This window comes from Aeromonas salmonicida subsp. salmonicida, from assembly GCF_001643305.1.
Lineage (GTDB): Bacteria > Pseudomonadota > Gammaproteobacteria > Enterobacterales > Aeromonadaceae > Aeromonas > Aeromonas salmonicida.
Genome location: NZ_LSGW01000101.1, coordinates 1 through 45793 on the forward strand (window position 1 = coordinate 1; position 45793 = coordinate 45793).

At 60.3% G+C, this 45793-nt stretch carries 46 protein-coding genes, 1 rRNA gene and 2 pseudogenes; 21 read left to right on the forward strand and 28 right to left on the reverse strand.

The genetic code is table 11. The annotated features are described in order from the left end of the window. The first annotated feature begins 75 nt into the window (after nt 1–75). Nucleotides 76–615, forward strand: coding sequence for a gamma carbonic anhydrase family protein (locus tag AXW79_RS19010; protein ID WP_005321199.1), 540 nt, complete (start codon nt 76–78; stop codon nt 613–615). 84 nt (nt 616–699) lie between these two features. On the opposite strand, the gene polA is transcribed toward AXW79_RS19010, so the two are convergent. After that, nucleotides 700–3456 (reverse strand): DNA polymerase I, encoded by a 2757-nt coding sequence (gene polA / locus AXW79_RS19015; RefSeq protein WP_005321200.1) that lies wholly within the window; start codon nt 3454–3456, stop codon nt 700–702. A gap of 400 nt (nt 3457–3856) precedes the next feature. Here polA and elbB point away from each other — a divergent pair, with 400 nt between their 5' ends. Continuing rightward, a complete protein-coding gene (elbB, locus tag AXW79_RS19025) occupies nt 3857–4507 on the forward strand; it encodes an isoprenoid biosynthesis glyoxalase ElbB (protein WP_005321205.1) in 651 nt (216 codons plus the stop codon). A gap of 71 nt (nt 4508–4578) precedes the next feature. Here the strand turns inward: elbB and AXW79_RS23245 are convergent, their stop codons facing one another. From AXW79_RS23245 to fieF, 4 genes are all read right to left on the reverse strand, one after another. Continuing rightward, complete coding sequence (locus AXW79_RS23245) at nt 4579–4788, reverse strand: cell division protein ZapB (protein ID WP_011899225.1); 210 nt, start codon at nt 4786–4788, stop codon at nt 4579–4581. Nucleotides 4789–5047: 259 nt separating this feature from the next. Continuing rightward, nucleotides 5048–6310 (reverse strand): hypothetical protein, encoded by a 1263-nt coding sequence (locus tag AXW79_RS19035; RefSeq protein WP_005321209.1) that lies wholly within the window; start codon nt 6308–6310, stop codon nt 5048–5050. Between the two features lie 21 nt (nt 6311–6331). After that, nucleotides 6332–7111 carry a serine O-acetyltransferase gene (gene cysE, locus AXW79_RS19040; RefSeq protein ID WP_011899226.1) on the reverse strand — a complete coding sequence of 260 codons (780 nt, stop codon included), beginning with the start codon at nt 7109–7111 and terminating at the stop codon, nt 6332–6334. An 8-nt stretch (nt 7112–7119) separates the two neighbouring features. Continuing rightward, nucleotides 7120–8031, reverse strand: a complete 912-nt coding sequence (gene fieF, locus AXW79_RS19045; protein WP_005321213.1) for a cation efflux pump FieF — start codon at nt 8029–8031, stop codon at nt 7120–7122. A gap of 86 nt (nt 8032–8117) precedes the next feature. On the opposite strand from fieF, the gene AXW79_RS19050 reads away from it, so the two are divergent. The 3 genes from AXW79_RS19050 to trmL all read left to right on the forward strand — a co-directional run bounded on the left by AXW79_RS19050 (nt 8118) and on the right by trmL (nt 10711). Further along, nucleotides 8118–8813 (forward strand): response regulator, encoded by a 696-nt coding sequence (locus AXW79_RS19050; protein ID WP_005321216.1) that lies wholly within the window; start codon nt 8118–8120, stop codon nt 8811–8813. Beyond that, nucleotides 8810–10165, forward strand: coding sequence for an ATP-binding protein (locus AXW79_RS19055; RefSeq protein ID WP_005321218.1), 1356 nt, complete (start codon nt 8810–8812; stop codon nt 10163–10165). Before AXW79_RS19050 ends, AXW79_RS19055 begins: the two co-directional genes overlap by 4 nt. Before the next feature lie 81 nt (nt 10166–10246). Beyond that, complete coding sequence (gene trmL / locus AXW79_RS19060) at nt 10247–10711, forward strand: tRNA (uridine(34)/cytosine(34)/5-carboxymethylaminomethyluridine(34)-2'-O)-methyltransferase TrmL (RefSeq protein WP_005321220.1); 465 nt, start codon at nt 10247–10249, stop codon at nt 10709–10711. Here the strand turns inward: trmL and AXW79_RS19065 are convergent. The 4 genes and pseudogenes from AXW79_RS19065 to lexA form a co-directional block, all read right to left on the reverse strand. After that, a pseudogene (locus tag AXW79_RS19065) lies at nt 10693–11633 on the reverse strand (MATE family efflux transporter). The gene trmL and the pseudogene AXW79_RS19065 sit on opposite strands and share 19 nt — an antisense overlap. Before the next feature lie 22 nt (nt 11634–11655). Further along, on the reverse strand, nt 11656–12282 hold the full coding sequence (locus tag AXW79_RS19070; protein WP_005321230.1) for an SCO family protein: 627 nt from the start codon (nt 12280–12282) through the stop codon (nt 11656–11658). Nucleotides 12283–12491: 209 nt separating this feature from the next. Further along, nucleotides 12492–12779, reverse strand: coding sequence for a hypothetical protein (locus AXW79_RS19075; RefSeq protein WP_005321232.1), 288 nt, complete (start codon nt 12777–12779; stop codon nt 12492–12494). A gap of 452 nt (nt 12780–13231) precedes the next feature. Beyond that, a complete protein-coding gene (lexA, locus tag AXW79_RS19080) occupies nt 13232–13855 on the reverse strand; it encodes a transcriptional repressor LexA (protein WP_005321237.1) in 624 nt (207 codons plus the stop codon). A 204-nt stretch (nt 13856–14059) separates the two neighbouring features. Here lexA and plsB point away from each other — a divergent pair, with 204 nt between their 5' ends. Then, nucleotides 14060–16483, forward strand: coding sequence for a glycerol-3-phosphate 1-O-acyltransferase PlsB (gene plsB / locus AXW79_RS19085; RefSeq protein WP_005321239.1), 2424 nt, complete (start codon nt 14060–14062; stop codon nt 16481–16483). A 58-nt stretch (nt 16484–16541) separates the two neighbouring features. Here the strand turns inward: plsB and ubiA are convergent, their stop codons facing one another. Beyond that, entirely contained in the window at nt 16542–17411 is an 870-nt protein-coding gene (gene ubiA / locus AXW79_RS19090; protein ID WP_005321240.1) for a 4-hydroxybenzoate octaprenyltransferase, read from the reverse strand. Next, complete coding sequence (locus tag AXW79_RS19095) at nt 17408–17944, reverse strand: chorismate--pyruvate lyase family protein (RefSeq protein ID WP_011899230.1); 537 nt, start codon at nt 17942–17944, stop codon at nt 17408–17410. The genes ubiA and AXW79_RS19095 overlap by 4 nt, the downstream gene beginning before the upstream one ends. Before the next feature lie 145 nt (nt 17945–18089). Between AXW79_RS19095 and AXW79_RS19100 the strand changes: the two genes are divergently transcribed. Both AXW79_RS19100 and AXW79_RS23365 read left to right on the forward strand, forming a co-directional pair. Beyond that, entirely contained in the window at nt 18090–18524 is a 435-nt protein-coding gene (locus tag AXW79_RS19100; protein ID WP_005321244.1) for a flagellar basal body-associated FliL family protein, read from the forward strand. Between the two features lie 105 nt (nt 18525–18629). Then, complete coding sequence (locus AXW79_RS23365; protein WP_005321246.1) at nt 18630–18794, forward strand: hypothetical protein; 165 nt, start codon at nt 18630–18632, stop codon at nt 18792–18794. Between the two features lie 27 nt (nt 18795–18821). Here the strand turns inward: AXW79_RS23365 and AXW79_RS19105 are convergent, their stop codons facing one another. From AXW79_RS19105 to AXW79_RS19115, 4 genes and pseudogenes are all read right to left on the reverse strand, one after another. Continuing rightward, nucleotides 18822–19145, reverse strand: coding sequence for a DUF2799 domain-containing protein (locus tag AXW79_RS19105; RefSeq protein ID WP_005321247.1), 324 nt, complete (start codon nt 19143–19145; stop codon nt 18822–18824). A 137-nt stretch (nt 19146–19282) separates the two neighbouring features. Then, nucleotides 19283–19405: a hypothetical protein gene (locus tag AXW79_RS24010; RefSeq protein ID WP_005321250.1), complete on the reverse strand. Its 123-nt coding sequence runs from the start codon at nt 19403–19405 to the stop codon at nt 19283–19285. A gap of 74 nt (nt 19406–19479) precedes the next feature. Beyond that, nucleotides 19480–20451: pseudogene (acuI, locus tag AXW79_RS19110) on the reverse strand (acrylyl-CoA reductase (NADPH)). Between the two features lie 32 nt (nt 20452–20483). Continuing rightward, a complete protein-coding gene (locus AXW79_RS19115) occupies nt 20484–21506 on the reverse strand; it encodes a LacI family DNA-binding transcriptional regulator (protein ID WP_005321252.1) in 1023 nt (340 codons plus the stop codon). 252 nt (nt 21507–21758) lie between these two features. Between AXW79_RS19115 and AXW79_RS19120 the strand changes: the two genes are divergently transcribed. Genes AXW79_RS19120 through AXW79_RS19130 form a run of 3 tightly spaced genes read left to right on the forward strand, consistent with a single transcriptional unit; the run spans nt 21759 to nt 23832 of the window. Beyond that, a complete protein-coding gene (locus tag AXW79_RS19120) occupies nt 21759–22202 on the forward strand; it encodes a PTS sugar transporter subunit IIA (protein WP_005321254.1) in 444 nt (147 codons plus the stop codon). Between the two features lie 32 nt (nt 22203–22234). Then, complete coding sequence (locus AXW79_RS19125; protein WP_005321257.1) at nt 22235–22522, forward strand: PTS sugar transporter subunit IIB; 288 nt, start codon at nt 22235–22237, stop codon at nt 22520–22522. A 53-nt stretch (nt 22523–22575) separates the two neighbouring features. Next, nucleotides 22576–23832 carry a PTS ascorbate transporter subunit IIC gene (locus AXW79_RS19130; RefSeq protein WP_005321259.1) on the forward strand — a complete coding sequence of 419 codons (1257 nt, stop codon included), beginning with the start codon at nt 22576–22578 and terminating at the stop codon, nt 23830–23832. Nucleotides 23833–23897: 65 nt separating this feature from the next. Here AXW79_RS19130 and waaA read toward each other — a convergent pair whose 3' ends face one another. Both waaA and waaF read right to left on the reverse strand, forming a co-directional pair. Then, nucleotides 23898–25163, reverse strand: coding sequence for a lipid IV(A) 3-deoxy-D-manno-octulosonic acid transferase (waaA, locus tag AXW79_RS19135; RefSeq protein WP_005321260.1), 1266 nt, complete (start codon nt 25161–25163; stop codon nt 23898–23900). Between the two features lies 1 nt (nt 25164). Further along, nucleotides 25165–26280 (reverse strand): lipopolysaccharide heptosyltransferase II, encoded by a 1116-nt coding sequence (gene waaF, locus AXW79_RS19140; RefSeq protein WP_005321261.1) that lies wholly within the window; start codon nt 26278–26280, stop codon nt 25165–25167. Nucleotides 26281–26521: 241 nt separating this feature from the next. On the opposite strand from waaF, the gene AXW79_RS19145 reads away from it, so the two are divergent. Beyond that, nucleotides 26522–27310: a glycosyltransferase family 2 protein gene (locus AXW79_RS19145; RefSeq protein ID WP_011899233.1), complete on the forward strand. Its 789-nt coding sequence runs from the start codon at nt 26522–26524 to the stop codon at nt 27308–27310. Between the two features lie 61 nt (nt 27311–27371). On the opposite strand, the gene AXW79_RS19150 is transcribed toward AXW79_RS19145, so the two are convergent. Continuing rightward, nucleotides 27372–28415: a glycosyltransferase family 9 protein gene (locus AXW79_RS19150; protein ID WP_005321263.1), complete on the reverse strand. Its 1044-nt coding sequence runs from the start codon at nt 28413–28415 to the stop codon at nt 27372–27374. A gap of 233 nt (nt 28416–28648) precedes the next feature. Between AXW79_RS19150 and coaD the strand changes: the two genes are divergently transcribed. After that, the gene (gene coaD, locus AXW79_RS19155) at nt 28649–29131 is read left to right on the forward strand and encodes a pantetheine-phosphate adenylyltransferase (RefSeq protein WP_005321264.1); all 483 of its coding nucleotides are present in this window, start codon (nt 28649–28651) and stop codon (nt 29129–29131) included. Between the two features lie 78 nt (nt 29132–29209). On the opposite strand, the gene AXW79_RS19160 is transcribed toward coaD, so the two are convergent. The 6 genes from AXW79_RS19160 to radC form a co-directional block, all read right to left on the reverse strand. Next, entirely contained in the window at nt 29210–30088 is an 879-nt protein-coding gene (locus AXW79_RS19160) for a VirK/YbjX family protein (RefSeq protein WP_005321266.1), read from the reverse strand. A gap of 178 nt (nt 30089–30266) precedes the next feature. Beyond that, complete coding sequence (gene mutM, locus AXW79_RS19165; protein WP_005321268.1) at nt 30267–31079, reverse strand: bifunctional DNA-formamidopyrimidine glycosylase/DNA-(apurinic or apyrimidinic site) lyase; 813 nt, start codon at nt 31077–31079, stop codon at nt 30267–30269. A 24-nt stretch (nt 31080–31103) separates the two neighbouring features. Beyond that, nucleotides 31104–31559 (reverse strand): hypothetical protein, encoded by a 456-nt coding sequence (locus AXW79_RS19170; RefSeq protein WP_005321270.1) that lies wholly within the window; start codon nt 31557–31559, stop codon nt 31104–31106. A gap of 93 nt (nt 31560–31652) precedes the next feature. Then, the gene (rpmG, locus tag AXW79_RS19175) at nt 31653–31820 is read right to left on the reverse strand and encodes a 50S ribosomal protein L33 (RefSeq protein WP_005307500.1); all 168 of its coding nucleotides are present in this window, start codon (nt 31818–31820) and stop codon (nt 31653–31655) included. An 11-nt stretch (nt 31821–31831) separates the two neighbouring features. Further along, nucleotides 31832–32068: a 50S ribosomal protein L28 gene (rpmB, locus tag AXW79_RS22525; RefSeq protein WP_005321271.1), complete on the reverse strand. Its 237-nt coding sequence runs from the start codon at nt 32066–32068 to the stop codon at nt 31832–31834. Between the two features lie 136 nt (nt 32069–32204). Beyond that, nucleotides 32205–32867: a RadC family protein gene (radC, locus tag AXW79_RS19180; RefSeq protein WP_005321280.1), complete on the reverse strand. Its 663-nt coding sequence runs from the start codon at nt 32865–32867 to the stop codon at nt 32205–32207. 147 nt (nt 32868–33014) lie between these two features. Here radC and coaBC point away from each other — a divergent pair, with 147 nt between their 5' ends. The 4 genes from coaBC (at nt 33015) to AXW79_RS19200 (ending at nt 36473) form a co-directional block, all read left to right on the forward strand. Then, a complete protein-coding gene (coaBC, locus tag AXW79_RS19185) occupies nt 33015–34217 on the forward strand; it encodes a bifunctional phosphopantothenoylcysteine decarboxylase/phosphopantothenate--cysteine ligase CoaBC (protein ID WP_005321282.1) in 1203 nt (400 codons plus the stop codon). Between the two features lie 145 nt (nt 34218–34362). Continuing rightward, entirely contained in the window at nt 34363–34821 is a 459-nt protein-coding gene (dut, locus tag AXW79_RS19190; RefSeq protein ID WP_005321291.1) for a dUTP diphosphatase, read from the forward strand. 68 nt (nt 34822–34889) lie between these two features. Next, nucleotides 34890–35486, forward strand: a complete 597-nt coding sequence (gene slmA / locus AXW79_RS19195; RefSeq protein ID WP_005321293.1) for a nucleoid occlusion factor SlmA — start codon at nt 34890–34892, stop codon at nt 35484–35486. Between the two features lie 150 nt (nt 35487–35636). Next, a complete protein-coding gene (locus AXW79_RS19200) occupies nt 35637–36473 on the forward strand; it encodes a mechanosensitive ion channel domain-containing protein (protein WP_005321295.1) in 837 nt (278 codons plus the stop codon). Nucleotides 36474–36634: 161 nt separating this feature from the next. On the opposite strand, the gene AXW79_RS19205 is transcribed toward AXW79_RS19200, so the two are convergent. Beyond that, complete coding sequence (locus AXW79_RS19205; protein ID WP_005321297.1) at nt 36635–36823, reverse strand: hypothetical protein; 189 nt, start codon at nt 36821–36823, stop codon at nt 36635–36637. 422 nt (nt 36824–37245) lie between these two features. Here AXW79_RS19205 and pgi point away from each other — a divergent pair, with 422 nt between their 5' ends. Continuing rightward, the gene (gene pgi, locus AXW79_RS19210; RefSeq protein WP_005321299.1) at nt 37246–38895 is read left to right on the forward strand and encodes a glucose-6-phosphate isomerase; all 1650 of its coding nucleotides are present in this window, start codon (nt 37246–37248) and stop codon (nt 38893–38895) included. Nucleotides 38896–39051: 156 nt separating this feature from the next. Here pgi and ilvC read toward each other — a convergent pair whose 3' ends face one another. After that, nucleotides 39052–40533 (reverse strand): ketol-acid reductoisomerase, encoded by a 1482-nt coding sequence (gene ilvC / locus AXW79_RS19215; RefSeq protein WP_005321300.1) that lies wholly within the window; start codon nt 40531–40533, stop codon nt 39052–39054. Between the two features lie 188 nt (nt 40534–40721). On the opposite strand from ilvC, the gene ilvY reads away from it, so the two are divergent. Next, nucleotides 40722–41615, forward strand: coding sequence for an HTH-type transcriptional activator IlvY (gene ilvY / locus AXW79_RS19220; RefSeq protein WP_005321302.1), 894 nt, complete (start codon nt 40722–40724; stop codon nt 41613–41615). Here the strand turns inward: ilvY and AXW79_RS19225 are convergent. Then, nucleotides 41604–42476 (reverse strand): substrate-binding periplasmic protein, encoded by an 873-nt coding sequence (locus tag AXW79_RS19225; protein WP_005321305.1) that lies wholly within the window; start codon nt 42474–42476, stop codon nt 41604–41606. The two genes, ilvY and AXW79_RS19225, sit on opposite strands and share 12 nt — an antisense overlap. Nucleotides 42477–42648: 172 nt before the next feature. On the opposite strand from AXW79_RS19225, the gene AXW79_RS19230 reads away from it, so the two are divergent. Beyond that, on the forward strand, nt 42649–42840 hold the full coding sequence (locus AXW79_RS19230) for a hypothetical protein (protein ID WP_005321308.1): 192 nt from the start codon (nt 42649–42651) through the stop codon (nt 42838–42840). 91 nt (nt 42841–42931) lie between these two features. Next, nucleotides 42932–45502: a bifunctional acetate--CoA ligase family protein/GNAT family N-acetyltransferase gene (locus AXW79_RS19235; RefSeq protein ID WP_005321312.1), complete on the forward strand. Its 2571-nt coding sequence runs from the start codon at nt 42932–42934 to the stop codon at nt 45500–45502. A gap of 87 nt (nt 45503–45589) precedes the next feature. Here AXW79_RS19235 and rrf read toward each other — a convergent pair. Further along, nucleotides 45590–45704, reverse strand: a 5S ribosomal RNA gene (gene rrf / locus AXW79_RS19240). Nucleotides 45705–45793: the final 89 nt, after the last annotated feature.

Sequence of the window (45793 nt, forward strand, 5' to 3'; positions counted from 1 at the left end):
CCACAGCTTTTGTACAAACTTATCCACAGAAACGGGTTCCGGATTGCTAGAATGGCCAAAAACAAGGAGGCCAAGATGGACTTGCGACTGAGACCTTACAAAGGAAAACGCCCACAACTGGGTAAACGAGTATATGTGGATCCCTGCGCGACTCTGGTGGGGGATATAGATCTGGCGGAGGATGCCAGCATCTGGCCCATGGTGGCGGCGCGGGGGGATGTGAATCATATCCGCATCGGTGCCCGCAGCAATATTCAGGACGGCACCGTGTTGCACCTTACCCGCAAGAGCGCCAGCAACCCTGACGGCTATCCGCTGTTGATCGGAGAGGATGTGACGATCGGCCACAAGGCCATGCTGCACGGCTGCACCATAGGCGACCGGGTGCTGGTCGGCATGGGAGCCATCATCCTGGATGGGGTTGTGGTGGAAGATGACGTGATGATCGGGGCCGGCAGTCTGGTGCCACCAGGCAAGCGACTCGAATCCGGATTCCTCTATATGGGCAACCCCGTCAAGCAGGTCCGCCCGCTCAAACCTGCCGAGGTCGTATTTCTCAAGACCTCGGCCGACAACTATGTCCTGCTCAAGGACGAGTATCTGCAAGAGGTTTGAGCAGACCCCACAAACAGGAAGCCCGGCATGATGCCGGGCTTCTCTTCTTATATAGCTATCTATATAGCAAAAGAGTGCCGAAAGTTAATGGGCCTGATCCCAGTTGTCGCCCGTACCCGCTTCGACCAGCAGGGGTACATGCAGTTCGGCAGCGGCCGACATCTTCTCCTTGATGATGGCAGTGTACTCTTCCAGCTTCTCTTCGCGGATCTCGAACACCAGTTCATCGTGTACCTGCATCAGCATGCGGATCGACTCATCCTCGATGCCGCGGATCCAGCCATCTACGTTGATCATGGCGCGCTTGATGATGTCGGCGGCCGTCCCCTGCATGGGGGCGTTGATCGCCGCCCGCTCGGCACCCTTGCGCAGACCGGCGTTGCGGGACTTGATATCCGGCAGATAGAGACGACGGCCGAACAGGGTCTCGACATAGCCCTGCGCTTCCGCCTGCTGGCGGGTACGCTCCATATACTCCAGCACACCCGGGTAGCGTTCGAAGTAGAGGTCCATGTACTTCTGCGCCTCGGCGCGACCGATCCCCAGCTGTTTGGCCAGGCCAAAGGCGCTCATGCCATAAATGAGGCCGAAGTTGATCGCCTTGGCACTGCGACGCATATCGGTGGTCACCGCATCGAGCGCGACCCCGAACACCTCGGCGGCCGTCGCCTTGTGGATGTCCTTGCCCTCGGCAAACGCGGTCAGCAGCCCCTTGTCACCGGAGAGGTGCGCCATGATGCGCAGCTCGATCTGGGAGTAGTCTGCCGCCACCAGCTTGTAACCGGCGCTCGGGATGAAGGCCTGCCGGATCCGGCGACCCTGCTCGTTGCGCACCGGAATGTTTTGCAGGTTGGGATCAGAGGAGGACAAACGGCCGGTGGCCGCCACCGCCTGATGATAGGAGGTGTGTACCCGCCCTGTCTGGGGCTTGATCATCAGCGGCAGCTTGTCGGTATAGGTGGACTTGAGCTTGGCCAGGGTGCGGTGCTCCATCAGCAGGCGCGGGAGCTCGTAGGTCTCGGCCAGTTCGGCCAGCACCTCTTCCGCGGTGGATGGTGCACCTTTTGGGGTCTTCTTGATGATCGGCAGACCCAGCTTGGTGAAGAGGATCTCCCCCAGCTGCTTGGGCGAGGAGAGGTTGAACTCCTGCCCGGCCAGCTCATGGGCCTGACGCTCCAGTTCGGCCAGACGCAGCTCTATCTCCTGGCTCTGCTGATGCAGCAGCTTGGGATCTATGGTGGTCCCGAGCAATTCCATCCGCGCCAGTACCGGCAGCAGCGGCAGCTCGATTTCGCTGAATACCTGGCACAGGCCAGGCACGGCTTCCAGTTGGCCCCACAGGGTCTGGTGCAGACGCAGGGTGATATCCGCATCTTCCGCCGCATAGGGGGCTGCCTGCTCCAGCTCAATCTGGTTGAAGGTGAGCTGCTTGACCCCTTTGCCCGCTATATCTTCAAAAGAGGTGGTTTCGACCCCGAGATAGCGTTTGGCCAGCGAATCCATGTCGTGACGACTGGCGGTGGAGTTGAGCACGTAGGACTCGAGCATGGTGTCGTAGGCGATACCCTGCAGGTCGATGTCGTGGTTGAGCAACACGTTGCGATCGTACTTGAGGTTCTGACCCACCTTGAGACGGGTCGGATCTTCCAGCAACGGCTTGAGCTTGCCCAGCACTACGGCCTCGGTCAGCTGCACCGGCGCCCCGAGATAGTCGTGACCGAACGGCACATAGGCCGCCTTGCCCGCTTCGACGGCGAAAGAAACGCCGACGATGCGCGCCTCCATGTAGTCGAGACTGGTGGTTTCGGTATCGAAGGCAAACAGCGGTGCCACTTTCAGCTGTTCCAGCCAGCCGTCAAACTCGGCTTCGTCCAGAATGCAGCGGTAGTCGGTTTCGATGGCGGCAACCGGTGCAGCGCTGTCATCGCCAGCCTCTTCCTGTCCGGCACTTTCTTCGCCACCTGACTCCAGTTCCTTGATCAGGTTGCGCAGCTCGTATTCACGGTAGACTGCCAGCAGTGACTCCTTGTCGATGGGGCCAAGCTGCAGCTCTTCCAGACTCTGTTCCAGCTCGACATCGGTCTTGATGGTCGCCAGTACATAGGAAAGGCGAACCTGCTCCTCCTGCTCACGGAACTTGTCGGCGAACGCCTTGGAACCGCGAAAACCGAGGGCCGCCACCTTGTCGAGGTTGGCTGCAATCTCGTCTATGCTGCCGATCCCCTGCAGCAGGGCCAGCGCTGTCTTCTCGCCGACACCCGTCATGCCGGGGATGTTGTCTACCTTGTCCCCCATCAGGGCCAGATAGTCGATGATGAGCTCGGGCGGCACGCCAAACTTCTCAATCACCCCTTCCCTGTCTGTCTTCACATCTTTCATGGTGTCGATCAGGGTGACATGGTCGGAGACCAGCTGCGCCATGTCCTTGTCGCCGGTACTGATCAGCACAGGCAGCTGCTTCTCGGTGGCCTGGCGGGCAAGCGTGCCGATCACATCGTCCGCCTCGACTCCTTCGACCATCAAAAAGGGGAAGCCCATCGCCTTGATCATCTGATGGATTGGGGCAACCTGGCTGCGCAGATCGTCCGGCATGCTGGCACGGGTCGCCTTGTACTCGGGATAGATGTCGTCACGGAAAGTCTTGCCCTTGGCGTCGAACACCACGGCCACATGGCAGTCAGGGTATTGCTTGCGCAGGCTGCGCATCATGTTGGCCATGACACGGACGGCACCGCTCGGCAAACCGGTCGATGTGCGCAGATCGGCCTGCTGGGAGGCGAAGAAGGCGCGGTAAAGATAAGAAGAGCCGTCGACCAGAATAAGGGGATTGCTAGGGGCCATGAAATCGTCCTGCCAGAGATAAACAGCCGCTAGGATGCCACAGGGCCCCCTTCACACCAAGGGGGCTAGCACCACCATCAACAGGCCATTGAAAAGGGGCACGCTGTGGATAACTCTGTGTTCAAAAATGGGGCTCACTACGGACCACAGTGACAAAGCTGTGCATAACAATATAAAAGTACATATAAAACAATACGATGAGATCGTAAAAACTGATCTTGAGACGGTTGAGATGATCTCGATCAATGTGGAAAAAGATTTAAGGGAGTAGATACGGCAGGATCGAAAACGAAACAATCCTAGCACAGCGGGATGACTTGACCAGCGGATGGCGAACGATAACCATACAAAAGTACAACAATCTATCCTGGCTCACATTTTCAACAACGAGGGGTTTGCCATGAAAAAAGTGGCCGTGATTTTGAGTGGTTGTGGCGTCTTTGATGGTGCCGAAATCCATGAGGCCGTCATCAGTTTGCTGGCGCTGGCCCGCCAGGGTGCGACTACCCAATGCTTCGCTCCGAACGTGGCGCAGCTCCATGTTATCAACCACCTGACCGGTGACGTGAGCGAGGGGGAAAGCCGCAACGTGCTGGTTGAAGCCGCTCGCATCTGTCGCGGCCAGATCAGGGATGTGGCAGAGCTGGATGCGGCCGATTACGACGCGTTGCTGGTGCCCGGCGGCTTTGGTGCCGCCAAGAACCTGTGCGACTTCGCCATCAAGGGAGCCGAGTGCCAAATTCAGCCGGATGTCCTCAAAGCCTGCCAGAGCTTTGCCAATGCCAATAAGCCGGCAGCCTATATCTGCATCGCGCCCGCCATGATACCGCTCATCTATGGCGCCGGCACTCTGGCGACCATTGGCCATGACGAAGGCACCGCCAATGCCATGGAGGCTATGGGGGGCAGCCATCTCAACTGCCCGGTCAACGAGTTCGTGGTGGATCAGGAGCGCAAGGTGATCTCCACCCCCGCCTACATGCTGGCCAACAACATTGTGGAAGCGGCAGATGGCATAGAGAAGACGGTCAAGCAGCTGCTGGCGCTGTAATCCCCACTCCGCCAAAAACAAACGGGCCGCTCATGGAGCGGCCCGTTTTCAATCTTGCAGCTGGCTGCCGGTTAGATGGATTCGCCCATCTGCTCCATCTTGCCCAGCAGGGCACGCAGACGCTCCTGCCATGCCACGTGCTCGTTGCGCAACAGATGGTTCTCGTCTTGCAGCTTGCTGTTTTGCTCTTTCAGTTCGTCCAGCTCCATCTTCAGCAGGGAGATGTTGTCGACGGCGGATTGTACTTTGGATTCGAGTTGCTCAAGGACTTCTAGTGACATATGCATACCTGTATGTTCAATTGCGATGCCCCACAGAGGGCGATTCAAGCGCGTAAAGCCAGCATACCCCGAGCACATCGGCACAAACAAGCCAGCGCGCTGTAAAATGCGCCTTCCATAGATGTATTGTCTAAATATGCGTCTATTTTTCTCGCATCCTGCGCCCTGGCAGATACAAGAGCCTCATAACCAGCAGGCAACACCCTGCCAATCCAGTCACCACGGGCATGTTGCCGGGCACTTCCCCCCAGTTATGCCTTCATCCGTGCCGCGCCACATAAGCCCCCAACAGCAAGCAGGCGACCCCGTACATCAGCAGGCCATAGAGCAGGTTCCAGCGCAGGATCATCCCCGCACTCAGGTTGTAGCGCGATGCCAATGCCAGGTTGGAGCCGGAGAGCGGGCTGGTCCCGGTCGCAAGCCCCCACCCCAGCAAAAAGCACATGCCGAGCAGGCTGGGATCCGGTGACAAGGGCCACAACAGCGGCGCCAGCCCGGAGATGCTGATGAGCGGATGCACACCGACGATGGCCACCAGCAGGATCAACAGCAGCGTCAGGGATGACTCGAGCCAGCCGAAGTGGTTGAAGAGTGGCAGCCCGTGCTCACCGCCAAGCTCGAGCACAGACAGAGCGCTGTTGATCCCGGCTGCCAGCAAACCGGCCCCCAGAAACAGCACCAGCTGGCCACCGATGGCAGGGAAACGCTCCACCACCTGCCGCTTGAGGGCGGCGCCTCGCCCGGCTCTGGGCATGAACAGCAGCGCCAGCAGCGGTGCCACCAGGGCGATCACAGCCAGAATGCCAAGCGCTGGCCAAATCTGTTTGATCAGCAGCACCAGCAGCCCCAGGGTCTGCAGTCGCAGCGGATAGCCGGCAAAATCCTGTACGCCGAGTCGCTCCACCTGCCAGGCGGTCAGTCCCATCGCCAGCAGCGCGGCGACCACGCCAAATGGCAGTATGCTCGACAGTTGCAGACCGGGGGCATAGGTGAGCGCCACCGCCATGGCGACGAAGAAGGGGGACCAGAAGGCGGCGGCACAGAAGATCCGGCTCAGCACCATCACCTGACGCCGCTCCAGGGTGCCGTTACGTTCCAGCCGATCGCCGATAATGAACAACACAGAGAGGTTGATGACGGATCCCAGCAGATTGAGGCTGGCCATGGTGCTCCACAGCCCCTTGCGACCAGACCAGGAGGCAGTACCGGTCAGCAGGCCGGACGTTGCAAGATTGAGGGTGCTCACGGCGGCAAACATGGTGAGCATATTGATGTTGGGCAACAGCCAGTCGCCCGGATTGAGACTGGCCCCCCGCCACCATGAGAAGATCAGCAGCAAAAGGGCTGCGCCATACAGGGCAAGGGCCTGTCGTCTGGCAGCCCCCACCAGCCAGGGCCAGGTGAGGAGCGATGCCCCCCAGGCGGCGATGGCCGCCGGCCAGGGGGAGAATCCCAGATAGAGGTGCAGCAGGTTGAGCAGCCACATCCCCAGGATCAGGTAACCTGACCAGCGCTTGGCCATCGAATCGTCTCGGTCAGGGGATCAGAGACACTGATCCATATCCAGCGAAGGCTTGTCGCACTCCGGGCGGCCCACTATCTTGGCCGGTACGCCGGCGACAGTGGTGTGCGGCGGCACAGGGTTGATCACCACGCTGCCGGCACCTATCTTGGCGCCCATCCCCACCTCTATATTGCCGAGCACCTTGGCGCCCGCCCCTATCATGACCCCTTCGCGGATCTTGGGATGGCGATCGCCGCTCTCCTTGCCGGTCCCTCCCAGGGTCACGCTCTGCAGGATGGAGACATCGTCTTCAATCACAGCGGTTTCACCGACCACTATACCGGTGGCATGGTCAAACATGATGCCCTTGCCGATCCGTGCAGCCGGGTGCACGTCGACCCCGAATACCACCGAAATCTGGTTTTGCAGGTAGAGCGCCAGCGAGCGACGACCCTGGCGCCACAGCCAGTTGGCAACCCTATACCCCTGCAGGGCATGGAAACCCTTGAGGTAGAGCAGCGGGGTGGAGAAGAGATCGACCGCCGGGTCGCGCTCCTGCACGGCGCAGATATCTGCCGCCACCATTGCCAGCAACTCGGGCTCGCTGCGCAGGGCCAGCTCGATCACCTCACGCAGGGCGATGGCTGGCATGGTGGCGCTGTCGAGCTTGTTGGCCAGCTGGAAGCTGAGAGCCGAACGCAGGTTCTTGTGATTGAGAATCGTGGAGTGAAAGAAGCTGGCCAGCATGGGCTCTTCGGTCGCCATGCATGCCGCTTCTCGCTCAATTTTTTGCCAGGTTCTGGCAACCAGATCATCCATGTTGCAGCCTACTGTTGTTCTGATGGAGTGCCTTGCTGTTCCTTGTGCACCACAGAGATGGGGTCCATATGAATGATGACATCCATGCGTTCAAATTCCTGACGCACCGCCAGTTCGGCTTCATCGGCAATCTGATGGGCCTTGACCAGAGGGAGCTGATCGTCCAGTTCCAGATGCAACTGAACGAAACGGGTCGGACCGGATTGGCGGGTACGCAGATCATGCACCCCGTGGACACCTTCGACTTCACAGCAGAGGGCCATTATTCTCGCTTGTTCTTCGGCTGGCAACTGACGATCGAGCAGCGCCTGCACAGACTCATAGCCGATATGGATGGCGCCCCACAGCAGGAACAGACCGATCAGGATGGCAAACAGGCCATCGGCCCAGAACCAGCCCCGCCCCGCCAGTACCAGCGCCAGCAAGACGCCGGCATTGAGCAACAGATCGGAGCGGTAGTGCATCATGTCGGCCTTGATGGCCACGCTGTTGGTCTTGCGGATGACAAAACCCTGGAAGCTGACCAGCAGCAAGGTCAGCACTATGGAGCCGCCGCTGACCCAGATACCCGCTTCGAGTCGCAGAATGGGGGCCTGATTGAGCAGGGAGGAGATGCCATGCATCACCAGCAGCAGGGCCGACCCAGAGATAAAAGCGGACTGAATGAGACCCGCCAGCGATTCCGCCTTGCCGTGGCCAAAACGGTGCTCATCATCGGCCGGTGCCAGCGCATAGCGAATGGCCAGCAGGTTGATGATGGAGGCACTGACATCCATGAAGGAGTCGGTGAGCGACGCCAGCAGACTTGAGGAGTCGGTCATGAGCCAGGCGATCAGCTTGCCGGTGATCAGCAGGGTGGCAGTGGTAACGGCGGCCATGCTGGCCAGCGTCACCCAGCGGGAATATTGTTGATGGCTCAAAACCGGCTTTCCTCTTGCGGTTAAAAATCTATTATACCCTGACCCCTGCGTCACTTTGGCGCGAAAAATCAGCGGAATGACCCTAGATGCACAAAATACTCCTGGTCGACGACGATCTCGAGCTGACTCAGCTGCTCACCGAAATTCTGACCCTGGAAGGCTTCCAGGTGACTGTCGCCGAGGATGGCGAAGAGGGGTTGCTGCGGCTGGCCGAGCAGGACTTCAACCTGGTGCTGCTTGACGTGATGATGCCCAGGCTCAACGGCTTCGCCATGCTGGCAAAGCTGCGTGAGACCCACGACACCCCGGTGCTGATGCTGACTGCGCGGGGCGACAGCCAGGACAGGGTCAACGGGCTGGAGGCGGGCGCCGATGATTACCTTGCCAAACCCTTTGATGACAGAGAGTTGCTGGCCCGGATCCGCGCCATACTGCGCCGGACCCAGAGTGCGCAACCCCAGCGTGGCGGTACTTCCGAAGAGATCCGCTTCATGGATCTGGTTCTGCAGCCGGGCTTGCAGCAAGCCAGCAGCGGCGAACAACTGCTGGAGCTCACCGCCACCGAGTTCGGGCTGCTGGAGTGTCTGCTGCGCAATCCCGGCCAGATCGTCAGCAAGAGCCAGCTCTCGGAGCTGGTGCTCGGCAAGAAACTGGAACCCTTCGATCGCGCCATCGACATGCACCTGAGCAACCTGCGCAAGAAGCTGCCGGAGCGCACCGATGGCCAGCCCCGCTTCAAGACGGTGCGCGGACGCGGCTATCTGTGGCTGGAACAAGCATGAACACGGCCCGCACCTTCAATGGCCTCTCCACCCAGATCTTCCTCTGGTTCTGGTTCATGCTGCTGGTCGTGGTCGCCGCTGTCGTGATACTGCCGACCCTGGATCCCCGCAACATAATTCCGTTACCCGCCCACGAGATGGTGCGGATGAACAACAACCTGAAAGCCCTGCAGCGGGGTGCCGACCCCAATCAGGATTTCGATCTGGCCAAGGCCATAGAGGCGGCGGGTCTGTTGCCGGTGGACAATATCTACCTGCGCGACGAGAAGGGCCAGATGCAATCCAGCACGCGGCTCAGCAAGTTCGTCGTCCGCTTCATGGTCGACTCGGACAACCCTGCCAAGCCCATGCTGGGCAGCGAGCACCAGAGGGCCATCGCCGGTCCCTTCGAGATGGAGCACCACGGTCAGACCTATCACGTCTACTTCGGCCTCAATGTCGAAAACTCCTATCTGTTCCTGTTTATCCAGATCCTGGATCACCCGATCCAGATCCTGGGGATCGCCATGCTGGTCAGTACACCACTCTGCCTGTTGCTGGCCTGGCGACTGACCCGTCCCATACTGCAGTTGCAGCGATCAGTCTCCCAGTTGGCGGAGGGCAACCTGGAAGTACAGATCCCCAATCTGGGGCGACGTGACGAGATCGGCCAGCTGGCGGATCACGTCAGCCACATGGTCGACACGCTCAAGAGCATGATCCAGAAGCAGAAACAGCTGCTGTCCGACATATCCCACGAGCTGCGCAGCCCCCTCACCCGTATCCAGCTGGCGCAGGCGCTGATCCGCCGCAAGCAGGGCGACAGCAACGAGCTGGCACGGATAGAGTCGGAGATTGGGCGGCTGGACAAGCTGATAGGCGACCTGCTCGACCTGTCACGGGTACAGCAGCATGTGGAGGCACCAGTGGTGATGCCGTTGGCCGAACTGCTGGAGCCCATGCTGGACGACGCCATGTTCGAAGCCAACCAGAGCGGCAAGCAACTCCGGCTGCCGCCACTGCCGACCGAGTCGATCAGGATGTGGCCCGAGCTGCTGGCACGGGCGCTGGAAAATCCCCTGCGCAACGCACTCAAGTACGCTCACAAGTTCATCAAACTGGATTGGTATCGGGAAGGAAGAGAGTGGGTCATCACCATCCGTGATGACGGCCCGGGTGTGCCGGTGGCGCAACAGGAGCAGCTGTTCCTGCCCTTCTTTCGGGTGGATGATGCCCGCAACGCCAAGACCGGCGGCACCGGGCTGGGGCTGGCCATCGCCTCGGAGGCAATCCAGCGCCATGGCGGCACCATTCGCGCCAGTTGCAATCAACCAACCGGGCTGACTATCACCATACGTCTGCCTATTGGCTGAGCCATCTCTTTTCATCCAGGCGGGCGCTGGGTATGCTGGCGCCCTTTTCCGCCCCATCTCGGCCCGCATCAGGATCCCGCCATGCTCGATATCGTGCTCTACCAACCGGAAATCCCGCCCAACACCGGCAACATCATCCGCCTCTGCGCCAACACAGGCTACCGGCTGCATCTGATAGAACCGCTGGGGTTCGAGTGGGATGACAAGCGGGTGAAGCGGGCCGGGCTCGATTATCACGAGTTTGCCGAGGTGAAACGCTGGCCGAGCTATGAGGCATTTCTGGCTGCCGTTGCTCCCGAGCGGGTGTTTGCCTGCACCACCAAGGGCAGTACCGCCCATTCTGCAGCGCAGTTCGCGCCCGGTGATGCCCTGCTGTTCGGCCCGGAGAGCCGAGGTCTGCCACTGGAGATCATAGAGAGCCTGCCGTTCGAACAGCGGCTGCGCATCCCCATGTTGCCCCAGAGCCGCAGCATGAATCTCTCCAATGCGGTCGCGGTATTCGTGTACGAGAGCTGGCGCCAGCTGGGTTATGAGGGCTCGCTCTGAGCCTGACTCACCCCATGGGGTGAATGCAACAGGCGGCCATCACGTTCCAATTGCCAGCACAGATACCCCAGCGTCAGACCTCGGCCCGCCATCAGGGCGCCCATAGCGGCCCACAAGGCGGCAACGCCCCAGCCCTGACAGAGCCACCAGACCGGGAAGAAGCCGCAAAACGCCGCTACCAGCATGCTGTTACGCATCTCCCGGGCACGGGTAGCGCCTATGAAGACCCCATCCAGCAGGAAGCACCAGACCGCCAGTAACGGCATCAGGATCAGCCAGGGCAACTGGCGGTTTGCCTCGTCGATCACCGCCGGTATGTCGGTAATATGGGCGATGAGCTGACTGCCGACCGCCGCAAACAGCAGGCTGAAACCAATCGCTATGATCAGCGCCCAGCCAAGGTTCAAGACAATGGCTTCGCGCAGCCCCTGCCGATCCCGCCGGCCGATGGCGCGGCCCACCATGGCCTCCACCGCATAGGCAAAGCCATCCATCCCGTAGGAGATGAGCATCAGAAAGTTGAGCAGCACCGCATTGGCGGCCACTGCCACATCCCCCAAACGCGCCCCCTGCAAGGTCATGAAGGCAAAGCAGAGCTGCAGGCAGAGGGAGCGGATGAAGATATCCCGATTCAGGCTGAGCAATCTCAACAGCGCGGGCCACTGACGCCAACGTTGCCCGGCCCCCTGCCACACCTCGGGCTGGACATGCGCAGGAAGCCGAGCAGCCAGAAGATGAGATTGATGAGGGTCGCCCCGACCGAGACGCCTCCCAAAAACCAGGCCTGACCGAGCTGGCCTATCACCCAGGTATCCACCAGCCCCAGCAATGGGGTAGTGATATTGGAGAGCACCATGGGCAATGCCAGGGCAAACACGGCCCCATGGCGCAGCCTGTCTGTCAACCAGGGAGGGATCAGCATGAGAGCAGCCACTCATCCGGCATCATTCGCCCTCCAGTCGCACGATTTTGGCGAAATCGGAGACCAGGGTTTCCATGACCACGTGGGGTACTCGCCCCTCGCTCATCTGGGGACGGAACACGGCTTCCAGCTTGCCTTCCGGATTGATCAGCACTATGGAGGCGGAGTGGTCGATCAGGTAATCCTTCTCTCCCTGTTCGGCAATGGAGTAGATGAGGCCCAGGTTTCGCACAAACGGGAACAACTTCTCGTGGGGGCCGGTTGCCGCCTTGAACTCTGGATGGAAGAAAGCGGTATAGGTCTTGAGGCGAGTGATGTCATCGCGCTGCGGATCCGCCGAAATGAACACCACCTGGCTGTCCGGTGCAATCTTCTTCAGCGCCGGATAGACGGAGCGCAGATCCGCCAGCGTGGTCGGGCAGATATCCGGGCAGAAGGTATAGCCGACAAACAGAAAGGTCCAGTGCCCCACCAGACTGGCTGGAACGAAGGGCTGCCCCTCCTCGTCGGTGAAGGCAAACGGATTGATGTCCCGCCCCGCCGGATAATAGTCGGCCTGCTCGGGCAGGGAGGGCCGGCTCCAGTGGAATGCAGCCATCATGCCCCCGACCAGCAGCAGGAACAGCAAGGGATAACGCGGTTTAACCATAACAACAGACCTTTTCACTGCGACATGCCCGCAGAGTGGGCACGAATGGATGGCCCATTGTAACCCAGCCCATCGCGCTCCGGGTTATCCCTTGCACCGGATGCAGCTTGGGTCAAAAGAGGCTCCCATCACCACTGGTCAGCCGGCCGGGGTCATAAAACAACAGCCCCACCATCAAGGTGGGGCTGTGAGACAAGGGGCAGGAAAGATCAGGGTTGTTGTCTGCGCCGCTCATGGGCGCGCTTTGTCAGGGCACGCAGCGGTATGACGGGAGCCGTCCAGGGAAGATCCGTTTGTCCCGTGTCGCTATGACGGTGAAACAGCCGCACCAGGCGGACTATCTTGTCTTTGGGGCAGCCAAGCCAGACAGTCCAGCAGGCACCCTTGTGATGTACCCAGAGAGCATAGAAGCGGGTCATCCGGTTACCCTTGATGAAACGGGTGATGGAAGAAGCGGGCGATGCCAGACCCGGATCCCATGGCGAGCTTGAAGCCATACCTGTCCTCCTTGACCAACAGGTCACGCCGGTCGGCATCGACAGCCCCCTTGGGTGGCCAGATCGATGACTGCCGCGTGTCGACTGCGCAGGTGTGCCTTTATCCTCCAGACGGCAGATGCCGCCGGTGCAATGCTGGCCACCCTCCCTTCTATCCCGCGAACGCCTCCATCAACTGGGCTGGTAGCGCCCTTGCTGTCCGACGCGCCGCCTGAGGCTGTTGTTATGCATCCCTGCTGACCTTGATTCCTGCCACCTGCCAAGTGGGAGAGGATCGTCTTGTCGAGCATTCGGGGCAGATCAAGCAAGTGACTGCCTTAGCCAAGGATATATCTGAAATGAGCCGGATGCGGACGGGCGCGACAGACAAAAATCACGGGTATCAGGATCTGGTTGAAATCATGGGGAAAGGGGTACAGAAGCGAGACGGCCTCCCGAGGGAGGCCGTGCTGTTACATCCAGTCGGCGTTGCGGATCACGCCGACGGCCAGTCCCTCTATGGTGAGCTGCTGGCAGGAGAGATCAACGGCGATGGGTTCAAGTTCTTCATTTTCAGGCAGCAGCCACACCTGGCTGCCCTTGCGCTGGAAGCGCTTGACGGTGACGTCTTCGTCGAGACGTGCTACCACCACCTGGCCATTGCGCACTTCCTGGGTTTTGTGGACAGCCAGCAGGTCGCCATCCAGGATGCCGATGTTCTTCATGCTCATGCCTTGCACCCGCAGCAGGAAATCTGCCCGCGGATGGAACAGGGCGGGATCCACCTGATAGTGGCTCTCGATATGCTCCTGAGCCAGTATGGGTTCACCGGCCGCGACCTTGCCGATCAGAGGCAGGCCGGTCTCTTCCAGCACAGCTTCCTCTTCAATCAGCAGGCGGATGCCACGAGAGGTCCCCGGCATGATCTCGATGACCCCTTTTTTGGCCAGGGCCTTCAGATGTTCTTCGGCCGCATTGGCCGACTTGAAACCAAGCTTCTGGGCAATCTCGGCACGAGTCGGCGGCATGCCGGTCTCGCTCATATTCACCTTGATCAATTCCAGCACTTCGGCCTGGCGTGGGGTAAGGGGTTTCATAACATTGGCACCTGTTTTTTTATACAGCACACTGGCAGTATATACAGTGCAGTGGCCAAGGCAAGGCGCGGCTGACATTTGTCGCGGCCAACCCCTTATTTGCCATGGTTTTACGGCTGCGCAGCCGACTCATCGTACCTCTCGGCGACAAGCCGCCGGTGATTTGTTATGCTCACGCCGCATTTTTTTGGAGAGCAGACGCACATGTCCCTTGGACAGAAGATTTCCAGAGCCATCTTGCAATGGCCGGTCAGTGGCTTGGTCAATCACAAGAGCCTGCCGGAAAATCCCATCACAGAGCTCAAGCTGGATCCAGCCAGACCCATAGTCTATGCCCTGAAAACCAGCTCGATCACCGACCTGATGACACTGCAACAGTGCTGCGAGGATCTCGGCCTGCCCGGTCCCTTCACCCCGCTGGAGCTGAACGGTCAGTTGCTGCCGCGCTATGTCTGTCTGGACCGCCCGCCTCCCCTGTTCGGCAAGCGCAGCAAACCGCTGCCTTTCTTGCAGGAGTTCCACCAGCTGCTGGATCTGCACAAGCAGGATCCGGCACTGGATATCCAGGTGGTGCCCGTCACCCTGTTCTGGGGTCGCGCCCCCGGCCGGGAAGGGGAAGAGGCCTCCGGCTGGAACATCATCAGCAGTCTGGCACCGAACCGCCTCAAGAAGGCGCTGATCGTGATCCTCAAGGGCCGCGAGAACCTGGTGCGCTTCTCTCCGCCGCTCTCCCTGCGTCAAATGGCGGACAAGCACGGCACCGACGAGGCTATCGCCCACAAGCTGGCGCGGGTGGCCCGCACCCACTTCAGCCGCCAGCAGCTGGCAGCCACCGGCCCCAAGCTGCCGAACCGCAACCTGCTGTTCAGGCAGTTGCTGGACTCCAGCGTGATCCAGCAGGCCATAGAAGAGGAGGCGCAGCGCGAGGGCATCAGCCTGGAGAAAGCGCAAAAGCGCGCCCACGGTTACATGGACGAGATCGCCTCCGATTTCTCCTACCGGCTGATCCGCCTCAGTGAAAGCTTCCTCGGCTGGCTGTGGAACAAGCTCTATCGCGGCCTCTCGGTCAACGGTGCCGAGAAGGTACGCCAGCTGGCGCAAGAAGGGCACGAGATCGTCTATATGCCCTGCCATCGCAGCCACATGGACTACCTGCTGCTCTCCTACGTCATCTACCACCAGGGGATGGTGCCGCCCCACATAGCGGCGGGCATCAACCTCAACTTCTGGCCGGCGGGCCCCATCTTCCGTCATGGCGGCGCCTTCTTCATCCGCCGCACCTTCAAGGGCAACCCGCTCTACAGCACTGTATTTCGCGAATACCTCAACCTGCTGTTTGCCAAGGGCTATTCGGTGGAGTTCTTTACCGAGGGTGGGCGCTCCCGCACCGGTCGTCTGCTGCCACCCAAAACCGGCATGCTGGCAATGACACTGCAGGCCATGATGCGAGGGCTGGACAGACCCGTGACCCTGGTGCCCGTCTATCTGGGCTACGAGCATGTGATGGAGGTGAACACCTATCACAACGAGCTCAAGGGCAGCCGCAAGGAGAAAGAGAGCTTCCTGCAGGTGCTCGGCATACTGCGCAAGCTGCGCAACTATGGCCGCGGCTTCGTCAACTTCGGCGAACCCCTGACCCTCAACAGCTACCTCAATGAACATGTGCCCGAGTGGAAGGACCACATAGGTCAGGAGGAGCGCCCAGAGTGGATGGCACCCACAGTCACCCGGCTGGCCGAGCTGCTGATGACCCGCATCAACGCTGCCGCCGCCGTCAATGGCCTGACCCTGAGCGCGCTGGCACTGCTGGCCGCCGAACGCCACGCCCTGACTCGCGATGAACTGCAGGCACAGCTCAACACCTATCTGGACCTGCTCAAGCAGGTGCCCTACAGCCCCCAGAGCACAATCCCGGCTGAGGATGCCAAGACACTGCTGGATCAGGCGATGGAGCTCAACAAGTTCGAGGTGAGCGAGGACAAGCTGGGCCAGATCATCAGCCTGGACCGCTATCAGGCGATCCTGCTGACCTACTACCGCAACAACATACTGCACCTGTTTGCATTGCCATCCCTGGTGGCCGCGCTGATCGAACGTTGCGAAGGGATATCCCGCGGCGAGATCGTCGCCCGCTGCATCGACATCTATCCGCTGCTCAAGACGGAGCTGTTCCTCCACTACGAAGAGGATGAGCTGCCGGAGCTGGTCGATGCCCTGCTGGCCGAACTGCAACGCCAGCAACTGGTCGAGGCACGGGATGGCGGCTTCTGGGTCAATCCTGGCAACCAGATGCGCCTGCTGCTACTGGCCGAGAGCATCCAGGAGACGCTGCAACGCTACGCCATAGTGTTGACCCGGGTGCTGGCCCAGCCCTATGTCGAGGCGGAGCAGCTGGAGGCGGACGGCCTGATGATGGCGGAGCGCCTCGGCACCCTGCACGGCATCAATGCTCCCGAGTTCTTCGACCAGAAGCTGTTCAGCACCCTGATCCACACCCTGCGCAAGGAGGGCTACCTCTCTCCCGAGGGCAAACCGGATCTGGGCCGCTTCCAGGCGCTGGCCGACAACATAGTGCCGCTGCTGAGCAACAAGATCCGCCGCACCATACAGGCGGGCAACCGGCTCTGACAGAGACCGGAAACAAAGCAGGCCGCATCATGCGGCCTTCTTTTTATCCTGACATGCGTCACGGCAACAGGTAGTTGAGCACCAGACCGATGAATACCAGCGCCCCCGCATAGTTGTTGTTGAGAAACGCCTGGAAGCAGGCCTCCCGCTGCCGCTCCCGGATCAGCCGCTGCTGGTAGACAAACAGGGCCGCAGCCCCCAACAGCCCCCAGTAATACCAAGCCCCCAGCCCCATCAACTGGCCTACCGCCAGCAGGATCAGCAGGGTGGCCAGCTGCAACACGCCGATGATCCGCTTGTCGTGGCGACCAAACAGAATCGCGCTCGATTTCAAGCCGAGCTTGAGGTCATCATCCCTGTCCACCATGGCGTACTGGGTGTCGTAGGCGATGGTCCACAGCAGATTGGCGAGGAATACCAGCCAGGCCACCAGCGGCAAGGCGTTGGCCTGAGCCGCATAGGCCATGGGGATAGACCAGGAGAAGGCCATGCCGAGCACCAGTTGCGGGATCGGAATATAGCGCTTCATGAAGGGGTAGCAGACTGCCAGCAGCAAGGCCGCGAACGACAACGCTATGGTGAGGGAGTTCATGGTCAGCACCAGCGCGAACGAGATGAGCGCCAGTACGGCAAACAGCGCCAGCACCTCCCGCGGCTTGACCTTGCCCATGGGCAGTGGCCGACCGGCGGTACGTTTCACATGGCCATCGAAGTTGCGATCCGCATAGTCGTTGATGACACAACCGGCCGAGCGCATCAGAAACACGCCCACCACAAACACCAGCAGGGTCCAGAGATCCGGCAGGCCGCCGGCCGCCAGCCAGAGCGCCCACAGGGTCGGCCACAGCAGCAGCAGGGTCCCGATAGGCTTGTCGATGCGGGCCAGCTGCACATAGGCCAGTCCCCGCTCCTTGGTTAACAGATTCACTCCAGCTCCTTGTTGCATGACAGAGAGGGCAAGAAGAGTTCATGGACCAACAGTGGCCATTGCCCCAGAAACAGACGGGAACGACGTCCCCAGACGGTGGCGGCCGGGCACCAGGGATTGCTCGCAATCTCGAAACAGGCCAGTTGCAGGTGATCGCGGCGGGCAGGCTCGTCACCGAAAATACGCTCGCCCAAGGGCTGCTCACCCAGCTCGCGCAGCCCGCTCTCTTGCAGGGCGGCTTCGGCAAACAGGGTCCACCCCAGCACAGCCGGCCCCCGATCACCGTGCAGTATCACCTCGCGGCACAGACCCATGGGTTGCTCGGCGGCCACCAGCTGCTGTTCATCGGCGCAGAGGGTGACACTGCGATTGCCCAGCAGCTGCACCGAGAAGTGGCGATTGTGGTGACGCAGACGCCGGGTCATGGAATCGGCCTCCAGCAACCAGGGCCGCAATGCCTCGGGCAGCTCGCAATCTGCGGGAACCCGCCACGGCGCTAGCTGGATAAGGGGAACAGTCAACTCGGACTTCACGGCTTCACCATCCGGAGATTTACGTTATCAGGTTAAAATCCGGTTTATTATCCGTAAATCATTCGAGAATTGTAAGAACATCCGTGCTTGACGGCCCCGATGGCAACATCAAAAATGGGGTACCTGCCGCTGATGAGCCATCTATATGAAGATCTTCAAAATTCTGCTGCTGTTATTACTGAGCTGTGGCTCCCTGCATGTGCAGGCCTCGTCCGAAGAGGAGCCCCCGGCAGAGGGCGCCGAAGCGGCTGCCAAGCCGGGCTTTTCCTACCATGCTCTCGATCCCGACATCATCACCAACTACCTGAGCGATGGCAAAACCCTCGGCTATATCCGGGTCACGGTCGAGCTGATGGCTGAAAACGAGGGCGACCTCAAGCTGCTGGAGCAGCACGACCCCCTGATCCGCGACGCCATCATACGTCTGATGGGCAGCAAGACCGCCGATCAGATCAAGTCCCTGGTGAACCGCGAGGAGCTGCGCAAGGAGTGCCTGACCCAGGTCAACGAGCTGCTGGTGAAAGAAACCGGCAAGAAGGCGGTACGCGAGCTCATCTTCACCAAGTTCCTCTACCAGTAACAGATACAAGCCTTAAGCGAGGGCCACGCCAAGGTGGCCCTGTCGCTGTTTTCGAAATGAAAAGTGATTACACTAGGCCCCCACCGAGTTGTCGAGGTAGTCGTTATGGGCAACAAAACCCTGTGTGAATGGCGCCGCAGCGAGATCCCCACCGATCTCAAGACACTGCGCAAAATCGTGCGCAAACCCAAGTTTGTCTGTGGCAAGTGTGCTCGAAGCGCCAATGACAAAAGCTATCTGTGTCAGCCGCTGCGGTTGAAAGAGGAGTAAGACTGCGCATCCCCACCACGTGACCGGCTATTGATCAGTCCAGCCCTGGCGCCCCTGCTCGAACAATCTGCGCGCCTGCCCGTCATTGGGGCAAACACCACGGTATTCACTGCCGGAACGCCCGGCCAGATAGAGGTGTTCAGGCCGGCAATACCAGGCCAGTCCCTTCTGGCGTCCCTGCTTCCATAGCTCGACATCCACCTTCTTGCCACACAGGTCCTGGTGAAACGCGACCCGTTCCGTGGTGAAGCCCAGCTTGCCATCGGCCTCCCCCACATCGCTCCATACCTTCTCGCACGGATCATCGTTGGAGGCACAGCCTCCCAGCAGGGCAATGATGGTGAGTCTCATAGTCATCCTTGAGTGTCGTTTGGGCAGTTCATTCTAGTCAGCCTGATGTCGGCGACCAAGGGATCATCCCCATTCCTGTGAGCCGCACAAAAAAATCAGGCGGGCCCCAAGGCCCGCCTGCTCTCTCAATGCGTGGATTACTGATCGTCGAGAGGGTCATCATCCAGCCAGCTCTCGTCTTCCCATTCATCCAGCTCTTCTTCCCAGGATTCCGGTTCCCATTCATCATCGAGATCGTAATCCGGCTTGTGTCCACCCATGCTCATTCTCCTTGGATAGTGCACCCGCCCTCAAAGTCTATCCAGAAAAATGGGGCTCGCCAGTCAAGGCAGGATCAAAGTTTGACCAGGGTGCGACCCGCGATCCGGCCTTGCGTAATGGCTTCGGCAGCCGCCAGCACCTGCTCCAGTGCTATCTCGGTCACCGCCTGTTCGAAGAAGCGGGCGGGCAGATCCCGCGCCAGTCGCTGCCACGCCAACTGGCGGCGCGCCAGCGGGCACATCACAGATGTCGACACCTTGCAACCGCACGTTGCGCAGGATGAAAGGCATGACAGTGGCCGGCAGATCGAAACCGCCAGCCAGCCCGCAGGCGGCCACGGCACCACCATAGTTCATCTGGGCCAGCAGCTTGGCCAGCACCTGACTGCCGACAGTATCGACCGCCCCGGCCCACAGCTGCTTCTCCAGCGGCTTGGCAGGCTCCAGCAGCTCACCGCGCGGCACTATGCGGCTGGCACCAAGCGCTATCAGCATCTCCCCCTGCTCCTCGGGGCGACCGGTCAGGGCCGCGACTTGATAACCCAGTGCGGCCAGCAGGGCCACTGCGGTGGAACCCACGCCACCCGCGGCGCCCGTCACCAGAATTTCGCCGCTGTCGGGGGTGATGCCCGCCTCCTCCAGCCCCACATGGCGGTGAGACCGGCGGTACCGATGCACATGGCCTGGCGCTCATCCAGCCCGGCGGGCAGCGGCACCAGCCAGTCGGCCTTGACCCTTGCCTGCTCGGCCATGCCGCCCCAGTGTCCTTCCCCCACACCCCAACCGGTCAGCACGACTTTGTCGCCGACCTGATAGCGGCTATCGGCCGATTCCAGCACTGTGCCGGCAAAATCGATGCCGGGCACCAGCGGCCACTGACGCACTATCTTGCCCTTGCCGGTGATGGCCAGCCCATCCTTGTAGTTGAGGGAGCTGTAGCTCACCGCCACCCGCACCTCGCCTGCCGGCAACTGGCTCTCGGCCAGCCGGGTCAGAGTCGCAGCAGTCTTGCCGTCTTGATTTTCCAGTAACAGAGCCTTGAACATGGTTGCCTCTTTGATGATGTGTGAAACGGGGATCAACTGCTTTTACGCTTCTGCAGTTGAAAATCCAGGGTCAGGGCCGTGCCCATGACAGGTTCGCCAGCCAGCTGGCGCAAGATAAGCTCGGCCGCCTCCTGCCCCATTTTGCGATAGGGGATCCGGACCGAAGTGAGCGCCGGATAGCAGGCGCGCGCCACATCCAGATCGTCGAATCCGGCGATGGCGAGCTTGCCAGGCACGCTCAGGTGACGACGCTGGCACTCGAACAGCACCCCCGCCGCCAGCTCGTCGTTGACGCACACCAGTGCATCCAGCTCGGGCCAGCGCAACAAAAATTCCCCCAGCATGGCGGCCCCTGTGCTGAAACTCGGCAGCTCAGAGGTGTTGATGATGGCATCGGGGGAGAGGTAGTTGTCCAGCAGTGCCTTCTGCCAGCCCTGCATGCGCTGTTGCAGCATCCACTGTTCCTGGCGGGCACAAAGAAAGCCGATGTTGCGATAGCCGCGCTCGATGAGATGACGGGTCAGCTGATAACCGGCATCGAAGTTGGAGACCCCTACATTCATGTCGACAGGGTTGCGCGCCATGGCTCCCACCTCCACCACCGGCAGGCGGGATGCCTTCAGGCGAGCACGTATGGTCTCGCCGGGATCGCCACCAAACAGCACAACAGCAGCCGGGTTATGCTGCAAAAAGCTGGTCAGCAGGCTCTCTTCCTGCTGCTTCAGGTGCTGGGCATCCCCCAACATTATCTGGTAGCCCTCATCGAGCAGGGTCTGCTGCAGCCCGGCGATCACGTCGCCGCAACCGCGCTCGGTCAGGCTGGGCACTATCACCACTATGGTCTGGGACGTCGCGGAGGCGAGCGCGCCCGCCGCCCGGTTGGGAATGTAGCCGAGTTCATCCACGGCGGCATCGATGCGCTCGCGCATCTTGTCTGACACCAGCTCGGGGGTGCGCAGGGCACGGGACACCGTCATGGCACCCACTCCGGCCAGCTGGGCCACATCGTTGAGGGTCACCCGACCCGTGCTACGGCGCTTCTTCGCTTCTGACATCCCTTCCCTTCCTCGACATACGGGTGCTCACTTTAAGGCAAAAGTGCGGCACTGACTATTTGCTCAAACCGGATTTTACCCCCTTTGAGCGAGTAACGGGGCAAGATGAATCCCACTCATGGCATAAATGATAGCGCTATCACAATTCCATGTTAGCGCTATCTGGTAGGGCTAACTTTCGAGATCAGGCTCACAGTTATCGTGGGGCAAGATCGCTAGATTGGCGCCATCTCATCCAGCCGGATCATTGCCATGCTGACTCAACTGCTGACCGAAGAGGTCATTTCCATCGAAACGGGAGCCCGCGACTGGCGTCATGCCATCGAGCTCGCCACCGCTCCCCTGCTGGCCAACGGCACCATAGAGCCTTCCTATGTGGCGGCGCTGTTTCGCTCCCACGAGGAGCTCGGTCCCTACTATGTGCTGGGCCCGGGCCTGGCCATGCCCCACGCCCGCCCGGAAGATGGCGTCAATCGTCTCGGCCTTGGGCTGACAGTGCTGAAAACCGGAGTCAATTTCGGCTCCGAGGGCAATGACCCGATCCGGCTGCTCGTCACCCTGGCCGCCAGCGACAGCAACTCCCACGTGGAGACCATCGCCCAGCTGGCCGAACTGTTCATGAACGAAGAGGACGTGGCGGCCATCATGGCAGCCGACACCAAAGACGACATTTTGCGCATTCTGGCGCGCTACTGAGCGGCGCCCTGCGCCCGACAAAGGAAGAGACGATGAAAATTCTGGTTGTATGCGGACACGGCCTGGGCACCAGCCTGATGATGGAGATGAGCATCAAGAGCATCCTCAAGGAGCTGGCAGTCACTGCCGAGGTGGATCACAGGGATCTCGCCTCCGCCGGCAGCGAAACCGCCGAGATGTTCGTGGCTACCCGCGACATCGCCGAGCAGCTCATCAGCATGGGGGTCAACGGCCGACTGGTATCCCTGGACAACATGGTCGACAAGGCCGCCATGAAAGAGAAACTCTCCATCGCCCTGCGCGAACTGGGCGCTCTCTGACCACCTGACTTCGCGGCCTGCGGGCCGCCTTTTCCATCTGATTGGAGCTGACCATGGAATTTTTCAATTTTCTGATGTTTGACGTGCTGTCCGAGCCGGCCGTGCTGGTCGGCCTGATCGCGCTCATCGGCCTGATTGCCCAGAAGAAACCCGTGACCGAGTGCATCAAGGGCACGGTCAAGACCATAATGGGCTTCGTCATCCTGGGGGCCGGTGCCACTCTGGTGGTGAACTCGCTGGGCGATTTTGCCACCATCTTCCAGCACGCCTTCGGCATCAAGGGCGTGGTTCCCAACAATGAAGCCATCGTCTCCATCGCCCAGCAGTCGTTCGGCAAGGAGATGGCGATGATCATGTTCTTCGCCATGCTGGTGAACATACTGATCGCCCGCCTCACCCCGTGGAAATTCATCTTCCTGACCGGTCACCACACCCTCTTCATGTCCATGATGGTGGCGGCGATCCTCTCCGCCGGCGGCATGAGCGGCATTCCGCTGATCGCGGTCGGCAGCCTGGTGGTCGGCGTGACCATGGTGCTGTTCCCGGCCCTCGCTCACCCCTACATGAAGCAGATCACCGGCTCCGACGAGGTGGCACTCGGCCACTTCTCCACCATCTCCTACGTGCTGGCCGGCTGGATCGGCGCCAAGTTCGGCAACAAGGCCCACAGCAGTGAAGAGGTGCAGGTGCCCAAGAGCCTGCTGTTCCTGCGCGATACCCCTGTGGCCATCTCCTTCACCATGGGCATCATTTTCCTCATCACCTCCGCCTTTGCCGGGCCCGAATTCGTCACCAGCGTAGCAAAGGGCAAGCACTGGTTCATGTTCTCCCTGATGCAGTCCATCACCTTCGCCGCCGGTGTCTACGTCATCCTGCAGGGTGTGCGCATGGTCATCGCCGAAATCGTGCCAGCCTTCAAGGGGATCTCCGACAAGCTGGTGCCCAACGCCAAGCCGGCGCTGGACTGCCCCATCGTCTTCCCCTACGCCCCCAATGCGGTGCTGATCGGCTTCCTGTCGAGCTTTGCCGCCGGTCTGGTGGGCATGGTGCTGCTCTACCTGCTGGGGCTCACCGTCATCATACCGGGCGTGGTACCGCACTTCTTCGTCGGCGCAGCGGCCGGGGTATTCGGCAACGCCACCGGTGGTCGCCGCGGGGCCCTGCTCGGCGCCTTCGCCAACGGCCTGCTGATCACCTTCCTGCCGGTATTTCTGCTGCCAGTGCTGGGGGATCTCGGCTTCGCCAACACCACCTTCAGCGATGCCGACTTCGGCGTGGTGGGCATACTGCTCGGCCTGATAATGCGTTGACCGATGCCTGTACGGAAAACAAAAACGGAGCGCCTGGCGCTCCGTTCTTTATGGCCACTCTGGGCTCAATCGCTTTCCAGACTGGCAAGACAGTGAGAGAGGGTGCGCGCCAGCGCGCCCTGATTGCGCAACACAACGGCGCGGGCCTGTTCGCCCATCTGGCGGCGATCGCCCTCGTCGGCCAGCAGCTCGCTCACCTTCTCCCCCAGCGCGGCGGCATCGGCCACCAGGGCCGCGCCACCCTGAGCCACCAGCTGGCGGGTGATGTCGCTGAAGTTGAAGTAGGCAGGACCGGTCAGGCAGGGCTTGCCCAGCGCCGCCGGTTCCAGCAGGTTGTGACCGCCGACCTTCACCAGACTGCCGCCGACGAAGGCCACATCGGCCGCCGCCAGCATCAGCGGCAACTCGCCCATGGTATCGCCGAGATAGACCTTGTCCGTTTCGCGGATCGGGGCGCCGCCGGTGCGCCGCACACAGCCGTAAGGGGCGCATAGCTCGGCCACCCGATCGAAGCGCTCCGGATGGCGCGGCACCAGGATCAACAAGGCCTGGGGGTGGCGTTGCAGCACTAAGTCAAACGCCGCCAATACCTGTTCATCCTCACCCTGATGGGTACTGGCAGCGATCCAGACCGGCCTGCTCTGCCCCAGCTGCTGACGCAGGGCGTGCCCCCTGGCATACACCTCGTCACCCAGCTGGATATCGAACTTGATGGAACCGGTCACCGCCAGCCGCTCACGACCGACGCCGAGCCGTGCAAAGCGCTCGGCATCGTCCTGATGCTGGCAAAGCAGATGGGTCAGTGGCCGGCTGAGGGTATCGAACGCCCCTTGAAAACGGGCATAGCGCTGGCAGGAGCGTTCGGATAGACGGGCATTGATGATGGTCACCGGCAGATGGCGCGCCTCGCAGGCCGCCAGCCAGTTCGGCCACAGCTCTGTCTCCATCACCCAGAGGGCGCGAGGCTTGATGCACTTGAGAAAAGCGACCACCGCCCAGGGGTAATCGAGGGGGGCGTAGCGATGCACCACCAGATCGCCGAGCTTGGCCGCCTGCTCGGCGCCGGTGCGGGTGGTGGTGGTGAGCAGGATCGGCAAATCCGGCCGCTCGGCTTTGAGTGCACGGATGAAGGGGCTGATGGCCAGGGTTTCACCCACGCTGACCGCATGGATCCAGAGCGGCGCCTCCTGCCCGCTGGCCGGCGTCCGTCCCAGATGCTCGGCCCAGCGCGCACCAAAGCCAGGCTTGCCCTTCTTCGGCTTGTAGAGTGCCAGCAACGCCAGCGGCAAGCCCAGATGGATCAGCAGGTTGTAGAGCAGCCGATAGCCCATGTTATGTCGGCTCCGATCGCTTGCTCGCATCGGAGACAAACCGTGGCGGCTCACCCACTTGCAGCACGATCGGTTGATCTGGCGACTCGGCGCACTCCAGCCGTCGACCTGCCTCTATCACCTGTTCCGGCATCAGCTCGATCAGGCACTTGAGGTGACCGAACTTGCAAGTGCGCTTGAAACAGGGGCGGCACTCTATGTCGGTGTGCACTATCTCGACCCTGTCCGCCAGCGGCGGCGTGTAGAGCGGCGAGGTAGAGCCATAGACGCCGATCAACGGCCGGTTGAGGGCGGCGGCTATGTGCATCAGGCCGGAGTCATTGGAGATGACCCGCCCGGCCAGCGCCATCAGATCGATCGCCTCATACAGGTTGGTCTTGCCCGCCAGCACGTGGCAGTTGGGGCGCGACAGCGGATTGATCCGCTCGCGAATGGTGTTGGCCACAGGCACATCCTTGCCGGAGCCGAAGATCCACACCTGCCAGCCCTCATCCAGATACTTCTGCGCCACCACGGCGTAGTGCCCTTCCGGCCAGCGCTTGGACGGGCCGAACTCGGCTCCCGGACAGAGCACCAGCACGGGACGAACGCGATCCAGACCGAGTCGCTCCAGCGCCTTGCCCTGATTGATGAGATCCACATTGAGCGAGGGGTGGGGAATGGCGGGAATATCGGCCCGGCTCTTCATCTGTGCCTTGGGATAGGCCAGCGCCAGATAGGCTTCCACCATCAGCGGGAAGGCAGACTTGTTGCTGCGCATGTCATTGAGCAGGCCGAAGCGGTGCTCCCCCTTCCAGCCGGTGCGCACCGGGATCCTGGCGAACCAGGGGATCAGCGCCGACTTCATGGAGTTGGGCTGGATGATCGCCTGATCGTACTTCTCGGCCGCCAGTTGCTTGCCGAGCCGACGGCGGGCCCCCAGCTTGAAGTCACCGTGGCCGAGCGGCATGGGGACAGCCTTGTCCACTTCGGGCATCCGCTCCAGCAGGGCACCGCACCAGGCTGGCGCCATCACATGCAACTCGCTGTCAGGGTGATTGGTCTTGATCGCCTTGTAGAGGCTCTGGGACATCACCATGTCGCCGACCCAGGAGGGGCCGATCACCAATATTTTCATCTCACGCTTCTCTTGGGGCCAAGCCCTGCGGTTAATCATTACTGGCCGAGATTATGCCCCAAGAATGGCCCGAGAAATAACAGAAGATCCCTGCATCACCCGCGCTCATGCCAAAAAAGAACCCTTTTGAAACTGACTTACTACGGGCGCCGGGACCATGCTCCGCCAGCCGTTTTAGGCTAGAATGGGCGCCAATTCGAGCATGCCCCGCCAGCCGGGCGCCAACAAGAGCCTTCAACCCGTGAAAAAACCGACTCTGGCGGCCGTCCTGATCGTCAAGAACGAAGCCGACAACCTGAAAGCCTGCCTCGCCTCACTCGACGGTCTGGTGGACGAGATCGTCATTCTGGACTCCGGCAGCCAGGACGAGACCCCCGCCATCGCCGCCGAATTCGGCGCCCGTTTCTTCGTCAATACGGTGTGGCCCGGTTTCGGCCGCCAACGCCGCCTCGCCCAATCCCATGTCCAGTCAGAGTGGGTACTGTGGCTGGATGCGGACGAGCGGCTCACCCCTGAGCTGAAAGAGGCCATCGCGACCGTCATGGCCAATCCGGCCAGCGACACCATCTACTCTATCCCACGCCTCTCCTGGGTATTTGGCCGCTTCATCCGCCACAGCGGCTGGTATCCGGATCGGGTGCTGCGCCTCTATCCCAAGGCGCTCACCCGTTACAACGAGGTGCTGGTGCACGAGAAGGTGGAGGTGCGCGCCAACATGAAGATCGTCAATATCCATGGCGACCTGCTCCACTTCACCTACCGGGATCTGGAGCACTATCTGGTGAAGTCCGCCGGCTATGCCAGGGCCTGGGCCGATCAGCGCACCGCCCGTGGCAAGAAGGGCTCCCTCGGCCAGGGACTGGTCCATGCCGTGGGCTGTTTCCTCAAGATGTATCTGCTCAAGGCCGGCTTCCTCGATGGCAAGCAGGGACTCTTGCTCGCGATCCTCTCGGCCCACTCCACTTTCGCGAAGTACGCAGACCTCTGGATCCGCCAGCAGCCGCAAGCGCCGGATCAGACCCGCAACTAATTGCGCAGCCGCTCAAACCAGCATGACGAAACAGGGCCCGAAAGGGCCCTGTTTGCATCTGTCAGCTTTCTGTTCGCCAGAAGGGCGGTGCCCAGCGAGCTATCGCCGCCGCCATTGTCTTGGGATCGAGCTGGCTCATGTCTTCCGGATGATCGCTGTCTTCCGGCGGGCTGAACGCCAGGTGACGCCCCTCGCTGTTGAGCGGACGCCAGCGCAGCGGGGTGGCCGAGCGGTGCGCCGGGAAGAAACCTATGGTCGGCACGTCCAGCGCCGCCGCTATGTGCAGCGGCCCGGTACTGCCCGCCACAAACAGGGCCGCGTTGGCCATCACCTGACAGAACTTGGGCAGCCCCTCGTCGGAGCGATAGATCCAGCCATTGCCGCCGTGAGCCAGCAATTCTGCCGCCAGCTGCTCGGCGATCTTCTCCTCCCCCGGCCCTGCCGTCAGGATGCACTGCAATTCCGGGCATGCCTGATTGAGCTTGATGATGAGGCGTGAGTACTGCTCGATGGAGAGGTTGTTGGCCGAACCACCGCTGCCGGCGTGTACCATCAGCCAGGGGCGACTGGCATCCAGCTTCAGTCTGGTTGCAACCTGTTCGCGCACCAGCTGCAGGCTCTGGGGGTCAAAGCTGAGATAGGGGCCCTGTGGCTCGACCACGCTTACCTGCTGGTCGGCGAGAAAGCGACGCACCAGATCCAGGTTGTACTCGTACTCCGGCTTCTGGGAGCGGGAGCGGCGCTGCACCAGCCGCTGGTTGTAGAGCACCTGTGCCAGCTTGGTGGCCGGGGCCAGCCGGTAGGGGATGTGCGCCTTCCACACCAGCTTGGCGTTACGGGTGTTGGAGAACAGGCAAATGGAGGCATCGAAGGCTGCCGCCTTGATGCGGGCCAGCAAGGCGCGTTGCTGTTCCTTGTCGGCTCCTGACCCCGGATCCAGGATAATCTCGTCGATCCAGGGACAGAGACGGGCCAACGGCGCCGTGTAGGCAGGAACCAGGGCAGTCACATGACAATCCATGGAGCGCTTGAGCATGGCAAAACTCGGCCATGCCAGCATGAAGTCACCAATCTTGTCGTTGCGTACTACCAGAATACGTTTCATAAAAAATCCCTTTGCTCCCTGTCACCAATGCAAGGAGGCTTGATGCGCGGTGCGGGTATTCTTGCCTGATGCACAGCTATTCTCAAGCGAAGACACCAGACGATACTGATTTGGACGACCAAACCGGGCCTCTCGCGCCAGGTCCCGCACAAAACGGACATCGTCCCGGTCGCGACAAAACATCAACAGACCCTATAATGCGACCAAATTTCCAGGTTGCAGGAATCAACAGCATGACCAACAAGGTAATTTATCCCGGCACCTTCGACCCCATCACCAACGGCCATACCGATCTGATAGGTCGTGCCGCCAGGCTGTTTGATGAAGTGGTCGTCGGGGTAGCCAACAGCCCGAGCAAGCGCCCCTTGTTCGATCTGGCAGAACGTGTCCTGCTTGCCCGGCAAGTGACGGCCCACCTGCCCAACGTCAAGGTGGTGGGCTTCTCCGGCCTCTTGGTGGACTTTGCCAAAGAGCAGCAAGCCAACGTGCTGATCCGTGGCTTGCGGGCCGTCTCCGACTTCGAATACGAATTTCAGCTGGCCAACATGAACCGCCGCCTGATGCCGGAGCTGGAGAGCGTGTTTCTCACCCCTGCCGAAGAGAACTCCTTCATCTCCTCGACCCTGGTGAAGGAGGTCGCCCTGCATGGCGGTGATATCCGCCAGTTTGTCGACCCGATCGTCGCCAAGGCGATTGCCGCCAAGCAAGGCAAGTAACAAGCAAACAGGCTACCCGAGGGTAGCCTGTTTAGTGCGGCGCACATGGGCCGCGCTCGCCATTGTCCGCACTGGCAGTCAGCCCGCCGCGCGACCCAGCACCTGCTGGCAGGAGAGCGCCAGCTCGTCGAGCCATTCATAGCGGCGCCGGTACATGGCCCGCTTCTTGGAGGCAATCTCCTCCAGCGGCTTGCGCACCGCAGGCAACAGCTGCACGAAGTTGTCATCCTGATCAATGGCGCCAAATTCCTCCCACAGCTCGTCATAATCCGCCTGCAGACAGGCTTTCTTCTTCTTGCTGTAACGCTTGGCCTGGTAGATGTGCGCCTTCATCCGCACCGCCGAGATATTCTCGGCCCCCATCGCCTCGGCCAGCTGCATCACCAGCATTACCACCAGTGACTTGGGCCGCAAACCATGGCCCTCCTTGGTCAGGGCTCGAACCTTGTCCTGTGCCTGTTCGACGCAGGGTTCCGGACCCTGTACCGAGCCGATCACCAGCGACAGCTTGCCGGGGGTGCCCGCCAGCGAGAAGGCGCAGCTATAGAGGCGCTTGCCCTGTTGATCGACGATGGAGAGCGCCAGCTCGGCCTCACGACGGAAGGTACCATCGTGGCGCAGCACTATGCGACATCCACTCTGGGGATAGTGGCCAAGCTCTATGCCCTCGTCCAGATAGAGCGGATCTATCAGCTCGGGATAACGGGCCAGCAGCAGTCGATAGTGGTTTTCCAGCATCTCGGCCCGCTGGGTCGCGGTGGAGCCGGCAAACCGATAGGGTCGCATCGGCTTGTCGAGCAGCTCGGGATAGTGGACAGGCAGGGCCTTGAGCGGTTCGGCCTGAAACAGCTCGAACACCCGGCTCATCTGCTGCCGATAGAGCAGGCTGCGCAGCACGAACTTGGCGCGATTGAAGGTCTTGCGGGCGCTGTCATCGGGATAGAGGAAGCGGGCCATTTTTTGGGCGCAATAGTGCCCCTGCCGGGATAAATGATCCCAGTCCATTGATTTAGCTGTCATTTTATTTTCTCAAACCGCCTGAACGGTCGAGATACTAGTGACAGGCGCCCAAATATTCAACAGACCGGAAATACTCTCTTACAACTTGGCCATGTTTGGCCAAAATAACTGCGATTCAGCGCTGGCAGTGGGAGCAAAACACGGTTGTACGCTGCCCCAGCCGTATTTCACTGAGCAGAGTATGGCAATGGAAACAGGCTTGACCACCGCGACCATAAACCTGCAACTGCTGCACGAAATAGCCCGGCTTGCCATCGGCGCTGGTGAAATCCTTGAGGGTGGTTCCCCCCTGCTGGATGGCAGAAGCCAGCACCCGCTTGATCTCGGCCACCAAGGTTTCCAGTCGCTCGGCACTGATGTTGCCCGCCGCCCGTTTGGGATGAATACCGGCAGCGTACAGCGCCTCATTGGCGTAGATGTTACCCACACCGACCACCACATGGTTGTCCATCAGGAAGGTCTTGATGGCAGTGCTGCGCCCCTTGGCACGCCCTTGCAGATACTCGGCGTTGAAGGCATCGGTCAGCGGCTCCGGGCCCAGTTTGGCCAGCAGGGCGTGTGCCTCCGCCGGTTCACGGGTCCACAGCAGGGCTCCGAAGCGGCGCGGGTCATTGAGTCGCAGCAGCTTGCCGTTGGCGAGCTCTATATCCACGTGATCGTGTTTCTCGGCCGGCGTACCAATATTCAGTACCCGCAGACTGCCGGACATGCCCAGATGCAGGATGGCGGTGCCAAAGTCGGTCTCCAGCAGCAAATACTTGGCACGACGGCTGACCCTGTGGATGGTGAGATCCACCAGCTCCTGGATTTCGCCAGGTACCGGCCAGCGCAGCCGGCCATCCCGTACCACGACGCGGGTCACCTTGATGCCGGTGAGCCAGGGAGATATGCCCTGGCGGCTGACTTCAACTTCCGGTAATTCAGGCATGGGGCCTCCAACAAATAGGGTGGATTACGGAGAGGGGCGCAACAGGCTGCGATACTGCTCCTGACTCAGGGTGAGCCAGGTCGAGGGCGGCAACAGGGCGGCAAATTTGCCGTTGTCCTGATAGAGCCCCACTTCAATCGGGTCGCTCTGACCGGCGATCCACACCTTGAGGGTAACCGGCGTGCCGCGCACTGCATCGCCAGGGGGCAGCAACCAAGCCTGCCACGCCTCGATATGGGCCGCCAGCTGGGCACTGCTGAGCCCCAGATCCGGTCCGCTGCGCCAACCCTGGCCGATACGCTCTATCTGCCAGCTCGGCCCATGCCAGGTGAGGACGACTGCGCTGTCCGGCAATAGGGTACGAGGTCGCTGGGCGCTGTTCTCCTGCTGGGCCATCTCCAGCCGGTGCAGCAGAGTGATCACCGCCAGCACGGCCACTATGATCACGTTATTCCAGCCTTTACGGCTCAATTTCAACATGGCAAGCCTCCGTTTGAACCGGCAGTGTACTGAATTCCAGCCATAAAAAAACCCGGCACTGGGCCGGGCTTTTGGGAATGCAGCATCAAGTAATTACTTGATTTTGCCTTCCTTGTAGATCACATGCTGACGAACAACGGGATCAAACTTTTTGATCTCCATTTTTTCGGGCATGGTGCGCTTGTTCTTGGTAGTGGTATAGAAGTGACCAGTACCGGCGCTGGAGTTCAGGCGAATTTTCTCGCGAATACCTTTAGCCATGATCTAATTCCTTATACCTTAACACCGCTGGCGCGCAGTTCAGCCAGAACCACTTCAACGCCACGCTTGTCGATAATACGCATGCCTTTTGCGGATACGCGCAGGCTTACGAAGCGTTTTTCACCCTCAACCCAAAAACGGTGAGTGTGCAGGTTCGGCAGGAAACGACGCTTGGTAGCGTTGTTAGCGTGCGAACGGTTGTTACCAACTGCCGGGCGCTTGCCGGTTACTTGGCATACTCTAGACATGTCAGTCTCTCCAAATCTTACTTCATTGCTCGAGCAAATATCTGCCCCGCTGGCCTTCGATTGCGGGGCAAACAGAAGGCGGCATTTTATACAGCATCCGTGATCAAAGATCAACTAATACAGTGCCAGAGCCCAGTTACAACCAACCACGCTCTGCAAAAGAAACCGTGATGCCGTCACCGATCACCAAGTGATCCAGCACTCTGATATCGATCAGGGCCAAAGCGGCCAAGATCCGATCCGTGATCTGGCGGTCGGCCCGACTGGGCTCGGCCACGCCGGACGGGTGATTATGCGCCAGAATCACTGCGGCTGCATTATGTTTGAGCGCGATCTGCACGATTTCTCTGGGCCAGACGCTTGCAGAATCGAGGGTGCCGTAAAAAAGTTCAACGAATTGAATGACTCTGTGCTGGTTATCCAGCAACAGCAGGGCGAACACCTCCCGCAGCTGGGCTTGCAGGTAATCCCGGGTCAGCTGGGGCGAAGTGAGCGCATCGCCCCGTTGCAACTGTTCAGCCAGATGGCGTTTGCCCATCTCCAGCACCGCCTGCAATTGAGCATACTTGGCAGGCCCCAGTCCATGGGCATGACAGAAGGCGCCTTGATCGGCCCCGAGCAGTGCCCGTAGCGAACCAAACTGCTGCAATAGTTGACGGGAGAGATCCACCGCACTCAGGCCGTTGACGCCGGTTCGCAGGAAGATGGCCAGCAATTCGGCATCGGATAACGTCGCTGGCCCCTGCCGCAGCAGTTTCTCTCTGGGTCTCTCATCCTCAGGCCACTCCTTGATGCTCATTTGTCTCTCCCTCATGCCTATTGAGAGAAAACATAGCAAAAAATCGCGGGAGGCCGGCCACAAGTCCCCCATGTCAGCCTCTGTCGTCGTCCGTTGCCTGTGGTATCTTAGCCGACCAGTCAGAGTGAGCCGGAAGAGAAGCAGCAGATGAGATTGGCCGATAAACGCATCCTGTTGGGTGTCAGTGGCGGGATCGCCGCCTACAAGAGTGCCGAACTGGTACGCCGCCTGAAAGACCAGGGGGCCGAGGTACGGGTAGTGATGACCCGCTCCGCCAAGGAGTTCATCACCCCGCTGACCCTGCAGGCGGTTTCCGGTCATCCGGTGGCCGACAGCTTGCTGGATCCGGCTGCCGAGGCGGGCATGGGCCACATAGAGCTGGCCAAGTGGGCGGATCTGGTGCTGATCGCCCCGGCGAGCGCCAACCTGATGGCCCGCATGGCCGCCGGCATGGCCGACGAACTGCTCACCACCCTCTGCGTGGCAACCCCGGCCCCCGTGGCACTGGCTCCCGCCATGAATCAGCAGATGTATCTCAACGCCGCCACCCAGGCCAATCTCAAGACCCTGGCCAGCCGCGGAATCCTGCTGTGGGGGCCGGATTCCGGCAGCCAGGCCTGTGGCGACGTAGGCCCGGGCCGGATGCTGGATCCCTTGGAACTGGTTGAGCGCTGCTGCCAGCAACTGGCTGCCGAGCCGCTGCTGGCGGGCGTCAGACTGCTGCTCACCGCCGGACCGACCCGCGAAGCACTGGATCCGGTGCGCTACATCAGCAACCACAGCTCGGGCAAGATGGGTTACGCCATCGCCCGCGCCGCCCGTGAGGCAGGGGCCGAAGTGACGCTGGTGAGCGGGCCGGTCGCCCTGCCTGCACCGAGCGGGGTGGAGCGTGTCGATGTGGAGAGCGCCGAGCAGATGCATCAGGCGGTGATGAGCCGGGTCGGCGAGTGCGACCTCTTTATCGGTTGCGCCGCAGTGGCCGACTATAGGCCCGAGCAAGTCGCCAGCCAGAAGATCAAAAAGACCGGTGATAACGATCAGATGGTGCTGACCCTGGTCAAGAATCCCGACATCATAGCCGCCGTGGGGGCGTTATCAGACAAGCCCTTCACCGTCGGATTTGCCGCCGAAACCGTGGATGTGGAACAATACGCCCTCGATAAATTGCAGCGAAAACGGCTGGACATGATCGCCGCCAACGATGTGTCTCGTGCGGGCCAGGGCTTCAATGCCGATGACAACGCTCTGACCGTGTTCTGGCAAGGGGGTCAAGCCCCTCTGCCACTGGCCGATAAGCTGACGCTGGCTCGCCACCTCATCGCCCTGATTGCGCGCCACTACCGGCGCTGAGTGCAGACACATGGCACCCCGCTGGCATTGCCCATGCAGGACGCCCACACCAGCACTCGCTGAGCAACGATCAATTCATGACTGCCCGGACTGTACCGAGTATCCCGGGTGTCCACACAAGAACCCATTGAAAAACGAACGATTCATGACAACACAAATTGAGCTGAAAATTCTGGATGCCCGCATCGGCACCGAGTACCCGCTGCCCGCCTACGCCACTCCGGGCTCTGCCGGTATGGACCTGCGTGCGCTGCTGGATGCGCCCATCACTCTGGCACCAGGCGACACCATTCTGGTACCGACCGGTCTGGCCATCCACATTCAGGATCCCGGCTTGTGCGCCACCATCTTGCCCCGCTCCGGCCTCGGCCATAAGCACGGCATTGTGCTGGGCAACCTGGTGGGCCTCATCGATTCCGATTACCAGGGCCAGCTGATGGTTTCGGTCTGGAATCGTGGCAACGACAGTTTCACCATGCAACCCGGTGAACGCATCGCCCAACTGGTGATAATGCCGGTGGTGCAGGCCAGCTTCCAACTGGTCGATGAGTTCAATCAGAGTGAACGGGGTGAAGGCGGTTTTGGTTCTTCTGGTCGCCAATAACAGACCACACAGGCCCCCGGGCCTGTGCCTAATAACAGAATCAAGCCATTGTTTTTTTAGGGGAATCCATGGCAAGCAGTAATCAGAAACAGAGTCGGCGCGATCAGATCCTGCAAGCACTCGCCCATATGCTGGAGACCAGCCCTGGCCAGCGTATCACCACGGCACGTCTGGCGGCCGAGGTGGGTGTCTCTGAGGCCGCCCTCTATCGACATTTTCCCAGCAAGGCGCGGATGTTCGAGGGACTGATCGACTTTATCGAGGATTCCCTGCTGTCACGGGTCAACCTGATCATGGCCGAAGAGAAGGACACCATGGCCCGCTGCCATCATATCCTTCAGCTGCTGCTGGTGTTCGCCGAGCGCAATCCCGGCATCACCCGTATCCTCAACGGCGACGCCCTGCTGGGTGAGCACGATCGACTGCGGGATCGCATCAGCATCCTGTTCGACAAGCTGGAAACCCAGATCAAGCAGGTGTTGCGGGAAAAACGGCTGCGGGAAGGTCAGGGCTTCCAGCTCGACGAGACCATGCTCGCCAATCTGCTGCTGGCCTATACCGAGGGACGCATCAGTCAGTTTGTCCGCTCCGAGTTCAAACTCAAGCCCACCGCCGGCTTCGAAGATCAGTGGCTCTTCATCCGCAGCCAACTGCTGCAAAGCTGACGCCATTCGGGTGGATACACAAAGGGAGGCCTTGGCCTCCCTTGTTTTTTATGGCAAAAAATGGAAGGGAGCACCAGATGCGACCCAAACTGTCGCATGCCAGTGTTAGATTCATGCGTCATAAACCTTTACTGCCTGACAGGACATCCTATGGAACCCGAAATCATCACAGAAGCGCAGACCTGGCTGGTCAATAATCAGGGCCTGCTGATCGAGTATGCCGTCAATATTGCGGCCGCCCTGATCACCCTGCTGGTCGGTTACATCACCGCCAACCTTCTCAGCAATGGCGTGATCAAGGTGATGAATGCTCGCAAGCTGGATGCCACAGTGACGCATTTCGTTGGCAGCATCCTCAAGTACACCATTCTGGTGTTCGTGGTGATTGCAGCCATGGGGCGAGTCGGGGTGCAAACCGCCTCCTTCGTCGCCATTATCGGTGCCGCCGGTCTGGCCATAGGTCTGGCACTGCAAGGCTCGCTCTCCAACTTCGCCGCCGGTTTCCTGCTGATCATCTTCCGCCCCATCAAGGCCGGTGAGTTTATCGAAGTGGCGGGCACCAATGGCGTCGTGCAGTCGGTGCAGCTATTCACTACCACCCTCACCTCGGGTGACAACAAGATGGTGGTGGTACCCAACTCCGCCATCCTCAACGGCACCATAGTCAACTACTCGCGCATGGACACCCGCCGCGTCGACATGACCTTCGGTATCGGCTACGGTTCTGACCTGCGCAAGGCCAAACAGCTCCTCGAGCGCCTGGTGAGTGAAGAGCCGCGCATCCTGAAGGAACAGGCAGCAACCATAGCCGTTGCCGCCCTGGCCGACTCCTCGGTCAATATCGTAGTGCGTCCCTGGGTCAAGACTGCCGATTACTGGGGCGTCTGGTTCGACTTCCACGAAAAGGTGAAGCTGACCTTCGATGCCGAAGGCATCGAGATCCCCTTCCCGCAGATGGTCATGCACATGCAAAAGCCTCAGGCCTGATACCTGCGCAGACGATCACGACAATGCCAGCCCTGAAGCTGGCATTGTCGTTTCTGAAACCCCGGTCGTGCCGCAAGGCATAAAGACTCGACCTGCAGCTCACCTTGCATCATGGGGTCGAAAACCTGTCAATCCGGGCAGCCAGGTTGGCTTGCCCGTCTTCATAACAGTCGACGAGCGACCCGGTTAAGCAGTGGCTGCACCAGCGCATAGCCCCCCAGCACGGCCCCGATCACGGCCAACACCCGAATCTCGAGAGTCGGCGCGGCGGCGGTCAGCGCCAGGGTCAGCAGGCCGATGAGGCCGGTGGCGATCAGGCTCAGGGCAAACAGGGATAAAACATGTTTCATATCGATCTCCTCATTCCAGACAGTGGCCATCCCTGGGAGATCTCGTCCATTCGGTGCACATACTAGCCAACGCCCAACCCCGACAAGTTGCGTTTGCTCATAAAACGAGCCGAAAAACGGCTGTCAGATACTCCTTTAGCTGTAATACAAACTTGCCAGGCAGGCAGCCATAGATGAAAACCCTTTCACCCCGGCCAAGCCGGGTGAAGTATGAGCAAACTCAAGATCCCCTGGCCATGAGTGACTCATAATCGCAGCGTTTTGGTTGTAAACTCCTTCGATGGCAGACAATTGGTAAAGCTCTGTTACACGGGCCGCGCCATGGGCTCGGTATAATGGGCCCGGTATAGTGCTCGAATAATAAGGTTTGGCGGGAGCCTTGCCTGCAAGGTTCAAACACAACTTGGAAGATCGGTAATCCTATGAAAAATATCAATCCAACCCAGACCCAGGCCTGGCAGGCGCTGGAAGCCCATTTTGCAGCTAACAAAGAGACTCGACTCAAGGATCTGTTCGCGCAGGACCCGAAGCGCTTCGACAAGTTCTCCCTCACCTTTGGCGGCGACATTCTGGTCGACTACTCCAAGAACCTGATCACCGAGGAAACCCTCAAGTTGCTGGTTGATCTGGCCAAAGAGACCGATCTTCGCAGCGCGATCGATGCCATGTTCAATGGCGAGAAGATCAACATGACCGAAGGGCGCTCCGTACTGCACGTGGCCCTGCGCAACCGCTCCGACCGCCCCATCGAGTGCGACGGCAAGGATGTGATGCCGGAAGTGAACGCCGTGCTGGCCAAGATGAAGGGCTTCTGCGAGAAGATCATCTCAGGCGAGTGGAAAGGCTACACCGGCAAGGCGATCCAGCACGTGGTCAACATCGGTATCGGTGGCTCTGATCTGGGCCCTGTGATGATCACAGAGGCACTGCGCCCCTACAAAAACCACCTGCAGATGCACTTCGTCTCCAACGTCGATGGCACCCACATCGCCGAGACTCTCAAAGAGATTGATGCGGAAACCACCCTGTTCCTGGTGGCCTCCAAGACCTTCACCACTCAGGAGACCATGACCAACGCCCTGACCGCCCGCGACTGGTTCATCAAGATCGCCGGTGACAAGGCCCACGTGGCCAAGCACTTCGCTGCCCTCTCCACTAACGGCAAGGCCGTGGCCGAGTTCGGCATCGACACCGACAACATGTTCGAGTTCTGGGACTGGGTTGGCGGCCGTTACTCATCCTGGTCTGCCATCGGCATGCCTATCGCCCTGTCCGTCGGTTTCGACAACTTCGAAGCCCTGCTGCAAGGCGCCTTCGAAATGGACATGCACTTTGCCACTGCCTCCTATGAGCAGAACGTGCCTGTGCTGCTGGCGCTGATTGGCCTGTGGTACAACAACTTCCATGGTGCCGAGTCCGAAGCCATTCTGCCGTACGATCAGTACATGCACCGCTTCCCTGCCTACTTCCAGCAGGGCAACATGGAATCCAACGGCAAGTACGTGGATCGCAACGGCAATCCGGTTGACCACCAGACTGGCCCCATCATCTGGGGTGAGCCGGGCACCAACGGCCAGCACGCCTTCTACCAGCTGATCCACCAGGGTACCAAGCTGATCCCCTGTGACTTCCTAGCACCGGCCATCAGCCACAACCCGATCGGTGACCACCACCCGAAACTGCTGGCCAACTTCTTCGCCCAAACCGAGGCACTGGCCTTCGGCAAGAGCAAAGAACAGGTCGAAGCCGAGTTCCTTGCTGCCGGCAAAACCCTGGAGCAGGTCGAGGATCTGGTGCCGTTCAAGGTGTTCGAAGGCAACCGCCCGACCAACAGCATACTGTTCAAGAGCCTGACCCCGAAAACCCTGGGTGCCTTGATCGCCATGTACGAGCACAAGATCTTCGTACAGGGCGCAATCTGGAACATCTTCTCCTTCGACCAGTGGGGCGTGGAGCTGGGCAAACAGCTGGCCAACAAGATACTGCCGGAACTCAACACCGCCGAGGCTGTCACCAGCCACGACTGCTCCACCAACGGTCTGATCAACACCTGGAAAGCGTGGAAAGCCTGATTTATCCGGCCTTTCTGAATGCAAAAGCCCCGCTCGATGAGCGGGGCTTTTTTATAGCTGTCGGGCCGGATTTTCTGGCTGGCCGGTCGGGTGTCCAGTCCGACTGGCGACGGGGATCGTCATCCCCGCCCCTTCATCATCCTGCCAGATGCAGGCTTAACCACCAACAGCGATGCGCTTCATGTCTTTCATATAACCACGCAGTACCTGACCGATCTTCTCGATCGGGTGGTTGCGGGTCGCCTCGTTGGCAGCCAGCAGCGCCAGGTTGTCGACGTTCTGCCCTTCGGCCTTGCTGGCACCCAAGTCGCCAGCCTTCAGGGTCGGCATGAAGTGCTCGCGCAGCAAGGGCACAGCGGCGTTGGCGAACAGATAGTTGCCGTACTCGGCGGTATCGGAAATGACCACGTTCATCTCATACAGACGCTTGCGAGCGACTGTATTGGCGATCAGCGGCAGCTCGTGCAGGGATTCGTAGTAGGCAGACTCCTCGTAAATACCAGAAGCTACCATGGTCTCGAACGCCAGCTCGACACCCGCCTTGACCATGGCCACCATGACCACGCCATTGTCGAAATACTCCTGCTCGGCAATTTTGCCAGCGAACGCCAGCGCGTTTTCGAAGGCGGATTTGCCGGTCTCTTCACGCCAGCCGAACAGCTTGGCATCGTCTTCAGCCCAGTCGGCCATCATGCCACGGGAGAACTCACCGGCGATGATGTCGTCCATGTGCTTCTCGAACAGCGGGCGCATCAGGGTGCGCAGTTGCTCGGACAGCTCGAAGGCACGCAGTTTGGCGGGGTTGGAGAGGCGGTCCATCATCAGGCTGATGCCGCCCTGCTTCAGGGCTTCGGTGATGGTTTCCCAGCCGAACTGGATCAGCTTGCCGGCGTAGGCCGGGTCTGTCCCTTCGGCAACCAGCTTGTCGTAGCAGAGCAGGGAACCGGCCTGCAGCATGCCGCAGAGGATGGTCTGCTCGCCCATCAGGTCGGATTTCACTTCCGCGACGAAGGAGGATTCCAGTACACCGGCACGGTCGCCGCCGGTAGCTGAAGCCCACGCCTTGGCGATGGCCATGCCTACACCCTTGGGATCGTTCTCCGGGTGCACGGCGAGCAGGGTCGGCACGCCGAAGCCGCGCTTGTACTCTTCACGCACCTCGGTTCCCGGGCACTTGGGCGCAACCATGACGACGGTAATGTCGGCGCGGATCTGCTGACCCTCTTCCACCACGTTGAAGCCGTGGGAATAGCCCAGCGCGGCGCCCTGTTTCATCAGCGGCATCACGGTTTTCACCACGTCGGAGTGCTGCTTGTCCGGAGTCAGGTTCAGCACCAGATCGGCGGTCGGGATCAGCTCTTCATAGGTGCCGACCGCGAAGCCGTTGTCGGTTGCTTTCTGCCAGGAGGCGCGCTTCTCGGTGATGGCAGCCTTGCGCAGGGTATAGGAGATATCCAGCCCGGAGTCACGCATGTTCAGACCCTGGTTCAGACCCTGGGCACCACAGCCCACAATCACCACCTTCTTGCCCTTCAGCACGTCGCAACCGTCGGCGAATTCCGCTCGCTGCATGAAACGACACTTGCCCAGCTGGGCCAACTGCTGACGCAGGTTCAAGGTGTTGAAATAGTTAGCCATGGTGATTGCTCCGTTCGATTGATTCCATGCCGGGTAGCGGCGTTGTCTGAACCACTATAGCGCGGGACACTCATTGCCTTAACTGATATATTCGAAACAGTATGTTGCAGGAATTGAAAGATGATTCTTCGCAATCTCAAGCTGTTTCTCCCCCACGCCAGCAAACGCGCCGCCGCAGGAATAGAAAGATGGATCTTCGCAATCTCGAGCTGTTTCTCCACCTCGCCGACTCCCTTCACTTTGGCAAGAGTGCCGATGCCATGGCGGTCAGCCCCTCCACCCTGAGCCGCGCCATTCAGCGACTGGAGCAGGAGACCGGCTGCGTGCTGTTCGAGCGGGACAACCGCAGCGTGCGGCTCACCTCGGCGGGTGAGAAACTGCGGGAGTTTGGCGGCAGCCTGTTGCAGGAGTGGCGCCAGCTCAAGCAGGAGCTCAAACGCAGCGACGAACCGCTGCAAGGACGGCTGCGGGTGTTCTGCTCGGTCACCGCCAGCTACTTTCTGCTGCCCGAGGTGCTGGAGCGCTTTCGTCGCCGCTATCCCCAACTGGAGATCAAGCTGGAGACCGGCGACCCGGCGCTGGCGGTGGACAAGATCCTGGCTGACGAGGCCGATCTCGCCATCGCCGCGCGGCCGGATGCGCTCTCCGCCAAGCTGGAATTTGCCAGCCTGCAGCAGGTGCCACTGGTATTCATTGCCCCCCGTACCGCACCGCAACAGAGCCAGTGGTTCTTGCAGGGTGAGCCGGACTGGGAGCGACTGCCGCTGATACTCTCCGAACAGGGTCTGGCACGAAAGCGCTGTGACCAGTGGTTTCGCAACAAGGGAATTGCCCCCAACATCTATGCCGAGGTTGCAGGCAACGAGGGCATAGTCGCCATGGTGGCGCTCGGTTTTGGCGTCGGGCTGGTGCCTGCCGCCGTGATCGATCACAGCCCCATGGGGGAGAAGGTGCGCATCGTCGAGCCCAGACCGGCGCTCAAGCCATTCGACGTCGGTATCGCAGTGCTCAAGAAGCGGCTGGAAGAGCCTCTTATCCGCGCCTTCTGGGATACGGCGCGCGGCCAGGGTTCACTGCGCTGACGGGGTGGCCGTGACCGGCGCATAGATTAGCGAGGGGTCAGCCATCATGATGCGGCTCCTGGCGGGCAGATCCGGATTATGCAGCTCAAGCATGACCCGCTCGTCCAGCTTCAACCGACGAATCGTGCTGCCAAACTCCTTTTCAAAGATCTGATCAAAGGCACCGGACTGGCGAGCCCGCTGCAGCCCGAGCTCGATGCGCTGTGCCAGTTCGGGATATTGGGGGGAAACAAAGAACAGCAGCGCCAGCGGATAACGGAACACCAGATGGGGTTCGATTGCGAGCTCCGGATGCTGCTTTAGTTCATCTTCTATCTCGATGACGGAACGCAGAAAGCAGTCAAAACGCCGCTTGCTCAGCATGTTGAACAGCGCCTCGTAGAGATTGCCCACCGTTACCTTGAGGCCGTTGGCCTTGAGCAGCCGGGTATCGGGCCAGGATCTGTGCTGACCGATGGTGAGTCCGGCGCTATGCCAGTCCGCCAGCGACCCTATGCCGCTAAAGCGCCCCTCATCCCCCAGCCGGATGAGGCAGACCCGCCAGCCCAGCAACCCCTTCGCCAACGGAATATGGACCGCCAGCAGGGAATGCTCCCGCTCTTCATCAGGGGCAAAGACTCCTATCTGTACCAGGGCACCCTCTTGTAACGCCTTGACCGCCCGCCCCTGCTCCATTGGCGGACTCGCAATCAGCTGATAGGGACCATATTCAGGCACTGTGAGATCGAGCGACAACCGCAGCAAGCCCGCCACAGCCGGATTGGGGTGCTCCAACAGCAGGTTCCAGGCCCGAATGTGCGACTCGGCAGCCAGGGCACTCCCCGCAAACAGTGTGATGCACCACAGTAAAATCCTGATCATTGCGCCTCGTACCTCTGATCTTGATGCACTCACTATAACGCGTGAGCGCCCAGTTCTGGTGTATGGACCCACAGATGTGTGAGCGACTTGGTGTCAAATCTGACAATGGTCAGAGCAAGACCCAGGTCACAGACTAGACTCGGTGTTCAACCTGAATGGAAAAAGCCTCGCCATGATGCGTCACCTGATCGAAATCAACAGCTCACAGCTGTTTGAAGAGTACCTGCAGAGTCTGGGAGTGCCACAAACCTTGCTGGATCACGAACAGGATATCTATCTGCAAGAGCGCCCGCTGGCGGCAGTGCGCCAAATTCAGGGCAAGATGAAGTTTTATCTGCGAGCCGGCGCCCTGACCAAACAGTGATCCGCAACCGGTCACAGAACAGGCAATCAAAGCGTATTACACTGGCACCATCCATCACCCTCGCCTCCGGGGGTCGCCATGAGGAGTGCCCATGAAACCAAGCGGCCTGGATCGGCTCTTCAAACCCCACTCAATCGCCGTCATCGGTGCCTCGACCGACCCACAGAAAGCTGGTCACGTGGTGATCAGGCACCTGCTTGCAGGCCAGTTCAAGGGCCCCATACTGCCGGTCAGCCCCCATAACAAAGCCATCGCCGGAGTGCTGGCTTATCCCGACATTGCCAGCCTGCCACTCTCCCCCGATCTCGCCATCATCTGCACCAAACGCGAACGGGTACTGTCGCTCATCGAAGCTCTCGGCAAAAAAGGGGCCGGGGCCGCCATCATACTGGCCGCCGATTTTTCGCAGGAAGAGAGGGAACAGTTGCAGCGCCTGAGCAGCCAATATGACATTCGCCTGCTTGGCCCCAACAGCATGGGCATGTTACTGCCAGCGCAGGGCATCAACGCCAGCTTCTCCCCTATCGCAGCCAAACCTGGGCAGGTAGCCTTTGTCTCCCAGTCGGCGGCCGTCAGCACGACCATACTGGATTGGGCCAAACAGCATGAGCTGGGCTTTTCCGCCTTTATCTCCCTCGGCGATCACTGTGACATCGACTTCGGCCAACTGCTCGATCAGCTCTCTCGCGACGGCACCACTCGCGCCATCCTGCTCTATATGGACAAGTTGCACGACGCCCGCCACTTCCTCTCGGCAGCGCGGGCGGCTTCGCGCAACAAGCCAATACTGGTGCTCAAGAGCGGTCGCCACGATCCGGCCAAGGGGCTGGACAACGTCTACGATGCCGCCATCCGGCGAGCAGGCATGCTGCGGGTACGAGATACCCACGAGCTGTTTGCCGCGGTCGAAACCCTGAGCCATTCGCTGACCCTCAAGGGGGAACGGCTGGCCATCATCTCCAACGGCCGCGGACTGGCCAACATGGCGGTCGATGTGCTGCTTGAGCGGGGCGGAAAACTGGCTATACCGCCAAAAGACATAGGTAGTGATGCAGATATCACCGCCTATCAGCAGGCACTCGATGCCTTGCTGCAAGGGAATGAAGCAGATGCCATCCTGCTCATTCATGCACCTTCCCTCACAGCACGCGGGGCCGAATTGGCGCGCAGTCTGATCGATTACCTCAGGCAGCATCCCAGAGCCAGGCGCTTCAATATCCTGACCAACTGGGCCGGGGAATACTCGGCACAGGAAGGACGCAAGCTCTTCACCGAGGCGGGCATTCCGACCTATCGCACTCCCGAAAGTGCAGTGGCCGCCTTCATGCATATGGTGGAATACCGTCGCAACCAGAAGCAACTGATGGAAACACCCGCGTCCCTGCAGGGGGACAAGCTCAACGTCGAACTCTGCCAACAACTGATCCGGCAGGCTCTGGAACGCAAGCAACTCACCCTCGATACCCATCTGGTGCAACCCATACTGCAAGCTGCCGGGCTCGCGACCCTGCCGACTTGGATTGTCTCCGACGCCATCGAAGCCACCCTGACGGCTGAACAGATCGGCTATCCGGTAGCGGTCAAATTGCGCTCGCCGGATATTGCCCACAAGTCTGCGGTGCACGGCGTCATGCTGAACCTGCGTACTTCTGCCGAGGTCGCTCAGGCGGCAGATGCCATTCTGGATCGGGTCAGACAGCACGATGCGGGGGCCCGCATCGAAGGCTTGCTGGTACAGCGCATGGCACGCCGCAGCGGAGGGCTGGAACTGAGGATCCGCCTGCAACAGGATCCCGTCTTCGGTCCTGTCATCCTGCTCGGCGAGTCGGGAGCAGAACCCCAGGAGATGGTCGCCGCACTCCCGCCACTGAACCAGGCTCTCGCACGCTACCAGGTCATCGGCGCCCTCAAGAGCCGCAAGATCCGCGAGCAGGCCACCCCCGAAAGACTCGATATCGATGCGCTTGGTCAAGTGTTGTGCCAGCTGTCGGAACTGCTGCTGGCGTTTCCCGAGATCCAGGAGCTGGACCTGCATCCATTGCAAGCATGCGGGGCCGAGATGGTGATTCTAGATGCCAGCCTGACACTGATGCCGATGACACAGCAGCGTTGCCCCTTGGCGATACGCCCCTATCCCACCGAGCTGGAAGAGGGGGCCTGGCTCAAGGACCAGAGCCATGTGCTGCTCCGCCCGATCCGGCCGGAGGATGAACCCGCTCACAAACAGTTTGTACTCAAGGTCTCCGATGAAGACAGGTACAAACGCTTCTTTGCTGACGTGGGAGAACTGGGCCACGAAGAGCTCGCTCGCATGACCCAGATTGACTACGACAGGGAGATGGCCTTCGTCGCGGTAGGACAGGACGGAGCCTTCAGTCAGCAAATTCTGGGGGTGGTGCGAGCCATTTCAAACCCGGATCAGTCCGATGCGGAGTTTGCCATTCTGGTGCGATCCGACCTAAAGGGGCTGGGGCTCGGCAAGTTGATGATGGAGAAAATCGTACGTTACGCCAGAGAGAGAGGGATTGGCCAGCTATCCGGCATGACCATGCCCAGCAATCGCGGCATGATCAATCTGGCCAAGCGTCTTGGTTTCAAGATCGATATCCAGCTGGAAGATGGGGTGGTCAATATGGAGTTGCCCTGTGCGGAGAGAGCCTAAGGGGCATAGCGCAGAGGACACCGCAGGAATGATAAATTTCAGGCAATAAAAAACCCCGCTCATCGAGCGGGGGTTTTCGTGTTGGGTGCCTGGCAGTGTCCTACTCTCACATGGCGAATGCCACACTACCATCGGCGCTACCGCGTTTCACTTCTGAGTTCGGCATGGGATCAGGTGGTTCCACGGCGCTATGGCCGCCAGGCAAATTACTTCAATCTAAGAAAGCTGACGTGAATAACAACTGTCACCTTAGGTGGTGGTCGCTATCACTGAATTAGGTAGTAGTTCTTC

Coding starts and splice junctions, on each gene's coding strand:
- AXW79_RS19010 (WP_005321199.1), top strand. CDS start 76: ATGGACTTGCGACTGAGACCTTACAAAGGAAAACGCCCACAACTGGGT.
- polA (WP_005321200.1), bottom strand. CDS start 3,456: ATGGCCCCTAGCAATCCCCTTATTCTGGTCGACGGCTCTTCTTATCTT.
- elbB (WP_005321205.1), top strand. CDS start 3,857: ATGAAAAAAGTGGCCGTGATTTTGAGTGGTTGTGGCGTCTTTGATGGT.
- AXW79_RS23245 (WP_011899225.1), bottom strand. CDS start 4,788: ATGTCACTAGAAGTCCTTGAGCAACTCGAATCCAAAGTACAATCCGCC.
- AXW79_RS19035 (WP_005321209.1), bottom strand. CDS start 6,310: ATGGCCAAGCGCTGGTCAGGTTACCTGATCCTGGGGATGTGGCTGCTC.
- cysE (WP_011899226.1), bottom strand. CDS start 7,111: ATGGATGATCTGGTTGCCAGAACCTGGCAAAAAATTGAGCGAGAAGCG.
- AXW79_RS19050 (WP_005321216.1), top strand. CDS start 8,118: ATGCACAAAATACTCCTGGTCGACGACGATCTCGAGCTGACTCAGCTG.
- AXW79_RS19055 (WP_005321218.1), top strand. CDS start 8,810: ATGAACACGGCCCGCACCTTCAATGGCCTCTCCACCCAGATCTTCCTC.
- trmL (WP_005321220.1), top strand. CDS start 10,247: ATGCTCGATATCGTGCTCTACCAACCGGAAATCCCGCCCAACACCGGC.
- AXW79_RS19070 (WP_005321230.1), bottom strand. CDS start 12,282: ATGGTTAAACCGCGTTATCCCTTGCTGTTCCTGCTGCTGGTCGGGGGC.
- AXW79_RS19075 (WP_005321232.1), bottom strand. CDS start 12,779: ATGGCTTCAAGCTCGCCATGGGATCCGGGTCTGGCATCGCCCGCTTCT.
- lexA (WP_005321237.1), bottom strand. CDS start 13,855: ATGAAACCCCTTACCCCACGCCAGGCCGAAGTGCTGGAATTGATCAAG.
- plsB (WP_005321239.1), top strand. CDS start 14,060: ATGTCCCTTGGACAGAAGATTTCCAGAGCCATCTTGCAATGGCCGGTC.
- AXW79_RS19100 (WP_005321244.1), top strand. CDS start 18,090: ATGAAGATCTTCAAAATTCTGCTGCTGTTATTACTGAGCTGTGGCTCC.
- AXW79_RS23365 (WP_005321246.1), top strand. CDS start 18,630: ATGGGCAACAAAACCCTGTGTGAATGGCGCCGCAGCGAGATCCCCACC.
- AXW79_RS19105 (WP_005321247.1), bottom strand. CDS start 19,145: ATGAGACTCACCATCATTGCCCTGCTGGGAGGCTGTGCCTCCAACGAT.
- AXW79_RS24010 (WP_005321250.1), bottom strand. CDS start 19,405: ATGGGTGGACACAAGCCGGATTACGATCTCGATGATGAATGGGAACCG.
- AXW79_RS19115 (WP_005321252.1), bottom strand. CDS start 21,506: ATGTCAGAAGCGAAGAAGCGCCGTAGCACGGGTCGGGTGACCCTCAAC.
- AXW79_RS19120 (WP_005321254.1), top strand. CDS start 21,759: ATGCTGACTCAACTGCTGACCGAAGAGGTCATTTCCATCGAAACGGGA.
- AXW79_RS19125 (WP_005321257.1), top strand. CDS start 22,235: ATGAAAATTCTGGTTGTATGCGGACACGGCCTGGGCACCAGCCTGATG.
- AXW79_RS19130 (WP_005321259.1), top strand. CDS start 22,576: ATGGAATTTTTCAATTTTCTGATGTTTGACGTGCTGTCCGAGCCGGCC.
- waaA (WP_005321260.1), bottom strand. CDS start 25,163: ATGGGCTATCGGCTGCTCTACAACCTGCTGATCCATCTGGGCTTGCCG.
- waaF (WP_005321261.1), bottom strand. CDS start 26,280: ATGAAAATATTGGTGATCGGCCCCTCCTGGGTCGGCGACATGGTGATG.
- AXW79_RS19150 (WP_005321263.1), bottom strand. CDS start 28,415: ATGAAACGTATTCTGGTAGTACGCAACGACAAGATTGGTGACTTCATG.
- coaD (WP_005321264.1), top strand. CDS start 28,649: ATGACCAACAAGGTAATTTATCCCGGCACCTTCGACCCCATCACCAAC.
- AXW79_RS19160 (WP_005321266.1), bottom strand. CDS start 30,088: ATGGCCCGCTTCCTCTATCCCGATGACAGCGCCCGCAAGACCTTCAAT.
- mutM (WP_005321268.1), bottom strand. CDS start 31,079: ATGCCTGAATTACCGGAAGTTGAAGTCAGCCGCCAGGGCATATCTCCC.
- AXW79_RS19170 (WP_005321270.1), bottom strand. CDS start 31,559: ATGTTGAAATTGAGCCGTAAAGGCTGGAATAACGTGATCATAGTGGCC.
- rpmG (WP_005307500.1), bottom strand. CDS start 31,820: ATGGCTAAAGGTATTCGCGAGAAAATTCGCCTGAACTCCAGCGCCGGT.
- rpmB (WP_005321271.1), bottom strand. CDS start 32,068: ATGTCTAGAGTATGCCAAGTAACCGGCAAGCGCCCGGCAGTTGGTAAC.
- radC (WP_005321280.1), bottom strand. CDS start 32,867: ATGAGCATCAAGGAGTGGCCTGAGGATGAGAGACCCAGAGAGAAACTG.
- coaBC (WP_005321282.1), top strand. CDS start 33,015: ATGAGATTGGCCGATAAACGCATCCTGTTGGGTGTCAGTGGCGGGATC.
- dut (WP_005321291.1), top strand. CDS start 34,363: ATGACAACACAAATTGAGCTGAAAATTCTGGATGCCCGCATCGGCACC.
- slmA (WP_005321293.1), top strand. CDS start 34,890: ATGGCAAGCAGTAATCAGAAACAGAGTCGGCGCGATCAGATCCTGCAA.
- AXW79_RS19200 (WP_005321295.1), top strand. CDS start 35,637: ATGGAACCCGAAATCATCACAGAAGCGCAGACCTGGCTGGTCAATAAT.
- AXW79_RS19205 (WP_005321297.1), bottom strand. CDS start 36,823: ATGAAACATGTTTTATCCCTGTTTGCCCTGAGCCTGATCGCCACCGGC.
- pgi (WP_005321299.1), top strand. CDS start 37,246: ATGAAAAATATCAATCCAACCCAGACCCAGGCCTGGCAGGCGCTGGAA.
- ilvC (WP_005321300.1), bottom strand. CDS start 40,533: ATGGCTAACTATTTCAACACCTTGAACCTGCGTCAGCAGTTGGCCCAG.
- ilvY (WP_005321302.1), top strand. CDS start 40,722: ATGGATCTTCGCAATCTCGAGCTGTTTCTCCACCTCGCCGACTCCCTT.
- AXW79_RS19225 (WP_005321305.1), bottom strand. CDS start 42,476: ATGATCAGGATTTTACTGTGGTGCATCACACTGTTTGCGGGGAGTGCC.
- AXW79_RS19230 (WP_005321308.1), top strand. CDS start 42,649: ATGATGCGTCACCTGATCGAAATCAACAGCTCACAGCTGTTTGAAGAG.
- AXW79_RS19235 (WP_005321312.1), top strand. CDS start 42,932: ATGAAACCAAGCGGCCTGGATCGGCTCTTCAAACCCCACTCAATCGCC.